The 56154-nt window shown below is 73.7% G+C and carries 54 protein-coding genes (2 of these 54 cut by a window edge); 37 read left to right on the forward strand and 17 right to left on the reverse strand.

Going from position 1 to position 56154, the window contains the following annotated elements; genetic code table 11:
* Together ACZ619_RS07025 and solA are read left to right on the forward strand one after the other, a co-directional pair.
* Positions 1-1242, forward strand: the 3' portion of a protein-coding gene (locus ACZ619_RS07025) for an aldehyde dehydrogenase family protein (protein ID WP_469595126.1). Its footprint begins 216 nt before the window's first position; 1242 of the gene's 1458 nt are visible here — the last part of the coding sequence; its start codon lies off the left edge, out of view; it ends in the stop codon at positions 1240-1242.
* Positions 1239-3875 carry an N-methyl-L-tryptophan oxidase gene (gene solA, locus ACZ619_RS07030; protein WP_469595128.1) on the forward strand — a complete coding sequence of 879 codons (2637 nt, stop codon included), beginning with the start codon at positions 1239-1241 and terminating at the stop codon, positions 3873-3875. The genes ACZ619_RS07025 and solA overlap by 4 nt, the downstream gene beginning before the upstream one ends.
* Positions 3876-3910: 35 nt before the next feature.
* Here the strand turns inward: solA and ACZ619_RS07035 are convergent, their stop codons facing one another.
* Positions 3911-4609: a GntR family transcriptional regulator gene (locus ACZ619_RS07035; protein WP_469595130.1), complete on the reverse strand. Its 699-nt coding sequence runs from the start codon at positions 4607-4609 to the stop codon at positions 3911-3913.
* 134 nt (positions 4610-4743) lie between these two features.
* Between ACZ619_RS07035 and ACZ619_RS07040 the strand changes: the two genes are divergently transcribed.
* The 9 genes from ACZ619_RS07040 to ACZ619_RS07080 all read left to right on the forward strand — a co-directional run bounded on the left by ACZ619_RS07040 (position 4744) and on the right by ACZ619_RS07080 (position 15179).
* Positions 4744-5397 carry a cyclase family protein gene (locus ACZ619_RS07040; protein WP_469595132.1) on the forward strand — a complete coding sequence of 218 codons (654 nt, stop codon included), beginning with the start codon at positions 4744-4746 and terminating at the stop codon, positions 5395-5397.
* The gene (locus ACZ619_RS07045) at positions 5394-7238 is read left to right on the forward strand and encodes a gamma-glutamyltransferase (protein WP_469595135.1); all 1845 of its coding nucleotides are present in this window, start codon (positions 5394-5396) and stop codon (positions 7236-7238) included. The genes ACZ619_RS07040 and ACZ619_RS07045 overlap by 4 nt, the downstream gene beginning before the upstream one ends.
* Positions 7235-9193 (forward strand): primary-amine oxidase, encoded by a 1959-nt coding sequence (locus tag ACZ619_RS07050; RefSeq protein ID WP_469595137.1) that lies wholly within the window; start codon positions 7235-7237, stop codon positions 9191-9193. The genes ACZ619_RS07045 and ACZ619_RS07050 overlap by 4 nt, the downstream gene beginning before the upstream one ends.
* The gene (locus ACZ619_RS07055) at positions 9190-10197 is read left to right on the forward strand and encodes a hypothetical protein (protein ID WP_469595140.1); all 1008 of its coding nucleotides are present in this window, start codon (positions 9190-9192) and stop codon (positions 10195-10197) included. The genes ACZ619_RS07050 and ACZ619_RS07055 overlap by 4 nt, the downstream gene beginning before the upstream one ends.
* Positions 10082-11371, forward strand: a complete 1290-nt coding sequence (locus ACZ619_RS07060) for a Rieske 2Fe-2S domain-containing protein (protein ID WP_469595141.1) — start codon at positions 10082-10084, stop codon at positions 11369-11371. Before ACZ619_RS07055 ends, ACZ619_RS07060 begins: the two co-directional genes overlap by 116 nt.
* 5 nt (positions 11372-11376) lie before the next feature.
* Positions 11377-12849, forward strand: coding sequence for a glutamine synthetase family protein (locus ACZ619_RS07065; RefSeq protein WP_469595143.1), 1473 nt, complete (start codon positions 11377-11379; stop codon positions 12847-12849).
* Positions 12839-13810 carry a PDR/VanB family oxidoreductase gene (locus ACZ619_RS07070; protein ID WP_469595146.1) on the forward strand — a complete coding sequence of 324 codons (972 nt, stop codon included), beginning with the start codon at positions 12839-12841 and terminating at the stop codon, positions 13808-13810. Before ACZ619_RS07065 ends, ACZ619_RS07070 begins: the two co-directional genes overlap by 11 nt.
* 41 nt (positions 13811-13851) lie before the next feature.
* Complete coding sequence (locus tag ACZ619_RS07075; RefSeq protein WP_469595149.1) at positions 13852-14646, forward strand: N-acyl homoserine lactonase family protein; 795 nt, start codon at positions 13852-13854, stop codon at positions 14644-14646.
* A 62-nt stretch (positions 14647-14708) separates the two neighbouring features.
* Positions 14709-15179 carry an Lrp/AsnC family transcriptional regulator gene (locus ACZ619_RS07080; protein ID WP_469595150.1) on the forward strand — a complete coding sequence of 157 codons (471 nt, stop codon included), beginning with the start codon at positions 14709-14711 and terminating at the stop codon, positions 15177-15179.
* Between the two features lie 15 nt (positions 15180-15194).
* Here ACZ619_RS07080 and ACZ619_RS07085 read toward each other — a convergent pair whose 3' ends face one another.
* A complete protein-coding gene (locus tag ACZ619_RS07085; RefSeq protein ID WP_469595153.1) occupies positions 15195-15680 on the reverse strand; it encodes an Lrp/AsnC family transcriptional regulator in 486 nt (161 codons plus the stop codon).
* A gap of 179 nt (positions 15681-15859) precedes the next feature.
* Here ACZ619_RS07085 and ACZ619_RS07090 point away from each other — a divergent pair, with 179 nt between their 5' ends.
* From ACZ619_RS07090 to ACZ619_RS07125, 8 genes are all read left to right on the forward strand, one after another.
* Entirely contained in the window at positions 15860-16840 is a 981-nt protein-coding gene (locus ACZ619_RS07090; protein WP_469595155.1) for an ABC transporter permease, read from the forward strand.
* Positions 16837-17643: an ABC transporter permease gene (locus ACZ619_RS07095; RefSeq protein ID WP_469595157.1), complete on the forward strand. Its 807-nt coding sequence runs from the start codon at positions 16837-16839 to the stop codon at positions 17641-17643. Before ACZ619_RS07090 ends, ACZ619_RS07095 begins: the two co-directional genes overlap by 4 nt.
* Before the next feature lie 128 nt (positions 17644-17771).
* Entirely contained in the window at positions 17772-18827 is a 1056-nt protein-coding gene (locus ACZ619_RS07100) for an ABC transporter substrate-binding protein (RefSeq protein ID WP_469595159.1), read from the forward strand.
* A gap of 1 nt (position 18828) precedes the next feature.
* A complete protein-coding gene (locus ACZ619_RS07105) occupies positions 18829-19923 on the forward strand; it encodes an ABC transporter ATP-binding protein (protein ID WP_469595162.1) in 1095 nt (364 codons plus the stop codon).
* Positions 19924-20011: 88 nt separating this feature from the next.
* Positions 20012-20803, forward strand: a complete 792-nt coding sequence (locus ACZ619_RS07110) for a carbon-nitrogen hydrolase family protein (protein WP_469595164.1) — start codon at positions 20012-20014, stop codon at positions 20801-20803.
* A 6-nt stretch (positions 20804-20809) separates the two neighbouring features.
* Positions 20810-21502: an RraA family protein gene (locus tag ACZ619_RS07115; RefSeq protein ID WP_469595165.1), complete on the forward strand. Its 693-nt coding sequence runs from the start codon at positions 20810-20812 to the stop codon at positions 21500-21502.
* A 50-nt stretch (positions 21503-21552) separates the two neighbouring features.
* Positions 21553-22287, forward strand: a complete 735-nt coding sequence (locus tag ACZ619_RS07120; RefSeq protein ID WP_469595167.1) for a 3-keto-5-aminohexanoate cleavage protein — start codon at positions 21553-21555, stop codon at positions 22285-22287.
* A gap of 232 nt (positions 22288-22519) precedes the next feature.
* Positions 22520-23710 (forward strand): beta-1,3-glucanase family protein, encoded by a 1191-nt coding sequence (locus tag ACZ619_RS07125; RefSeq protein ID WP_469595170.1) that lies wholly within the window; start codon positions 22520-22522, stop codon positions 23708-23710.
* 14 nt (positions 23711-23724) lie between these two features.
* Here the strand turns inward: ACZ619_RS07125 and ACZ619_RS07130 are convergent, their stop codons facing one another.
* Positions 23725-24288, reverse strand: a complete 564-nt coding sequence (locus ACZ619_RS07130) for a TetR/AcrR family transcriptional regulator (RefSeq protein WP_469595173.1) — start codon at positions 24286-24288, stop codon at positions 23725-23727.
* An 84-nt stretch (positions 24289-24372) separates the two neighbouring features.
* Between ACZ619_RS07130 and ACZ619_RS07135 the strand changes: the two genes are divergently transcribed.
* Positions 24373-25287 carry an SDR family oxidoreductase gene (locus ACZ619_RS07135; protein ID WP_469595175.1) on the forward strand — a complete coding sequence of 305 codons (915 nt, stop codon included), beginning with the start codon at positions 24373-24375 and terminating at the stop codon, positions 25285-25287.
* Position 25288: 1 nt separating this feature from the next.
* On the opposite strand, the gene ACZ619_RS07140 is transcribed toward ACZ619_RS07135, so the two are convergent.
* The 8 genes from ACZ619_RS07140 to ACZ619_RS07175 form a co-directional block, all read right to left on the reverse strand.
* Positions 25289-26053: an ABC transporter ATP-binding protein gene (locus ACZ619_RS07140; protein ID WP_469595178.1), complete on the reverse strand. Its 765-nt coding sequence runs from the start codon at positions 26051-26053 to the stop codon at positions 25289-25291.
* Entirely contained in the window at positions 26050-26850 is an 801-nt protein-coding gene (locus tag ACZ619_RS07145; protein WP_469595180.1) for an ATP-binding cassette domain-containing protein, read from the reverse strand. Before ACZ619_RS07145 ends, ACZ619_RS07140 begins: the two co-directional genes overlap by 4 nt.
* Entirely contained in the window at positions 26847-27719 is an 873-nt protein-coding gene (locus tag ACZ619_RS07150) for an ABC transporter permease (RefSeq protein ID WP_469595183.1), read from the reverse strand. The genes ACZ619_RS07145 and ACZ619_RS07150 overlap by 4 nt, the downstream gene beginning before the upstream one ends.
* Complete coding sequence (locus tag ACZ619_RS07155; RefSeq protein ID WP_469595186.1) at positions 27716-28681, reverse strand: ABC transporter permease; 966 nt, start codon at positions 28679-28681, stop codon at positions 27716-27718. The genes ACZ619_RS07150 and ACZ619_RS07155 overlap by 4 nt, the downstream gene beginning before the upstream one ends.
* On the reverse strand, positions 28681-30195 hold the full coding sequence (locus tag ACZ619_RS07160; RefSeq protein ID WP_469595189.1) for an ABC transporter substrate-binding protein: 1515 nt from the start codon (positions 30193-30195) through the stop codon (positions 28681-28683). Before ACZ619_RS07160 ends, ACZ619_RS07155 begins: the two co-directional genes overlap by 1 nt.
* A gap of 45 nt (positions 30196-30240) precedes the next feature.
* Positions 30241-30981: a DUF1684 domain-containing protein gene (locus ACZ619_RS07165; protein WP_469595192.1), complete on the reverse strand. Its 741-nt coding sequence runs from the start codon at positions 30979-30981 to the stop codon at positions 30241-30243.
* Positions 30982-31147: 166 nt separating this feature from the next.
* Positions 31148-32374, reverse strand: coding sequence for an MFS transporter (locus ACZ619_RS07170; protein ID WP_469595194.1), 1227 nt, complete (start codon positions 32372-32374; stop codon positions 31148-31150).
* 208 nt (positions 32375-32582) lie between these two features.
* The gene (locus ACZ619_RS07175; protein ID WP_469595197.1) at positions 32583-33248 is read right to left on the reverse strand and encodes a TetR/AcrR family transcriptional regulator; all 666 of its coding nucleotides are present in this window, start codon (positions 33246-33248) and stop codon (positions 32583-32585) included.
* Between the two features lie 240 nt (positions 33249-33488).
* Here ACZ619_RS07175 and ACZ619_RS07180 point away from each other — a divergent pair, with 240 nt between their 5' ends.
* Positions 33489-33923: a hypothetical protein gene (locus tag ACZ619_RS07180; protein ID WP_469595199.1), complete on the forward strand. Its 435-nt coding sequence runs from the start codon at positions 33489-33491 to the stop codon at positions 33921-33923.
* A gap of 6 nt (positions 33924-33929) precedes the next feature.
* Here the strand turns inward: ACZ619_RS07180 and ACZ619_RS07185 are convergent, their stop codons facing one another.
* The 3 genes from ACZ619_RS07185 to ACZ619_RS07195 form a co-directional block, all read right to left on the reverse strand.
* The gene (locus ACZ619_RS07185) at positions 33930-34727 is read right to left on the reverse strand and encodes a siderophore-interacting protein (RefSeq protein ID WP_469595202.1); all 798 of its coding nucleotides are present in this window, start codon (positions 34725-34727) and stop codon (positions 33930-33932) included.
* Positions 34728-34843: 116 nt separating this feature from the next.
* The gene (locus tag ACZ619_RS07190) at positions 34844-35302 is read right to left on the reverse strand and encodes a DUF3237 domain-containing protein (protein ID WP_469595204.1); all 459 of its coding nucleotides are present in this window, start codon (positions 35300-35302) and stop codon (positions 34844-34846) included.
* Positions 35299-35625, reverse strand: a complete 327-nt coding sequence (locus tag ACZ619_RS07195) for a CocE/NonD family hydrolase C-terminal non-catalytic domain-containing protein (RefSeq protein ID WP_469595287.1) — start codon at positions 35623-35625, stop codon at positions 35299-35301. Before ACZ619_RS07195 ends, ACZ619_RS07190 begins: the two co-directional genes overlap by 4 nt.
* Before the next feature lie 194 nt (positions 35626-35819).
* Here ACZ619_RS07195 and ACZ619_RS07200 point away from each other — a divergent pair, with 194 nt between their 5' ends.
* Both ACZ619_RS07200 and ACZ619_RS07205 read left to right on the forward strand, forming a co-directional pair.
* Positions 35820-36431 (forward strand): TetR/AcrR family transcriptional regulator, encoded by a 612-nt coding sequence (locus ACZ619_RS07200; protein WP_469595206.1) that lies wholly within the window; start codon positions 35820-35822, stop codon positions 36429-36431.
* 214 nt (positions 36432-36645) lie between these two features.
* Positions 36646-38103 carry an amidase gene (locus tag ACZ619_RS07205; RefSeq protein WP_469595208.1) on the forward strand — a complete coding sequence of 486 codons (1458 nt, stop codon included), beginning with the start codon at positions 36646-36648 and terminating at the stop codon, positions 38101-38103.
* Positions 38104-38143: 40 nt separating this feature from the next.
* On the opposite strand, the gene ACZ619_RS07210 is transcribed toward ACZ619_RS07205, so the two are convergent.
* Positions 38144-38650 (reverse strand): cupin domain-containing protein, encoded by a 507-nt coding sequence (locus ACZ619_RS07210; protein WP_469595210.1) that lies wholly within the window; start codon positions 38648-38650, stop codon positions 38144-38146.
* A 138-nt stretch (positions 38651-38788) separates the two neighbouring features.
* On the opposite strand from ACZ619_RS07210, the gene ACZ619_RS07215 reads away from it, so the two are divergent.
* The 11 genes from ACZ619_RS07215 to ssuE all read left to right on the forward strand — a co-directional run bounded on the left by ACZ619_RS07215 (position 38789) and on the right by ssuE (position 50604).
* Complete coding sequence (locus ACZ619_RS07215; protein ID WP_469595213.1) at positions 38789-39223, forward strand: RrF2 family transcriptional regulator; 435 nt, start codon at positions 38789-38791, stop codon at positions 39221-39223.
* A complete protein-coding gene (locus ACZ619_RS07220; RefSeq protein ID WP_469595215.1) occupies positions 39220-40137 on the forward strand; it encodes a DsbA family oxidoreductase in 918 nt (305 codons plus the stop codon). Before ACZ619_RS07215 ends, ACZ619_RS07220 begins: the two co-directional genes overlap by 4 nt.
* A 461-nt stretch (positions 40138-40598) precedes the next feature.
* On the forward strand, positions 40599-42155 hold the full coding sequence (locus ACZ619_RS07225; protein WP_469595217.1) for an ABC transporter substrate-binding protein: 1557 nt from the start codon (positions 40599-40601) through the stop codon (positions 42153-42155).
* Positions 42156-42212: 57 nt separating this feature from the next.
* Entirely contained in the window at positions 42213-43241 is a 1029-nt protein-coding gene (locus tag ACZ619_RS07230) for an ABC transporter permease (protein WP_469595219.1), read from the forward strand.
* A 3-nt stretch (positions 43242-43244) separates the two neighbouring features.
* Positions 43245-44132: an ABC transporter permease gene (locus ACZ619_RS07235; protein ID WP_469595221.1), complete on the forward strand. Its 888-nt coding sequence runs from the start codon at positions 43245-43247 to the stop codon at positions 44130-44132.
* The gene (locus ACZ619_RS07240) at positions 44132-45148 is read left to right on the forward strand and encodes an ABC transporter ATP-binding protein (protein WP_469595224.1); all 1017 of its coding nucleotides are present in this window, start codon (positions 44132-44134) and stop codon (positions 45146-45148) included. Before ACZ619_RS07235 ends, ACZ619_RS07240 begins: the two co-directional genes overlap by 1 nt.
* On the forward strand, positions 45145-46020 hold the full coding sequence (locus ACZ619_RS07245) for an ABC transporter ATP-binding protein (protein WP_469595226.1): 876 nt from the start codon (positions 45145-45147) through the stop codon (positions 46018-46020). Before ACZ619_RS07240 ends, ACZ619_RS07245 begins: the two co-directional genes overlap by 4 nt.
* Positions 46021-46045: 25 nt before the next feature.
* Positions 46046-47389: an LLM class flavin-dependent oxidoreductase gene (locus ACZ619_RS07250; RefSeq protein WP_469595228.1), complete on the forward strand. Its 1344-nt coding sequence runs from the start codon at positions 46046-46048 to the stop codon at positions 47387-47389.
* 10 nt (positions 47390-47399) lie between these two features.
* On the forward strand, positions 47400-49202 hold the full coding sequence (locus ACZ619_RS07255; RefSeq protein ID WP_469595230.1) for an FAD-dependent oxidoreductase: 1803 nt from the start codon (positions 47400-47402) through the stop codon (positions 49200-49202).
* 1 nt (position 49203) lies between these two features.
* Positions 49204-49983: an alpha/beta hydrolase gene (locus ACZ619_RS07260; RefSeq protein ID WP_469595232.1), complete on the forward strand. Its 780-nt coding sequence runs from the start codon at positions 49204-49206 to the stop codon at positions 49981-49983.
* Between the two features lie 66 nt (positions 49984-50049).
* Positions 50050-50604: an NADPH-dependent FMN reductase gene (gene ssuE / locus ACZ619_RS07265; RefSeq protein WP_469595235.1), complete on the forward strand. Its 555-nt coding sequence runs from the start codon at positions 50050-50052 to the stop codon at positions 50602-50604.
* Between the two features lie 179 nt (positions 50605-50783).
* Here ssuE and ACZ619_RS07270 read toward each other — a convergent pair whose 3' ends face one another.
* Positions 50784-51407, reverse strand: coding sequence for a TetR/AcrR family transcriptional regulator (locus ACZ619_RS07270; protein WP_469595237.1), 624 nt, complete (start codon positions 51405-51407; stop codon positions 50784-50786).
* Positions 51408-51555: 148 nt separating this feature from the next.
* Between ACZ619_RS07270 and ACZ619_RS07275 the strand changes: the two genes are divergently transcribed.
* Genes ACZ619_RS07275 through ACZ619_RS07285 form a run of 3 tightly spaced genes read left to right on the forward strand, consistent with a single transcriptional unit; the run spans position 51556 to position 55525 of the window.
* Positions 51556-53046: an APC family permease gene (locus ACZ619_RS07275; RefSeq protein WP_469595240.1), complete on the forward strand. Its 1491-nt coding sequence runs from the start codon at positions 51556-51558 to the stop codon at positions 53044-53046.
* Positions 53046-54146: a zinc-binding dehydrogenase gene (locus tag ACZ619_RS07280; protein ID WP_469595243.1), complete on the forward strand. Its 1101-nt coding sequence runs from the start codon at positions 53046-53048 to the stop codon at positions 54144-54146. The genes ACZ619_RS07275 and ACZ619_RS07280 overlap by 1 nt, the downstream gene beginning before the upstream one ends.
* A gap of 44 nt (positions 54147-54190) precedes the next feature.
* The gene (locus ACZ619_RS07285; RefSeq protein ID WP_469595246.1) at positions 54191-55525 is read left to right on the forward strand and encodes an NAD-dependent succinate-semialdehyde dehydrogenase; all 1335 of its coding nucleotides are present in this window, start codon (positions 54191-54193) and stop codon (positions 55523-55525) included.
* An 83-nt stretch (positions 55526-55608) separates the two neighbouring features.
* Here the strand turns inward: ACZ619_RS07285 and ACZ619_RS07290 are convergent, their stop codons facing one another.
* A protein-coding gene (locus tag ACZ619_RS07290) for a helix-turn-helix transcriptional regulator (protein WP_469595248.1) crosses the window boundary here: on the reverse strand, positions 55609-56154 show its 3' end. 1008 nt of this gene lie beyond the right edge of the window; the window shows 546 of its 1554 coding nt (coding positions 1009-1554); the start codon falls outside the window, past its right edge; it ends in the stop codon at positions 55609-55611.

Genomic DNA, 56154 nt, shown 5'->3' on the forward strand with positions numbered 1-56154 from the left:
CCGCCCCGGGACCGGCGGGACGTCCTGCTGCGGCTGGCGGACCTGGTGGAGCGGGACGCCGAGGCGCTGGCGGTCCTCGACACCCTGGACAACGGCAAGGCGATCGAACGGGCCCGCGGTGACGTGGAGCTGGGCCTCCAGGCCATCCGGCACTTCGCGGGCGCCCCGGCCAGGCTGACCGGCACCGTGCATCCCGCCGGGCCCGGCCGGCATGTGTACAGCGTGCGGGAGCCGGTGGGCGTGGTGGCCGCCGTCCTCCCCTGGAACTTCCCGTTCATGATCGCCGCCTGGAAGCTCGCCCCGGCGCTGGCGGCCGGCTGCACGGTGGTCGTCAAGCCCGCCGAGCAGACCCCGCTGACCGCGTTGCGGCTGGCCGCGCTCTGCCTGGAGGCCGGTGTGCCGGAAGGTGTCGTCAACGTGGTGACGGGCGACGGGCGCACCGGGGCGGAACTGGTCGCGCATCCGGACGTGGCCAAGGTGTCGTTCACCGGGTCCACCGACGTCGGGCGGCTGATCATGGCCGCGGCGGCGCCGTCCGTCAAGCGGCTCACGCTCGAACTGGGCGGCAAGTCCGCCAACATGGTGTTCGCCGACGCGGATCTGGACGCCGCCGTACCGGCCGCCGTCCGGGCCGTGTTCGGGCACTCGGGGCAGATGTGCACGGCGGGCAGCCGGCTGCTGGTGCAGCGCACGGTGCTGGCGGAGTTCCTGGACCGGATGCTGCCGGCCGTGGAGGCGCTGCGGATCGGCCCCGGGCTCTCCGGCGGGATCAACATCGGACCGCTGGTCTCGCAGGAGCAGTTCGACCGGGTCACCGGCTACCTGGACCTCGGGCTCGCCGAGGGCGCCAAGGCGGCCACCGGCGGCGAACCCCTGCCGGGTCCCGGCTGGTTCGTGCGGCCCACGGTGTTCACCGACGTCACGCCGGCCATGCGGATCGCCCGGGAGGAGATCTTCGGGCCGGTCGCCGCGGTGTTCCCCTTCGACACCGAGGAGGAGGCGATCGCGCTCGCCAACGACAGCGACTACGGGCTCGCGGCGGGCGTGTGGACCACCGACCTCGGCCGCGCGCACCGCGCCGCCGCGGCGCTCCAGGCGGGCACCGTCTGGGTGAACACCTACAACGAGTTCGACCCCGCCGTGGCGTTCGGCGGCAGCAAGCAGTCCGGTCTGGGCAGGGATCTCGGCGACGCGGCGGTCGACGGGTTCACCGAGCCCAAGAGCATCACGATGGCGCTGTGAGCGCCCCCGTGACGGCGGTGCCGCCGGCCCCCGCCGGATTCGACGTGGCCGCCGAACGCGCCCGCACCCCGGGCTGTGCCACCGGACACCACTTCAACGCGGCCGGTGCCGCGCTCCTCGCCTCAGACACGGTCGAGGCGGTCATCGCCCAGCTGCGCGCCGAGAGTCTGCACGGCGGCTACGAGGCGGCCCGCGCCGCCGCCGACGACCTGGCCGCCGTCTACACCCGCGCCGGCCGGCTGCTCGGCGTCGACGCCGACGAGACCGCCCTCGTCGAGAGCGCCACCGCCGGCTGGCAGCGCATCGTGTCGGCACTGCGGCTGCGGCCCGGTGACCGGGTGCTCGCCGCCCGCTCCAGCTATGTGAGCAGCGCCCTGCACCTGCTGGCCGCCGAGCGCGACACGGGGGTCCGGGTGGAGGTGCTGCCCAACGGGCCCGACGGCGCGACCGATCTGGAGGCCCTGGAGCGGGCGCTGCGCACCGGTCCCGCCGCGCTGGTGACCGCGGCGCACGTGCCGACCTCGTCGGGGCTGGTCGAACCGGCCGCCGGCATCGGCGCGCTGAGCGCCGAGCACGGGGTGCCGTTCCTGCTCGACGCCACCCAGTCGCTCGGCCAGCTGCCCGTCGACATGCCCGCCCTCGGCTGCGACCTGCTGATCGGCACCGGCCGCAAGTTCCTGCGCGGTCCGCGCGGCACGGGTCTGCTGGCGGTCCGCCGCCCGCTCCTGGAACGGCTCTCACCGCAGGCACCGGATGTCCGCGGGGCCCGCTGGACGGCCGAGCGCAGCTGGGAACTGGCTCCCGACGCACGGCGGTTCGAGCTGTGGGAGGCCGCCCACGCGCTGCGGCTCGGCCTGGGTTCGGCCCTGGCCGACCTGCACGCGCTCGGCCCCGCGACCGTCTACGCGCGCCTCGCCGCCCTCGCCGCGCGACTGCGCGAGCGGCTCGGCGCGGTCCCCGGGGTACGGCTCACCGACCCGCCGGCGGCGGGCGGGGCGATCGTCACCTTCGTGGTGGAGGGGCTCGACGCGAGCGAGGTCCAACGGCGCCTGGCGCTGCGGCGGGTGTACCTGATCGCCGTACCGGCCGACCACGGCCGCTGGGACATGGACCCGCGCGGACTGGCCCAGGTGGTGCGGGCGTCGGTGCACGTGTACACCGACGACGGCGACCTGGACGCCCTGGTGGACGCGGTCGCGCAGATCGCGGCGGACGCGCGCGCGACGCACCGCACGGCCTCGGCGGCGCCCGCCGACGGCGCGGCGACCACGACCGCCACGGGCGCGACGGGCGTCAGGGGTTCGACGGGCGCCAGGGGTTCGACGGCTGCGACGGGCGCCGGGGGTTCGACCGCCGCGACGGCTGCGACGGGTACCGCTGGAGCTACAGACGGCACTGGTGGCACAAGTGGTGCACGTGGCACAGGTGGTGCACATGGCGCAGGTGGCGCAGGTGGCGCCGATGGATCGGCGGACGCTTCACGGGCCCGCGCCCTCCGCCCGCGCGGTACGCCCGGCCGCGGGTCCGGGAGCGGTCGCCGGGACGCCGTGGTGGTCGGGCTCGGTGTGCACGGCGGTGCGGCGCTGCGGCAGCTCGCCGAGCGGGGACTGGACGTGCTCGGGATCGAGCGGTTCGCTGCGGGACACGACCGGGGCTCCTCGCACGGCGCCACCCGGATGATCCGGCGGGCCTATCCGCACCCCGACTGGGACGGCCTGGTCGACACCGCCTACCGTGCCTGGGCCGAGCTGGAACAGGCCGCGGGGACCCGGCTGGTGGACGTCACCGGCGGGCTCTACGCGGCGCCCGGCGAGCGGCCCGACCCGCTGCGCGGTCCGGGCTGCCGGACGGTGGACCGGACCGCCGCGGCCGGGATCTTCCCGGGGCTGCGGCTGCCCGAGGGGTTCACGGCGGTCCACGACCCGGCCGCCGGGATCATCGACGCCGCCGCGACCCTGCGCGCCCAACTGGCCCTCGCGGAACGGGCCGGGGCCACGGTCGCCGACCGCACCCGGGTCACGGAGTGGCGCCCGGACGGCGACGGGGTCGTCGTCCGGACGACGGACGGGGAGGTGCGGGCCCGCCGGCTGGTGCTGTGCGCCGGACCGTGGACGCCGTACCTGGTGCCGCCGCTGGCCTCGCACCTGACGGTCACCCGCATCGTGAACGCGTACTTCGCCGCGGATCCGGCGGGACCGCTCGGGCCCGGCGGGCTGGGCAGCTTCTCGGTCGATCTGCCCGAAGGACTGCTCTACGGCTTCCCGGCGGCCGGCGGCCGGGGGCTGAAGGCCGGTCTGGACGCCGGTCCCGCGTGGGACCCGGAAGCGGCGAGGCCCCCCGCGTCCGCCGCCGAACTCGCCCTGCTGACCAGGGCGGTGGCCCGGGTACTGCCCGGTGCGGGCCCGGTCACGGAGAGCCTGACGTGTCTGTACACGATGACACCCGACCGGCGGTTCCTGGTCGGCGAGGTGCCGGGGGTGCCGCAGGCGCTGGTGGCCTCGGCCTGTTCGGGACACGGCTTCAAGTTCGGCCCGGCGATCGGGGCGGCCCTGGCCGACATGGTGTGCGAACTCCCGCGCCCGGACCTGGACTTCCTCTCCCCCGCGCGGCTGGTCGCCGGTGGTGCCCGGTGAGGGCCGCCACCGGGGCGGCCGGGCGCGGGGGCGGGTCAGCCGTGGAAGACGGTCTGGGACCGGCGCTCGTACCAGGCGGTCAGGTGCTCTCCGGCGCTGATGACGTGCTCGCGCATCGCCTCCTGCGCCCGGTCCTCGTCCCGGTCGGTCAACGCGGCCACCACGGCGTCGTGCTGACGGAGGTTCAGCTGACGGTGGCGCTCGTCGCCGGTCAGGGCCAGCGAGGACACGTTGCGCGGGAAGCTCTCGTTGATCCGGTCGATCATCCGGCTCAGCCACGGGTTGTCCGCCGCCTGGCAGACCACGGTGTGGAAGCAGTCGTTGGCCCGGGTCGTGTCCGGGGCGCCCGCGCCGGACGCACCGGCGCCCTCGGCCGCCGCGCGCAGCACGTCGTTGTGGCGTCGCAGCTCGGCGAGCTGGCTGTCGGTGATCCGGGCGGCCGCGCGCCGGGCGGCGAGGGCCTCCAGCTCGGCGCGCACCTCGTAGGCCTGCCGCACCTCCCACGGCGCCGGCACCCGCACCACCGCGCCGCGGTGCGGCTGCATCTCGATCAGGCCGCCGTTCTGCAGCTGGCGCAGCGCCTCGCGCACCGGAGTGCGGCTGACCCCGAACTCGGCGGCCAGCGCCGCCTGGCGCAGCGGTTTCCCGATCGGGAGCTCCCCGTCCATGATCCGCGCGCGGATACGGGCAGCGATGTCGTCGACGAGGGCGCCTTCGTCGGTCTGGGGCGTCATCGGAGTGGGTCTCACCCTTCTCGGGGGCTGACGGAGGCCGCGCGGTGGTGGAGCAGTCTGCCACGCCGCCGACGTCCACTGTTCATCGACATTGGATCCATTTACAGACTATCCGCATCCAATAGGAGCGTGTCATGCATCTCGATGTGACCAAGGCCATCGACGTCTCGGTGCCGATCCACCCCGGCATGCTGCACTGGGGCCGGCGGCCCGAGGTGGAGGTCGTCGAGTCGCGCACGGCGGGCGACCCGTCCAACGTCAGCCGCTGGCGCATCGGCGCCCACACGGGGACGCACATCGACGCCCCGGCCCACTTCGTCGACGGCGGGAAGACCGTGGACCGGCTGGACCTGTCGGCCCTCAACGGGACGGCCCGGGTGCTGGACCTGACCCATGTCGAGGAACAGATCACCGCGGCGGACCTGGACGCGGCGGGGCTCGGCACGGAGGAGCGGGTGCTGCTGCGCACCAGCAACTCGGCCGGGGTGCTGCGCAGTCCGTGGAAGGCCCGGCAGTGGGTCGGCCTGGCCCCGGACGGCGCCGAGCGGCTGATCGAGGCGGGGGTGCGCACGGCGGGCATCGACTACCTCAGCATCGAGGCGGTCGCCTACACCACCCACTGGGAGACCCACCGACTGCTGTGCGGCGCGGACGTGTTGATCCTGGAAGTGGTCGACCTGCTGCACGCCCCGGCCGGGGTCTACGACATGCTGTCGCTGCCCGTGCCCCTCCAGGGCGCCGAGGCGGCGCCCTCGCGCACACTGCTGCTGCCCCGGGACGCGGCGTGACCCCGGCCGGCACGCTGACCCTGGCCGCCCCGCACCCCGCGGCGCTCACCGCGGCACGGCGGGCGGCCGGGCGCGGCGGCAACGCGATGGACGCGGCGCTGGCCGCCGCGGCGGCGCTGACCGTCGTGTACCCGCACCAGTGTTCCCTCGGCGGCGATCTGATCGCGCTGGTCCACGCGCCGGACGGCACGGTGCGCGCGCTGCTGTCCGTCGGGGCGGCCGCCGCGGGCACCGACGTCGAGGCGCTGCGCGCGGCGGACTCCCGGATGCCGGCGCAGGGACCGCAGACCGTCACCGTGCCGGGTGCGGTGGCGGGCTGGGCTGCGCTCGCCGAGGCGTACGGCACGCCGGGCGCTCTCTGCGCCGCGCTGCGGGACGCCGCCGCGCTCGCCGGGCAGGGGGCGACGGTCTCGGCCGGGCTGGCCCGCGCGGTCCGGGACAACGAGGCGCGGATCAAGGCCGACCCGGGCCTCGGCGCCCTGCTGACCGGCCCGGACGGCCACCTGGTGACCGAGGACGACCCTTTGCCCCAGCCCCGGTTGGCCGCGGTGCTCGACGAACTCGCCGCCGATCCCTGGTCGTTCTACCGGGGCGCTGTCGCCGAGACCCTCGCCGCCGGCCTGCGCGCCCTCGGCAGCCCCCTCACCACGGCCGACCTGGCCGCCCACCGACCGGAGTTCACGGAGCCGGTGGAAGTGACACCGCCGACAGCCGCACCCGCTGAAGCCGACACGTCGCGCGCCACGTCGACCGACACCCCACCCGTAAACCCCGACGCCGCACACCCCAACGCCACGCCCACGGACCCGACACACGGCGATCCGGCAAGCACCGACCCCGTGGGTGTTCGCTGGTGGGCGGCTCCGCCGCCGAGTCAGGGGGTCGTGCTGCCCGCGCTGCTGGCCGCGGCGGCCGGGGTCGCGGAGCGGTCCGAGGTCGAGCGCACCCGGGTGCTGGCCGTCCGTTGCCAGGACGCCGCGGCCGCCCGGGACCTGCTGCTCGGTGACCCGCGCGGGCAGCGGCTCGACCTCGACGGGCTCCTCGACCCGGCTCCCCTGGCCGGCGCGCTCCCGCCCCGGCCGCCGTTCCGGCCGTCCGGCGACACGGTCGCGGTGACGGCCGTGGACTCCTCCGGGCTCGCGGTCTCGCTGATCCAGAGCGTCTACCAGACCTTCGGCTCCGGACTGTGCGACCCGGGCACCGGGATCGTGCTGCACAACCGGGGTTCGGCGTTCAGCCTGCTCCCCGGCCATCCCGGCCTGCTGCGACCGGGCGCGCGCCCGCCGCACACGCTGTGCCCGGTGATCGGCCGCTCCGCCGCACTCCTGCTGGCGGCCGGCTGCCAGGGCGGCCGGGCCCAGCCGCAGATCCTGGCCCAGACCCTGCCCGGCCTGGCCGACCCGGACGCCGACCCGGACGCCGTACTGGCGGCCCCGCGCTGGGTGATCGGCGCCCGGGACATCGGGTTCGAGGAGCAGACCCTGCTCGCCGAGCCCGGCTCGGTCCCGGAGCCGGGCCCGGCCGTGTCCCCGGGGCTTCCCGTGGTCACCGCACCGGGGCCGAGCGATCTGGCCGGACACGTCCAGGTGGTCCGGCTCACCCCCGGCGGCCGTCTGGACGCCGCCTCCGACCCTCGCGCCGACGGCGGCACGGTCCACCTGCCGGCCGCCGTCCCCGCCGCACCCGGCACCACCCGGACCACCCGGACCGCTCAGACCGCTCGGACCGCTCAGACCACCCGCAACGGCCGCACCCACCGCGCCACCAGCAACACCAACACCACCAGCACCACCAGCACCACCGGCGACACCCGCACCACCCCGGAAGGAACCCCCGTATGAGCACCCTCGCGCCCCGCCCCGAGGCGGCCGCCGCGCCCCACCCGCTGGATCCGCTGTCCGCCGCCGAACTGTCCGTCGCCGTCAAGGTGCTGAAGGACGACGCCCGGGTCACCGAGGACGCCCGGTTCTGGGGCGTCGCCCTGGACGAGCACCACGCGCGCACCGCGCTCCCCGGCGACGCCCGGCGGGCCCGAGCGGTGGTCATCTGCCCCTCCGCGCACCTCGGTTACGAGGTCGACCTGGACCTCGGTGCCGAGCCGTGCGCGACGGCCTGGCGCGAGCTGGACGTGCGCAGTCCCGGCTGCTCCTCGGAGGAGGCCCGGCAGGCCGCCGCCGCGTGCCGGGCGGACCCCCGGTTCCGCGAGGCGCTCGCGCTGCGCGGCATCCACGACGTGTCGCTGGTGATGGTCGACCCGGAGTCGATCGGCGGCTTCGAGCCGCCCGGGCACCCGGGCCGCCGGCTGACCTGGGGCAGTGTGTGGCACCGCGAGTCGGAGGACGACAACGGCTACGCGCGGCCCGTGCAGGGCGTGGTGCCGATCATCGACATGGAGTCGATGGAGGTGCTGTACATCGAGGACCACGGGGTCGTCCCGCTCTCCGGGGAGTCCGGTGTGTTCAGCGCCGGGACCGTGCCCGAGCGGGCGGGTCTGAAGCCGCTGGAGGTGGTCCAGCCGGAGGGGCCGAGCTTCACCGTGACCGGACAGCGGGTGGAGTGGCAGGGCTGGTCGGTGCGGGTCGGCTTCAGCCACCGCGAGGGCCTCGTGCTGCACGACCTGAGTTTCGACGCGGGCGGCAGGGGGCCGCGCGAGGTGATCCGCCGGGCCTCGGTGAACGAGATGTACGTGCCGTACTTCGACACCGCCTCCACCCAGTACCGCAAGAACTTCTTCGACTGGGGCGAGTACGGCGCCGGGCCGCTCACCAACTCCCTGGCCCTGGGCTGCGACTGCCTCGGTGTCATCCACTACTTCGACGCGGCGGTCCTCGGCGGCGACGGTGTGCCCCGGGTCATCCCCAACGCGGTCTGCATGCACGAGGAGGACGACGGGATCCTCTGGAAGCACCACGACGGGCGCACCGGCCGCACCGAGGTGCGCCGCTCCCGCCGGCTGATCATCTCGGCGTTCGCGACGGTCGCCAACTACGACTACGGCTTCTACTGGTCCCTGTACCAGGACGGCTCGGTCATGCTGGAGATCAAGATGACCGGCATCCTGTCCGCGACCGGTGTCACGGCGGAGGAGGAGACACCGTACGCCCGGCGGGTGGCGCCGAACGTGGCGGTCACCAACCACCAGCACTTCTTCGCCGTACGGCTGGACATGGCGGTGGACGGGACGGCCAACCGGCTGGTCGAGGTGACCGCCGAGCACGAGAGCGACCCGGCGCTCGACCCGTACGGCAACGCGGCGCGGACCGTGCTGCGGCCGGTCCGGAGCGAGGCGGAGGGCGGGCGGTCCACGGACGCCTCGCGGGCGCTGCACTGGCGGGTGGAGAGCACCGGGGCGCGCAACCGGATGGGTGAGCCGACCGCGTACCGGGTGCACGTGGAGAACACGGCGGTACTGCCGGTGCGCCCGGACAGCGTGTGCGCGCGGCGGGCGCCGTTCGTGGCGAAGCAGCTGTGGGCGACGGAGTACGACCCGGCGCGGCGGTTCGTGGCGGGCGAGTACCCGAACCAGGCCGAGCCCGGCGCGGACGGGGTGCACCGCTGGCAGGAGGAGGACCGCTCGCTGGACGGTACGGAGCTGGTGCTGTGGGCGACGGTCGGCTCGCACCACTTCCCGCGTCCCGAGGAGTGGCCGGTGATGCCGGTGGCCCGGGCCAGGCTGCGCCTGGAGCCGGACGGGTTCTTCGACCGCAACCCCGCGCTCGACGTCCCGGCCCCGGTCTCCTGCCACGCACCGGCCGCCCCGACGCCCCAGGACACCGGCCACTGCTGCGCCGGATGACCGCGGCGCGGCCGCTCGCCGCGCTCGCGGTGCTGCTCGTGACGGGTGCCGCCCTGCTCACCGCCGGCGCCTCGGCGGGCGGCGGCGGGCACACGGGGCACCCGGCGGTGGGCGGCGGGTACGGTGCGGCGGATCCGACGGCCGCCGTCGGGCCGGTGGGGGCCGCGCTCGTGGTGACGGTGGCTCTGGCGTGGCCCGCGCTGCGGGTCGTGCTGGTGCCCGGGGCGGGGCGGCTGACCGGGCGGTGCGTGGCCACCGCCGCGGCGGCCGCGGTGGTCCTCGCCGTCCCGCTGCTGGTGGTGCGGGCGCCCGGCGGGACCGACGCGCACGGGTGGGCGATGGTCCGCTTCGAGGCGCTGGCGGTGCTCGGGCCGGTCCTGCTGGCGCGCGCCGTCGGCGCGACCGGGCCGCCGTCCGTCCGGGGGCCCGTCGGCGCCCGGCTGGGGGCGGTGGTCTGGGTGGTGTCGGCGTACGCCTGGCACCTGCCGCCGCTGCACGGGCTGGACGGGCCGGGGGCCGAGCTGGCCCGGTCGTTCTCCTGGGTGACGGCGGGCGTGCTGCTGTGCCGTCACCCGGTGGCCCCGCGCGGCCCGTTCCTCGCCGCGCACCTGGCCGTCCTGCCGCTGGCCGCGCTGATGGCGGCCGACGGTCGCCACACGGCGGGCCTGGTGATGGCGGCGGCCGACGCGGCCATGGCGGGGGTGTGCGTGTCCGGCGTCCGCCGCCGGGCGGGCTGTTACACCCACGTAAATATTGGATCCAATTATTGGCATCCTGGATCCTTCCATCGCTACGGTCTCCGTGACCGGGACAGAAAGGCGTCAGATGCGCGAGGAAGAGAACGTTCGGCTCACCAGGACGGGCCCGGGCACGCCCGCCGGTACCTGGATGCGCCGCTACTGGCAGCCCGTCGCCCTGAGCGAGGAACTCGACGGTGTACGGCCCCTGGTGGCCCCGAAGGTGCTGGGGCAGGACCTCGTCCTGTTCCGGGACGGGGACGGTGAACTCGGTCTGGTCGACCGGGGCTGTCCGCACCGGGGAGCCGATCTGGCGCTGGGCCGGCTGGAGGACGGCGGGCTGCGCTGCTGCTTCCACGGCTGGCTCTTCGGCCGGGACGGCGCCTGCCTGGACACCCCTGCCGAACCGGCCGGCGGCGGCCTCGCCGCCCGGGTCCGGCTGGGCAGCTACCCGGTGCGCGAGATCAACGGCGTGATCTGGGGCTACCTCGGCCCCGGCGAGCCGCCCGAACTGCCCGCGCTGGACTGCTTCGAGGCCCCCGCCGGGCACACCTTCGCCTGGAAGGGCCTGCTGGAGTGCAACTGGCTCCAGGCCCTGGAGGTCGGCATCGACCCCGCGCACGCCTCCTACCTGCACCGCTTCTTCCAGGACGAGGACCCCTCGGAGAGCTACGGCAAGCAGTTCCGGGCCGCCTCCCAGGGCACCGACCTGCCGATGACGAAGATCCTGCGGGAGTACGGCCGCCCCGACATCGACGCCGTCCGCACCCCGTACGGCATCCGGATCACGGCGCTGCGCAGACTGGACGGCACCGACACCGAGGGCCGCCCGATGGACGGCAGCCGCACCCATGTCCGGGTCACCCACCAGGTGTTCCCGCACGGCTTCCACATCCCGCTGGACGCCGAGACCGCGATCACCCAGTGGCATGTGCCGATCGACGACACCTCCTGCTACTGGTACGCCCAGTTCACCAGCGTCGGCGGCCCCGTCGACCGCGCGGAGATGCGCCGCCAGCGGGTCGACGCGGTCACCCTGCCCGACTACCGCCCGCGCCACGGCCGTCGCGACGGCTACGGCTACGACCCCGTCGAGCAGCTGGCCACGACGTACACCGGGCTCGGCACCGACATCAACGTGCACGACCAGTGGGCGGTGGAGGGCCAGGGCGCGGTCCAGGACCGCACCCGCGAGCACCTGGGCCGCTCGGACAAGGCGATCGTGATGTACCGGCGCATGCTGGGCGAGGCGATATCCGCCGTCGAGCGGGGCGAGGACCCGCCGCTGGTGCTGCCGGCCGAGCGCGCGGCCGAGGTGCGCGGTCCCGTCACCCTGGACGGCATCGGTCCCACCGAGGGCTGGGCCGGTCACTGGGCCGCCGTGACCGCGAAGCAGCGGGCCGGGAGCGGCTGGGCGCGGGCCGCCGGAACGGACGGCTGACCGCGGTGGACTTCGTCGAACGTCACGCGGGGTGGACGGCCGGGCAGTCGGCCGCCGCCGAGGAGATCCGCGACCGCGCCGAGCGCGGCGGGCTGAAGGTCGTACGGCTGGTCTTCGCCGACCAGCACGGGCTGCTGCGCGGCAAGACCGTCACCGCCTCCGAGGTGCCCGCCGTGCTCCGCGAGGGCACCGGCATCGCCTCGTCGCTGCTGGCCAAGGACACCTCGGGCCGTACCGTGTTCCCGCTGTTCACCAAGGAGACCCCGCTCGGGCTGCCCGAACTGCGCGGCGCGGCCGACATGGTGATGGTGCCCGACCCGCTCACCTTCCGGATGCTGCCGTGGTCGCCGGGCACCGGCTGGCTCCTGTGCGACCTGCGGTTCACCTCCGGCGCCCCGGTCCCGCTGTGCACCCGCGGCCTGCTGCGCTCGGTGCTGGCGCAGGCGGACGGGCTCACCTACCGCACGGGCCTGGAGGTGGAGTTCCACCTGTTCCGGCTGGACGACCCGAGGCTCGGCGCGGCCGACCTGGGCCAGCCGGGCGCGGCACCCGAGGTGGGCATGCTCAACCACGGCCACCAGTACCTGAGCGAGCTGCGCTACGACGAACTCGACCCGATGCTCGACGTGCTGCGCGGCACGCTGGAGGAGCTGGGGCTGCCGCTGCGCACCCTGGAGGTCGAGTTCGGGCCGAGCCAGGTCGAGCTGACCCTGCGGCCCGCCGACGGGCTGGGCACGGCGGACGCGATGGTGCTGCTGCGCAGTGCCGTCAAACAGGTCGCCGCGCGCCACGGACACCACGCGACCTTCATGTGCCGGCCCCATCTGCCCGGGGTGTTCTCCAGCGGCTGGCACCTGCACCAGAGCATGGTCCGCGGCGACGTGGGCGTGTTCGCCCCGGAACCCGGGGCGCGTGCCGGTGCCGAGACCGGTGGCGGTGGCGGCACCGGTGGAGCCGGCGGGCCGGGGCTGTCGCCGTACGGCAACGCCTTCCTGGGCGGGCTGCTGCGGCACGCGCGGGCCACCAGCGCGCTGTCCACGCCGACCCTGAACGGGTTCAAGCGGTTCCGGTCGCTGTCGCTGGCGCCCGACCGTGCGGTGTGGGGGCGGGACAACCGGGGCGCGATGGTGCGGGTGCTGGGCGACGGCCCGTCGTCCGCCCGGCTGGAGAACCGCATCGGGGAACCGGCCGCCAACCCCTATCTCTACCTCGCCTCCCAGCTCGCGGCCGGTCTCGACGGGGTGGCGCGCGGCCTGGACCCCGGTCCGGCCGCCGACGAGCCGTACGCGACCCGGGCGGAGCCGCTGCCGCGCTCCCTCGGCGAGGCACTCAGCGCGCTGGAGGCCGACCGGGAGCTGACCGCACGGCTGGGCGAGGACTTCGTGGCCTACTACACGAGCGTCAAGCGGGCCGAGATCGCCCGCTTCGACCAGGAGGTCACCGACTGGGAACAACGGGAGTACTTCCGTGTCTTCTGAGCTGCGCGCGCCGCGCTCCGCGCGTCTTCTGGTCCGCCAGGCCCGCTGGATCGCCGAGGACGTGGTCGAGCTGCGGCTGGCCCGGCGGGACGGGCTGCCGCTGCCTCCGTGGGAGCCCGGCGCCCATGTGGAGCTGACCCTGCCCTCGGGGCTGCGCCGCGCCTACTCGCTGTGCGGGGATCCGGCGGAGCGCGCCGTCTGGACGGTCGCCGTGCACCGCGCGCCGGACAGCCGGGGCGGTTCCCTGGAACTGCACGCAACGGCGCTGGTCGGCCGGGAGCTGGCGGTCGGCGGGCCGGTCAACCGGTTCCCGCTGCTGCCCGCCCCCGGGTACCTGCTGCTGGCCGGCGGCATCGGCGTCACCCCGCTGCTGCCGATGGCCAGGGCGCTGGCCGCCGGTGATCTGCCCTGGCGTCTCGTGCTGGGCGCCCGGGACCGCTCCCGGCTGGTCTACGCCGAGGAGCTGACCGCGCTCGGCGGCGACCGGGTCCGGCTGGTCCCGCAGGACGAGGCGGGCCTGCCCGACCTCGCCGGGGAACTCGCCGCCGCCCCGCCGGGCCACGCCGTGTACGCGTGCGGTCCCGCGGCGATGCTGGACGCGGTGGCCGGGCTGTGCCGGACGGCCGCAGCGCCGCGTCCGCTGCACGTCGAGCGGTTCGCTCCGGCCGCCGGGGAACCGCCGGACACCGGGCAGGGGCGGTTCGAGGTCGTGCTGCGCCGGTCGGGGCTGCGGCTGGCGGTGCCGGCGGACCGCTCGGTGCTGGAGGTCGTCCGGGACCGGGTGCCGGACGTGCCCTACTCCTGCGAGGAGGGCTACTGCGGCAGCTGCGAGACGCCCGTCCTGGCGGGCACCCCCGACCACCGCGACTCGGTGCTCGGGCCCGAGGAACGGGCGGCCGCGACGACGATGATGATCTGCGTGAGCCGCGCCGCCTCACCGGCCCTCGAACTCGACCTCTGAGCCCCTGTCACCCCGAACCCCCCGACGACGGAGGGAGCACCATGACCCGACGCGGCGTACGGCGCGTCCTGCCCCTTCTCCTCGGCTGGGAGGACCTGCCCAGGTCGGTGTCGGTGCACGGCGCCCCGCAGGGGGAACGGGTGCGCGAGCCGGTGCCGGGGGTACTGCTGGAGACCGGGGAGGGGTGGCTGCTGCTGGACACCGGGTTCAACACGGCCCTGCTGCGCGACCCCGAGCTGCGCCGCCGCTACTACCCCTCCCCGTCCTACCAGCCGGAGCTGCCCGGCCCCGGTGAGCCGCTGCCGGAGGCGCTGGCCGCCGTCGGGGTCGCCCTGGCGGACGTCACGGCCGTCGCCGTGAGCCATCTGCACGCGGACCACGCCGGTGGGCTGAAGCACTTCGCGGGCCGGGTGCCCGTGCACATCCAGCGCGCCGAGCTGGAGTACGGGCTGTCCGGACGGCCCGAGGTGGAGCGCGAGACGATCTTCCGGGTGGACTTCGACGACCCCCGCATCGACTGGCGGCCCGCCGACGGCGACCGGGAGATCGCACCGGGTGTCACGGCCGTCCTGACCGCCGGACACACGCCCGGCCACCAGAGCTTCGTGGTGGACCTCGCCGACGGCGGCGGGTACGTGTTCACCTGCGACGCGGCCGACCTGACCGAGAACCTGGTCGGGGAGCGCCCGGCCGGCACCTCGATCGGTGTCCCGCCGGAGGCCACCCTGGGCCCCATCCGGCACCTCAAGCGGCTGGCGGCGGAGAAGGGCTACGAGCTGGTCCCGGGGCACGACCCGGTCGTCTGGCCGGAGTTCATGCGCCGCCTCGCACCCTGACCCCCACCCTGTTTGTGGCGGTATCCGCACGTCACGTACGGTCGACGGGGAAGGAGGTACGCGTGATCGACGATCTGGACCGCGGCATCATGAGCGCCCTCGCCCGCGACGGGCGCATGCCGTTCACCACGCTCGCCCGTGAACTGGCGGTGTCCGAGGCGACCGTACGGCAGCGGGTGGCCCGGCTGCAGGAGAGCGGCACGCTGCGCATCGTGGCCCTGTGCAATCCCCTGACCCTCGGCCACCAGTCGGTGCGGCTGATGATCCGGGTCCGGGACCTGACGCCCCGCGCGGTCGCCAAGAGCCTGGCCGACATGCCGATGATCAACCACGTGGCGCTGGTCGCGGGCAGCCAGGACATCTTCCTGGAGGGCACCTGCCGCGACCAGGCCCAGCTGGTGCAGCTGCTGGACGAGATCCGCATGCTCCCCGGGGTGTCCCGGGTACAGGTGCTGCTCCTGCTGGAGCTGTTCAAGGACTACTCGTGGAACGGCCTCAACAACTCGGTCGGCCAGGCCGTCGCGGACGGCTGACCCCGCCGCGCGCACTCAGCGCGGCAGGATGCGCTGGTCCGGGCCGGCCGGCACGTCCCGGAAACCCGCCCACAGATAGCTGTCCTTGACCACCTCCAGGACGGTGAGCGCCTCCGCGTGGGCCACGCCGTTGACCCGGCGGACCCGCTCGGTGAGCAGCTCCGAGAGGTGTTCCAGGTCCCGGCAGCGCACGTCGAGGATGAGGTCGTAGGGGCCGACGCAGGAGGCGACGTAGCGCACCTCGGGCATCCGGGACAGCTCGCGGGCGACCAGGACCACCGGGACGTGGTGCACGCGGACGGCGAGATGCACCTTCATCTCGCCCACCTTCACCGCGTCGGTCATGCCCACCACCTGGATCGCGCCGCGCCGCCGCAGCCGCTGGAAGCGGGAGCGCACCGAGGCCTCCGACAGGCCGATGGCACGGCCGATCTCACCGAACGACCTGCGGCCGTCCACCCTCAGCTGGTCGATGATCTGCCGGTCGAGGTCGTCGATCACACCGGCACCTCCTTCTGTCGTGCTCCCCACCATCATCGCCCCGGGTCTTTTCGTGCCTGTTGCGAGATGCGTGGAATTCGGTCCGCGTTTCCACTGGATTCGATTTCAACAACCCTGTTCAGGGGGTTGCTCCCCGGCGGAAGCTAAGGGCCACGGCACGAACGGACGATCTTCCGGGCGTGCGCAACCGATCCGAGGGAGGCCCCGCACATGCACGCACCGCCACCGTCCGCCGGCCGGAGGCCGCGGTGACCGTCACCGCCGCACCGCCGCCGACCGTCACGGCGCCGCCCGCCGCGCGCGCCGCCCGGCTGCGGCACCGCGCGATCACCTTCGCCCTGCTGGCCCCCGCGGGGCTGACGGTCGTGGCGCTGGTGCTCGTGCCCCTCGTCCTCGTGGTGCGCAACAGCTTCGCGGTGGCGGACCCCTACGGAGGCATCCGGGGCGGGTTCACCCTCTCGAACTACACCGAACTGTTCGACCCGGTCTATCTGAAGGTCTTCGGCTACAGCCTCGGCATGGCGGCCCTCAACACGGTCGTCTGCCTGCTCCTCGGCTACGTGGTGTCGTACTACCTGGCGGGGCGGCCCCCGCAGCGCCAGGGACTGCTCCTGCTGCTGATCATCGTGCCGTTCTGGACCGACTTCCTGGTGCGCACCTTCGCCTGGATCAACCTGCTCAGCCCCGGCGGCCCGGTCAACGCGCTGACCGACGCCCTCGGGCTCACCGACGGGCACACCCAGTGGATCCCGAGCCAGGGCGCGTCCTTCGTGGGCCTGGTCTACGCGTTCCTGCCGACCGCGGTCTTCCCGATCTACGCGACGCTGCGCGGGGTGGACCCCTCGCTCGGCGAGGCGGCCCGGGACCTGGGCTGCGGCTGGTGGCGGGTGCACGCCCGGGTGCTGCTGCCGCTGGCGCGGCCGGGGCTGCTGGCCGCCGCGCTGCTCACCTTCATCCCCACGCTCGGCGTGTTCGTGATCCCGGTGCTGCTCGGCGGCGGCAAGAACCAGCTGGTCGGAAACCTGATCGTGACGCTGTACACCGAGTTCCGCAACCAGCCGATGGGAGCCGCGGCCTCCGTGCTGCTGCTGGTCCTGATGATCGCGTCGGTGGCGGTGCTGGGCACCGCGGCGAGCCGGCTGAGGAGGAGGACGTCATGAGCGCCCGCACCCGGCTCCCCGACACGCTGACCGCCTGGCTGGCCCGCGGAGTCATCGTCTTCCTCTACATCCCGATCGTGGTCGTGGTGGTCCTGTCGTTCAACGACTCGGACGTCACGTACAAGTGGGCGGGCTTCAGCACCCGCTGGTACGGGGTGCTCGCCCAGGACACCGATCTGCTCTCCGCGCTGCGGGTGAGCGCCGAGGCCGGTGTGGTCTCGGCCACGCTGGCCACCGCGGGCGGGCTGTTCGCGGCGATGGGCATGGCCCGGCTGGGTCCGCGCGGCCGGGCGCTGTTCTCCGGCGGGCTCTTCCTGCCGCTGGTGATCCCGGAGATCGTGCTGGGCGTGGCCCTGCTGTCGGTGTTCGGCACCCTCAAGGCGACCCTGGGCCTGACCACGCTGGTCCTCGGCCACCTGGTGGTCACGCTCCCCTACGCGGCGCTGATCGTGCTCGGTGCGCACCGGGCGCTCGACCCGGCCCTCGACGAGGCGGCCACCGACCTGGGCTGCGGCGCCTGGCAGCGGTTCCGGCTGGTGACCGTGCCCCTACTGAAACAGGCGCTGCTCGCCTCCTGGCTGCTGTGCTTCACGATCTCCTTCGGCAACATCGTGATGTCCACCTTCACCAGCGGGGTCGGCACCACCACCCTCCCGCTGCGCGTGTACTCGCTCCTCAAGACCGGGCTGACCCCCGAGATCAACGCACTGGGCACCCTGCTCGTGCTCTTCACCTTCGTGATCATCCTGGGCGCCGGCCTGCGGCAGACGCGCCGCGTCCTGGTCGGCGACGGCCGCGACTGAACCACCCGCCGCGCGTCCCCCTCTCCCGCACCCGCACCCGCACCGTCGCGCCGTACGTCCCTCCTGCCTGCCCCGGTACGTCCCTGAAAGGCCTCGCCATGTCCCGTACCACCGTTTCGAGAACGCTCGTGGCCACCTCGATCCTGACCGTCACCGCGCTGGTCGCCACCGCCTGCGGCGGCTCCGGCTCCGACACGGCCGCCGCCTCCTCCGGCGGCGGCAAGGAGCTGCACCTCTACGCCTGGGCCGGGGAGATCCCCGACACCGTGATCAAGGGGTTCGAGAAGGAGACAGGCATCAAGGTCACCGTCGACACCTTCGACAGCAACGAGACCATGACGGCCAAGCTCAGCTCGGGCTCCTCGGGTTACGACCTGGTCGAGCCCAGCCAGTACACCGTCCAGCAGCTGATCGGGCAGCAGCTCATCGAACCGCTGGACCACAGCCGGATCAAGGGACTGGGCAACCTCTCGAAGAAGTTCCGCACCGCGTCCTACGACAAGGGCAACAAGTACAGCGTGCCGTGGATCTGGGGCACCACCGGCTTCGCCTACAACGACACCTGTATCAAGTCGGCGACCAGCTGGAAGACCCTGTTCGACAGCAAGTACAAGGGCAAGCTCTACATGCTCGACAACATGCTGGCCGCCTACATCGCGGGCCTCCAGGTCACCGGGCACCGCGCCACCAGCACCGACAAGGACGAGATCGCCGAGGCGACGGCGGCCCTGCAGAAGCAGAAGGGCATCCTCGCCGGCTACAACTCGACCAACTACGCGCAGCTGCTGTCGACCGGTCAGGCGTGCGCGGCGGAGGCGTGGAGCGGTACGGCGACGGCGAAGGTCGTGGCGTCCGACGAGCACGTCCACTACGTCATCCCCGAAGAGGGCGGCTCGATCTGGACCGACGGTCTGGCCATCCCCAAGGGCGCCAAGAACCTGACGTCGGCGTACAAGTTCATCAACTACCTGCTGCGTCCCGAGGTCGCCGCGAAGGCCACCGACGACGGCTCCTCCGCCAGCGCCAACCAGGCCGCGCGCAAGTACGTCAAGGACAAGGACGCGCTGGAGAACCCGGCGATCTACCCCTCCGACGCCTCGATCGCCAAGGCCGACTTCCTGCTCGACCCGGGCACCGCGATGCAGTACTTCCAGCAGGGCTGGACCAAGGTGAAGGCGTCCTGACATGAGTACCGAAGAAACCGCAGAAACCGAGGAAGCGGTCCCCGCGGTCCGGCTCACCGGGGTCGGGAAGGTCTTCGGGGCGCAGCACGCGGTGCGGGACGTCACCCTCGACATCCGGCAGAACGAGTTCTTCTCGATCCTCGGCCCCTCCGGCTGCGGCAAGACCACCCTGATGCGGATGATCACCGGCTTCGAGGAGCCGTCCGAGGGCACGGTGGAACTCGGCGGGGTCCCGGCGACCGGCGTACCGGCGCACAAGCGGGACCTGAACATGCTCTTCCAGAGCTACGCCCTCTTCCCGCACCTGAGCGTCGCCGACAACGTCGCCTTCGAGCTGAAGGTCCGCAAGCTGCGCCCGAAGGCCGAGATCAGGGGCGCGGTCGCCGAGGCGCTCGCCCTGGTCCGGCTGGAGGGGTACGGCGACCGCGCCGTCTCCCAGCTCTCCGGCGGCCAGCGGCAGCGGGTGGCCATCGCCCGCGCGCTGATCGCCCGGCCCTCGCTGCTGCTGCTCGACGAGCCGCTGGGGGCCCTGGACAAGAAGCTGCGCGCCGAGATGCAGCTGGAGCTGAAGAAGATCCAGCGCGAGGTCGGGGTGACCTTCGTGACGGTCACCCACGACCAGGAGGAGGCGCTGACCATGTCCGACCGGATCGCCGTGATGAACGGCGGACAGGTCGTGCAGGTCGACACCCCGGAGGGCGTCTACGAGCGGCCGGCGAGCCGGTTCGTCGCCTCCTTCATCGGCACCTCCAACTTCCTCACGGGCAAGTGCGACGGCCGCAGCGTCGACGTCGCCGGGCTCGGCGTCCTCCCGGTCGCCGGGGCGGACGTCACCGGGCAGGCGCACCTGTCGGTGCGTCCGGAGAACGTCGGGCTGTGCGCCGACGAGAACCTGCTGCCCGCCGGGCACGCGGTCCTCGGGGGCACGCTCCAGCAGTCCGTGTACCTCGGCAACGCCGTACGCCACCACCTCACGCTGGCCGACGGCTCGACCTTCGTCGCCGAGACCTCCGCCTCCGGCACGGCCGGCCTGTCCGCCGGCGGTGCCGCCTGGGCGCACTGGCGGCCGGAGGCCTCCCGGGTCCTGGCCGAGTGACCGTCCCCACCCCGGGGCGGGCGTCCCGCACGGCGCCCGCCCGGCACCCGCATCCCGCACCGACCCATTCCAGCAAGGAGATACGACCGTGAAGGTCGCCGCCGCCCAGTACGCCCCCACCGCCGACATCGGCGCCAATCTCGAGGTCGTCGCGTCGATGACCGCCGAGGCCGCGGCCGCGGGGGCGGAACTCGTCGTCTTCCCCGAGGAGGCGATGATCCCCGCGGAGGCCGCGGGCAAGCCGCTGCACGCCACGGCCGAGGCCCACTGGCCCGGCTTCCTCGCCGGGCTCTCCCGGATCGCCACCGAACACGGTGTCGCCGTCATCGCCGGCGGCTACGAGCCGAGCGGCGGCTCGCTGCCGTACAACACCATCGCGGCCGTCTCCGCGGAGGGTGAACTCCTCGGCCGCTACCGCAAGATGCACCTGTACGACGCCTTCGACTACCGCGAGTCGAGCGAGGTGCAGCGCGGTGACGAGGGGCCGGTCGTGGTCCGGATCGGCGAGTTCAACGTCGGCCTGGTCAACTGCTACGACGTGCGCTTCCCGGAGTTCACCCGGGCGCTGGTCGAGATGGGCGCCGACCTGCTGTCGGTGTCGGCGGCGTGGGTCCGCGGTCCGCTCAAGGAGGACCACTGGACGACGCTGCTGCGCACCCGGGCGATCGAGAACACCTGCTGGGTGGTGGCGTCCTCGCTGACCACGCCCGACTGCATCGGGATGAGCATGGCCGTCGACCCGCTGGGCGTGGTGCGTGCCGCGCTCGGCGAGGAGGAGCGGTCGCTGTTCGTCGTCGATGCGGACAAGCACCGTATCGACCGCGCCCGCACGGTGCTGCCCGTGCTCCGCAACCGTCGCATCATCATCGGCCCGAGGTGAACCGTCATGCCCCTGGACATTCGTGACCTGACCGAAGCACCGTCCCTCGACGAGGAGTTGGCGGCCCGTCTGGCCAGGGTGGACTTCCCCACCCTCGGCCACTACCTGGAGGAGGGGTTCTGCGATCCGGCGCTGCGGCGCATGACGGGCGAGGGCCGTATGGTCGGCCGGGCCGTCACCGTGCGGATCACCGCCACCGACTCGACGATGCTGCACCACGCGGCGGGCCTCGTCGGCCCCGGTGACGTCGTGGTCGTCGACTGCGGCGGCGACCGCCGGCACGCGCCGCTGGGCGAGGTCGTCGTGCACGCGCTGGCCGCGCGGGGCGCGGCCGGTGCCGTGGTGGACGGCGTGTGCACCGACATCGGCGCCCTGCGCGAGGTGGGGCTGCCGGTGTACGCGTACGGCACCTCGCTGCTGACCACCAAGCTGCACGGCATCGCCGACGGCTCCCTGGGCGCGCCCGTGCACTGCGGCGGTGTCCCGGTGCGCGCCGGCGACCTGGTCCTCGGCGACGAGAACGGCCTGCTGATCGCCCCCGCCGCGGTCCTCGCCGCCGTCGTGGACGAGGCGCTGGCCGACGACGCCGAGGAACCCGACCTCATCGCCGAGCTGCACCGGGGCCACCCCCTGGGCACGCTCACCGGAGCCACCCGCACTCTCGCGGACCTCCGCGACCCCTCCCCCGCCACCGCGTGACCCGGGCCCGTTCCGGGCCCCACGCACCCGATCACCAAGGAAACACACCCATGTTCCTCAAGGCAGCCGTCAACGGCGGCCGGACCCGTGCCGAGCACCCGGCGGTCCCCGTGACGGCGGAGCAGATCGCCGTCGACACCGCGGCCGTCCTCGCGGCCGGCGCCGACGTCGTCCACCTGCATGTCCGCACCCCGGACGGCGGGCAGACCATCGCCCCCGACGCGCTCGCGGAGGTGCTGCGCGCGGTCCGCTCGACGGCGCCGGGCGCGGTCGTCGGGACGACCACCGGACTGTGGACCTGCTCGGGCCCCGAGGAGCGCTACGACCTGGTCAAGTCCTGGGAGGTGCTGCCGGACTTCGCGTCGGTCGCGTTCTGCGAGGAGGGCGCGGCGGAGACGGCGTCGCTGGTCGTGGCCCGGGGCATGGTCCTGGAGAGCGCGGTGTGGAGCGTCGACGACGTGCCCGCGCTGCTGGCCTCGCCGACCCTCGCGGACAACGTGCGGATCCTGATCGAGCCGATGGACGAGGACCCGGACACGGCGGTCGGCCACGCCCGTGAGATGGCCGCGATGATCCGCTCCGCGGGTGTCACCGCGCCGCTCCTCTACCACGGCGAGGCGGCCACCACCTGGCCCGTGCTGCGGGCCGCGCTCGCCGACGGACACCAGACCCGCATCGGCTTCGAGGACGGCACCGTCCTCCCCGACGGCACGACGGCCCGCGACAACGCCGAACTCGTGGCGGCGGTGCTGGCGTTGGCAGGACAGGCGGCTCCGCTCGCTTAACTGCGTTTTAAACGCGCCTTAAGCGTCCCTGGGCTGCGCATGCCGAAGCAGGTAACCGCAGCTCAGGGCGTTTCGGTGGCTTCGCGTTCCGGTTGGCGGGAGCAAGGGGCGTGGTTATGGTCGGGGCTCATCGGTGGTGCGCGGTGCGGATGTGAGAGCGCTCTCAGGCGCAGCGTGCCCGTGTGTGCCGTCCGGTGCCCCAGCCGCCCCACGTCCCGAGGAGCCCCCGCCCATGCCCCGTCACCAGCGCGACCTGTCCCGCCGCAAGATGCTCTTCGCCCTGGGCGGCGCGGCCGTCGCGGCTCCGGCCGTCGCGGCCCTCGCCCCGTACGCGCTCGCGGACCAGGCCGCGGACGGGGCCGCGGCCGGTGCGCTGCCCGTCACCGTCGTCAACGACACGGGTTCGTTCGACAACGCGTCCGTGTACCTGTACGTCGTCGGCAACCTGGACGGCAGGCAGGTCCGGCTCACGCCCGACGGGCGGCTCGCGCCGGTCGCCCTCGCCGACAACGGCGCCGACGGCTTCACCGACTACGCGATCCCGCTCGCCGGCAGCGGCGACACCTCGCTCTCCCTGCCGTACATGTCCGGCCGCATCTACGTGGCGCTGGGCGACAAGCTGAAGTTCAAGGCCGTGACCGACGGCGCGGGGAACCCGGCGCTCCAGTACCCGGCCGGGTGGGTCGCCTCGGACCCCGGCTACGGAGTGCTGCACGACTGCGCCGAGTTCACCCACAACGCGTCCGGGATGTTCTGCAACACCACGATGGTCGACATGTTCAGCGTGCCGATGAGCATCCGGCTGACCGGCGAGAAGGACCAGACGACCGGCACGCTGCGGGCGGGCGGGCGGGCCGCGGCCTTCGCCGCGGTGAAGGAGGCCGAGGAGTTCGCGAAGCTGGTCGTGGCCGACACCCGGATCATCGCGCCGGGCCACGGCCTGGACGCCGGCCTCTTCTCCGCGAGCTACTTCGACCCCTACGTCGACGAGGTGTGGAGCACCTTCACCGGCAAGGACCTCAAGGTCACGACGGACGCGGGGACGTTCACCGGGCGGGTGCGCGCCGACCGGTTCGTCTTCGACGGTCCCGCCTCGGTGTCCTTCGCCCGGCCCAGCACGCGCGACGTGCTGTTCTGCGACGGCAACCTGGCCGCCCCGAACGACGGCACCACCGGTCCGGTCGCGGCCGTGCTGGGGGCGGGCTTCAACCGCTCGACGCTGCTCGGCGCCGCCGACCAGCCGGCCACCGACCCGGCGTCCTTCTACCAGGGCGCGCTGACCAACCACTACGCGAAGGCGGTCCACGCGGCGACCGAGGACGGCAAGGCCTACGGGTTCGCCTTCGACGACGTGGCGGACTTCGCCTCGTACGTGCAGGACACGGCCCCGACGGGCTTCAGGCTGACGCTGACGGCGTTCTGACGGCGCGCCGGCCGTCAGGGCCGGGCGGTGACCCGGCCCAGCTCGTCCAGCAGTTCCCGCATCAGGGGCACCATGTCGGTCTCCTCGGCCGCCGTGATCCACCGCTGGAAGCCGACCCGGAAGACGGCCACCCCGGCCTCCGCGGCCAGGGTCGCGGCGGGCTCCGGCACCCCGCGCCCGCACAGGGCGTCGGCGAGGGCCTCCGTCAGCGCGGCGAGCTTGATCAGCTCGCGCTCCCGGAGCTCGGGGTGGGCGGCGACCACGGCCTGCCGGCGCAGGGCGTACTCGTAGCGGCCGACGAACAGCCCCGAGGCCGCGTCGAGTCCGGCGCCGAGCACGTCGGGCAGCGGGGCGGACGGCGGGGCCTCGGCGACGGCGGCCACGAACAGCTCCTGGAGCGGGGAGCCCGCGAAGAGGACCTCGCGCTTGTCGGCGTAGTGCCGGAAGAAGGTCCGTTCGGTGAGGCCCGCCTGCCGGGCGATCTGCGCCACGGTCGTCTGCTCGTAGCCCTGCTCGCCGTAGAGCTGCAGCGCCGCTTCCGCCAGGCGCTCGCGCGCGTTCGGCTCCCATCTGCCCATGGCGGAATCCTACGCGATGGCAGTGACTGACATCGAGTGCTACCTTCGATGTCAGTCACTGTCATCGATAGTCAGGGGTTCCCCATGCGTGTTTTCGTGACCGGTGCGTCCGGCTGGCTCGGTTCCGCCGTCGTGCCCGAGCTGCTCGACGCCGGGCACCAGGTGGTCGGGCTGGCCCGCTCGGACTCCTCCGCCGCCGCGCTCACCGGCGCCGGCGCGGAGGTCGTCCGCGGCACCGTCGACGACCTGGACGTGCTGCGTACGGCCGCCGCCGCCTCCGACGGCGTGATCCACCTCGCCTTCAAGCACGACATCGCCTTCAGCGGCGACTTCCGCGGGGCCGCCGAGGCGGACCGCCGTGCCGTGGACGCGTTCGGCGAGGTGCTGGCCGGTTCCGGCCGGCCCCTCGTCATCGCCTCCGGGCTGCTCGGTGTCGCGCCCGGCCGGGTGTCCACCGAGCGGGACGTGCCCGCCGCCGACGGTTCACCGTTCTCGGTGCGGTCGGCCACCGCCGGGGCGACGCTGGCGCTGGCCGGCCGCGGGGTGCGCTCCGTCGTGGTGCGCCTCGCGCCCACCTGCCACGGCGAGGGCGACAACGGGTTCATGGCGGCGCTGATCAACATCGCACGGGAGCGGGGCGCGTCCGGATACGTCGGCGACGGCGCCAACCGGTGGCCCGCCGCGCACCGGCTCGACATCGGCCGGCTGTTCCGGCTGGCCGTGGAGAAGGCGCCGGCCGGCTCGGTGCTGCACGGCGCGGGCGAGGAGGGCGTCGCGATCCGTGACGTGGCCGAGGTGATCGGCCGCCATCTGGACGTGCCGGCGGTCCCGGTGGCGCCCGCGGACGCGGCCGCCCACTTCGCCTGGCTCGGCGGCGTCGTCGGGCAGGACGCCCCGGCCTCCAGCACGGCCACCCGGGAGCTGCTCGGCTGGCATCCGTCCCACCCGGGCCTGCTGGAGGACCTGGACAAGGGCCACTACTTCGGCCCGGCCGCCTGACTCAGACGGGCAGCCGGGGCACGCTGTCGATCAGCCGCCGGGTGTACGGGTGCTCGGGCGCGCCCAGCACCCGTTCGGTGGCGCCCTGCTCGACCAGCCGGCCGCGCTCCAGCACCGCCGTGCGCTCGCACAGGGAGGCGACGACCGACAGGTCGTGACTGACCATGACCAGGGTGAGGTCGCGCTCCTGCTTCAGTTCGGCGAGCAGGTCGACGACCTTGACCCGGGTCGTGAGGTCGAGCGCGCTCACGGGTTCGTCCGCGAGCAGCACGCGCGGTTCGCAGACGATGGCTCGGGCGATGGCGATGCGCTGGCGCTGGCCGCCGGAGAACTCGTGCGGGTAGCGGGCGGCGGTGTCGGCGGGCAGCCCGACCCGTTCCAGGGCGGCGGCCACCTTCGGCGCCGCGGTCGTCCGGCTGTCCAGGCCGAGGGAGCGCAGCGGTTCCGCGACGATGGCGGCCACCCGGCGGCGCGGGTCCAGGGAGGAGTAGGGGTCCTGGAAGACACACTGCACGCCGCGCCGGAACCGGCGCATCTGCTCCCGGTCGCGCGGGGCGAGGGGCGCGCCGTCGAAGCGGACCGTGCCGCCCGTGGGGCGGGCCAGGCCCAGCAGGAGCCGCAGCAGAGTGGTCTTGCCGGCGCCGGACTCGCCGACCAGCGCCAGCGACTGCCCCGGTTCGACGGCCAGGGACACCCCCTGGACCACGTCCGCGGCGGCGCCCCGGTAGCGGACGGCGACGTCGTCGAGTTCCAGTACGGGGGTCATCGGGCGCTCCTCAGGTCCAGGGCGGCCTCCAGCTTGCGGGCACCGGCGACGAGGGTCCGGGTGTACTCGGCCGTGGGAGCGCCGATCACGTCCAGCACGGGGCCCTCCTCCACGGCCCGGCCGTCCTTGAGGACGAGGGCGCGGTCGGCGACCTTGGCGACGACGGCGAGGTCGTGGCTGACGAACAGCACGGCCATCGCGCGCTCGCGCACCAGGGTGTCGAGCAGGTCGAGCACCTCGGCCTGCACGGACACGTCGAGGGCGGTGGTGGGCTCGTCGGCGACGAGCAGGTCGGGCTCGCAGGCGAGGGCCATGGCGAGGGCGACGCGCTGGCGCTGACCGCCGGAGATCTCGTGCGGGAAGGCGCGGGCGATCCGCTCGGGTTCGGGCAGCCGGACCCGGTCGAGGGCCTCGCCGACGGCGGCCCGCAGCCGCCTGCCCCTGAGGCCGGTGCGGCGGGCCAGCGGCTCGGCGATCTGGCGGCCCACCCGCATCAGCGGGTCGAGGGCGGTCAGCGGCTCCTGGAAGACCACGGCCGCCCGGCGGCCGCGGACGGCCGTGAGCTGCTTCTCGCCGGCGCCGACGACCTGGGTGCCGGCCAGCTCCACGCTCCCCTCGGCGCGCATCCCGTCGGGCAGCAGGCCCAGCAGGGCGAGGGTGGTCAGGGACTTGCCGGAGCCGGACTCGCCGATCAGGCCGAGGCGTTCGCCCGCGTCGAGCCGGAAGGAGAGGCCGTCGACCAGGGTGCGTCCGTCGGCGGTGCGCACGGTCAGGCCGTGTACGTCGAGGAGGGTCATGACCGCCTCTGTCGGGTCGCCGGGTCGAGGGTGTCGCGCAGTCCGTCGGCGATCAGGTTGACGCCGACGACGAGCAGGACCAGCAGGATGCCGGGGGCCAGGGCGCCGGCCGGGGCGGTGGTGAAGGTGGCCTGGGCCTCCTGGAGCATGCGGCCCCACGAGGCGTTGGGCGGCGGCGCGCCGAGACCGAGGTAGGAGAGCCCGGCCTCGGCCAGCACGGCGAGGCCGAACTGGAGGGCGAGGTTGACCACGAGGGTGGGCCAGATGTTGGGCAGCACGTGCCCGGCGACGGTGCGCGGCCAGGAGGTGCCCGAGGTGCGGGCGGCCGTGATGTAGTCCTGCGCGAGGACGCGCTTGACGAGGATGCGCACCAGCCGGGCGACGACCGCGCTCTGGGCCAGGCCGATGGCGAGGACGGCGGAGCCGAGGGTCGCCGAGCGGGCGGCCACCACGAGCATCGCGAGGAGCAGCGTCGGGAACGCGATCAGGATGTCGAGGAAGGCGGCGAGGGTGTCGTCGAGCCATCCCTGCGCGAACGCGGCGAGCACCCCGAGGGTGACGCCGATCAGCGCGGCGGTCAGCACCGAGCCGAGGCCGGCCGCGACGGCGATCCGCGAGCCCGTCATCAGCTGGGTGAACAGGTCCCGGCCCAGCTTGTCGGTGCCGAGCAGATGGCCGCCGCCGGGACCGGCGAGCCGGCCGCCCGAGGTGTCGTCGGTGGCGTACGGCAGCCAGACCAGCGAGACGAGCGCGAGCAGCGCGATCAGGCCGGTGAGCGTGCAGCCGGCGACGAGGGTCGCCGAACGGCCGCGCCCGCCGCGGGCGGGCGCGGCGGCCGGGGCCTTGTCCAGGACGTCGGTCGTGGTCATCGGGCTCCTCCCGACAGCCGGCCGCGCAGTCGCGGGTCGATGATCCGCTGGACGAGGTCGGCGGCGAACCCGATCAGCAGGACGGCGAGGGTGGAGACGAACAGGACGCCCTGGATCACCGGGTAGTCGTGCTGGGCGATGCCGGTGGCGAGCAGCGAGCCGAGACCGGGCAGCGCGTACACGGACTCCACGACGACCGCGCCGAGCAGGGTCGAGGCGAGTTCGATGCCGAGCACCGAGATCACCGGCACGGAGGCGTTGCGCAGGCCGTGCCGCCACATGGCGGACGGGAAGGAGGCGCCGAGGGCGCGGGCGGTGCGCAGGTGGTCGCTGCCGAGGACGTCGAGGGTGGCCGAGCGGACGTAGCGGATCAACGAGGCGCTCATCACCAGGGCGATGGTGACCACGGGCAGCACGAGGGAGCGGACGGCGTCGGCGGGCGCGGCCCAGCCGTCCTGCGGGAACCCGCCGGACGGCAGCCAGCCCGCGTTCAGCGCGAACACCGCGATGAGGATCATGCCGAGCCAGAACACCGGGACCGCCATGCCCAGCTGGGAGATCCCGCTGAGCAGGGCGCCGTACCAGGTGTGCCGCTTGTGGGCGGCGACGAAGCCGACGGGTACGGCGACGAGGACGGCCAGCACGAACGCGGCCAGCGTCAGCGGGACGGTGACGTTCAGCCGGGCGGTCACCTCGGGGCCGACCGGCAGCGAGCTGACGAAGGAGGTGCCGAGGTCGCCGCTCGCCAGCTGCCCGAGCCAGTGGGTGAACTGCTCGGGCAGCGGCCGGTCGGAGCCGATCGAGTGGCGGGCCGCCGCGATCTGCTCCGGGCTCGCGCCCACCGAGGTGAGCGCGTTGGCGGGGTCGCCGGGCAGCAGGCGCAGCAGGACGAAGAGCACCACGCTCGCCAGCACCAGCGACACCGCCAGGAAGGCGAGGCGTCTGAGGAGGTAGCGCCCCATCAGTCCTTCTTCTTGATGTCGTAGGCGTAGAACTGGGAGTTGAGGCCGTTGAGCGGGTAGCCGGAGAGCTTGGTGCTCGCGACCACGATCTGCGGGTAGAGGTAGAGCCAGTCGCTGGCCGCGTCCTCGGCGGTCTGGCGGTTGACCTTCTTCAGCAGCTCGGTCTGCCCGGCGGTCGTGGTGGCCTCCTCGGCCTCCGAGACCCACTTGGTTACCTGCTTGTTGTCGTAACCCCAGTAGAAGTCGGGGTTGCCGTACCAGACCAGGTCGCGGTCGTTGACGTGCTCCTGGAGCGTCGCCGTGAAGTCGTGGTTCTTGTAGACCTTGGTGTACCACTCGTCGGGTGTGATCGTGTTGATCTTGACGGTGATGCCGACCTTGGCGAGCTGCGCCTTGATGAAGGTCGCGGCCGTGGGGTGCGGGTCGTAGTTGGGGGTATCGAGGGTGAAGGTGAAGCCCTTGGCGTAACCGGCCTCGGCGAGCAGCTTCTTGGCCTTGGCGACGTCGTAGGCGTTGACCTTGGTGAGGTCCTCGTACCAGGGGTCGGTGGGCGGCACCATCGAGCCGATGAGCTTGCCGTAGCCGCCCCAGACGGACTCCAGGAGCTTCTTGTCGTCGATGGCGGCGGAGACGGCCTGGCGCACCTTGACGTCGGTGAAGGGCTTGGCCTTGTCGTTGAAGGCGAGCAGCAGCTTGGTGGTGGAGTTGCCGTCGTTGACCTTGTAGTTCTGGTTGCTCTTGAACTGGTCGAGGGCGTCCGGGGACTGCTCGCTGGTGACCACGTCGACGGCGTTGGTCAGCAGGGCGTTGTTGAGGGCGGTGGCGTCCTTGAAGTAGTGGAAGACGACCTGCTTGTTGGCGGCCGTGTCGCCCCAGTAGCCGGCGAACCGGTTCAGGCTGAGCGCCGAGCCGCGCGTCCACTTGCCGAGCGTGTAGGGGCCGGTGCCGTCCTCGCTCGTCTTCAGGTTCTTCGCCTGGGAGTTGATGATCCAGACGTAGGAGAGGTTGTAGACGAAGGAGATCGACCGCTGCGACAGCGTGACCTTGACGGTGTGCGCGTCGGGCGTGGCGATGTCCTTGACGACCTCCAGGTTGCTCTTGCGGGCCGACTGCGAGTCGTCCGCGAGCACCTTCTCCAGGCTGTACTTGACGTCGGCGCTGGTGAGTTCCCTGCCGCTGTGGAACTTCACGCCGCTGCGCAGGGTGAAGGTGTAGGTGAGGCCGTCGGCGCTGGTCGTGTAGTCCTTCGCGAGGAGCCTGTCGACCTTGCCGTCGTCGGTGAGCCGGAAGAGGCCCTCGTAGACGTTGCCGTTCAGGGCCTCGGTGACGCCCTGGCCGCCGCCCGCGGTGTTGTCGAGGTTCTGCGGCTCGTAGAGGGAGCCGATGTTGACGGTGGCGTTCTTGTCCCAGGTGCCGCCGGAGGCGGTGGTGGCGGAACCGCCGCAGGCGGTGAGCACGAGCGCGAGGGTGGCGGTGGTCGCGGCGGCGTACAGGGCGGGCTTGTTCAGTCTCATGGTGGGTGCGCTTTCGTGCTGCGGTACGGGGATGGCTGCGGGCGATCAGTGCTGCGCGGGGAAGCCGTCGCGGAAGACGGGGCGCTTCTCGCCGGCCTCGACGGCCAGGTGGAAGCGGTTCTGCCGCGGCGGCATCGGACAGTTGTACTGATCGGAGAAGCCGCAGGGCGGCACGAAGGCCCGGTTGAAGTCGAGGACGACCCGGCCGTCGTCGGCGGTGCGCTCGACGAACAGGAAGCGGCCGGCGCCGTAGGTGGTGTCCCCGTTGGTGGGGTCGCCGAAGACGAGCAGCAGGGTGCCGTCGTCGTCGAAGGCGCTGAGGGTGTACGCGCGGCCGTCGACGGTGAGCGTGATGTCGCCGGGGACGACCAGGTCGCGGCTGCCGCCGTTGTCCCGGATGTGCTCGAAGGCGATCCGGCGGGCGCCCGGGACCGGGGTGTAGGCGGCCTCCAGGACCCAGGCGGGGTCGTAGGCGAAGGTGTCGACGCCCTCGAAGTGGCGGATCGCGGGCGCGTCCGCGTCCCAGAAGCGCAGGCCGTGCTCGGGCTCGCCGGTGACGAGGTCGGTGCGGCCGAGCGTGGTGACCGTCACGCCGGCGGGCTGCCCGGCGCGGGCCGCCTCGGCGTCGGCCGGCTCACCGGCCGGGAGCCAGCGGGTCTCGACGAGGGCGAGGTTTCCGGTCGGGGCGGTGAGCGCGCGGCGGCGCCCGGCACACCAGGCGTCCCAGTCCTCCCGCGGGTCGACGGGGGCCGGGGCGGCGGAGGTGTGGGACACGACGGTACTCATTCGGCTCGCAGGGCTGGATCACCACGGAATGTCACCTCGTGGCCAAAGCATGTACTTTATCCGCCATAAGATCGCCTAATGTCAAACAGATGTCTCGACCATTGAGACACCTCATGGACGGAGTGAGCGGGGCCACGCGGTGCCCCGCTCGGGGACGGCGGAGGGCTCAGCCCTGATGACGCTCGGTGACGCCCTCGGTCACCGGCGCCGCCTCGGCGACGCCCTGGGCCGTGACCACCTTCGAGGGGCGTTCACCCCGGTCGAGGACGCCTCCGGTGACGGCCAGGGCGAGGCCCGCCATGGCGAGGACGGCGCCGACCAGGTTGGGGGCGGCCCAGCCCCAGCCGGCCGAGATGACCAGGCCGCCGAGCCAGGCACCGGCCGCGTTGGCCAGGTTGAAGGCGGAGTGGTTGGAGGCCGCCGCCATGGTCGGGGCCTCCTTCGCGTTGATCATCAGCAGCATCTGGACGGGCGTGGTGATGAGCGCGCCCATCGCGCCGATGAAGGTGACGGTGACCAGGGCCGGGACGGTGCTGTGGACGGTGAAGTAGAACGTCACCAGCCCGGCCGCCAGCAGGGTGATCCCGGCGTACAGCGTCGGGCGCAGGGCGCGGTCGGTGAGGGGACCGGCGATCAGGGTGCCGAGGGTCATGCCGACGCCGTACAGGGCGAGGACGACGGTGGTCGAGGAGTCGGAGATGCCCGTCAGGTGGGTCAGCATCGGGACCAGGTAGCTGTAGACGGCGAAGAAGCCGCCGAAGCCGACCACGGCGGTGCCCAGTCCGATGAAGACCTGCCGGTTGCCCATCGCGCGCAGTTCCTGGCGGACGCCCGCCTGCGGGCCGCGCGGCTGGTGGGGCACGAGCAGGGCGAGTGCGGCGAGCGCCACCAGGCCGATGACGGCGACCGCGCAGTAGGCGTACCGCCAGCCCAGGTGCTGGCCGAGGGCGGTGCCGGCGGGCACGCCGACGATGTTGGCGATGGTCAGGCCGAGGAAGATCTGGGAGACCGCGCGGGCGGCTCGCTCGGGGGCCACGAGTGAGGAGGCGACCACGGCGCCCACGCCGAAGAGCGCGCCGTGCGGCAGTCCGGCGAGGAAGCGGGCGGCGAAGAGCAGGCCGAAGTTCGGGGCGAGCGCGGACGCCGTGTTGCCGATCACGAACAGGCCGGTCAGCAGGAGCAGCAGCCGCTTGTGGGGCACGCGCGCGCCGAGACCGGTCAGCAGCGGGGCACCGACGACGACGCCGAGGGCGTAGGCGGAGACGAGGTTGCCGGCGTGCGGCACCGACACCCCGAGGCCGTCCGCGATCTGGGGCAGCAGGCCCATGGTGGCGAACTCGGTGGTGCCGATGCCGAACGTGACGACGGCAAGGGCCAGGAGAGCCAGAGGCATGGTGAGCGGTGAAACCTTTCAGCGAGGGTGGTGCGGGGAGCGGGGACGGGGAGGTGATGCGGCCTCCGCGGCCGACCGCGCCGAGCACCCTTGCCCAGCACACCCCAAGAACGTTGCAGCGGGATGACGCGGGCGCGCATTCCTGGATCGCCCCGCACGACGGGGTGACCTGCGTCACCACGGGCGCGAGGGCGAGGCGGCGCGCCGGTCAGCCGGCGGCGGGTGCGGACGCGGCCCGGCCGGCCCGCATCCGGTCGGCACGGGGGGCCGCCGGGAGCAGGTCGCCGCGGGGTGCCGGGAGGCCGTAGAGCGCGTAGAGGCGCCGGCGCACCGGCTCGGCCGGGTACTGGTCGCCGTAGACGGCCATCTTGAAGATCACGCCCTCCAGGACACTGCGCAGCAGCGCCTCCTCGACGGCGGGGTCCTCGGCCCCGCGCGCGGCGAACAGGGCGCGCAGGCCGTCCTCCAGGGCCGCCACGCGGGACTCCTTGCGCGCCTCGGCCGCCGCGAACAGGGGGTGGGTCGCGGGGTTGACGACGAGGCTGAGCGTGATGCGCTGCACCGGCACGGTGGCGGCCGCCGTCGCGATCGCGCCGTCGATGACGGCGGCCAGCCGCTCGTCCGGGTCGCCGGTCACGTCGACGAGCGCGGTGACGCCGTCCAGGTAGCGGTCCAGCAGTTCGTCGACCAGGTTCCGCTTGCCGGGGAAGTAGTAGGTGAGCAGACCGCGTGAGACACCGGCGCGGGCGGTGATGTCCGAGATCGTGGCGTCGTGGTAGCCCTTCTCGGCGAAGACCTCCAGGGCCGCCGCGAGGATCCTCTCCCGCGACTGCGCCCGCAGTTCCTCGTTGGCCTCTGCCGATCGCGGCGACACACGCCCCCCTGACCCGTTCCCCCGGCACACGCCCGCGCACCGGCGACCGGCCCGACCTGGGCCGACGTCCACCATTCTCCCCGCCTCCCCCGGCGCACCCCGCACCGGTCCGGCGGCGGGCCGAACTGTCGTACGGCGAACCGCACTTGCGTTTGAGAGTTTTGACTGGCTGGCTGTACAGTCAACGCTCGTCACGGGCCGGTGCCGGTCCGGTTCCACGAGTAGGGAATACACACAGTGGTGAGCAAGGAAGAGCTCAAGTCGGCGCTCCACGCGGCCTTCGACGCCGTCGTTCCCGACGGGGAGAGCTACACCAAGGTCTACGCCTCGGACATGAAGCAGCGGAACTACATCGTCTTCCGCAGCACCACGGTCTACAACTACGCGGTCGGCTTCCGCCCCGGCGGCACCGAACTGGTGATCGTCCCGGTGGAGGAGGACAACGGCCGGGTCACCCCGGGCACGCCGGTCACCATCACCGACGCCAACCGCGGCGCCGTGAAGAAGCGGGACCTCCAGGGCCGCTTCCACGTCGCCACCGCCGAGGGCGAGAAGTTCCGGCTGGTCGTCATCCCCTCGGTGCCGAAGATCACCGCGGGCTTCTACCAGCTTCCGGTGGACCAGCGGGACGAGTACGAGGCCTTCCAGAAGGTCAAGGAGCTGATCTGCGCCTGAGGCGGGTCAGCCGAGGGAGTCGCGGCCCTGCTTCCAGTACCCGGTGAAACTGATCGCCGACTTCGCAACCCCCGCGGCGACCAGTGCCCGCCTCGCGCCGGTGGCGAGGCCGCTCTCCCCCGCCACGAAGACGCTCACGCCGGCCGCCGGCGGGGCCAGTTCCCGCACCCGGCGCAGCGCCGACTCCCCGGGCTTCGCCTCCGGGTCGTCCCGGGGCAGCCACTCCACCTCGACATGGTCCCCGAGGCCGAGGTCCAGGACGTCCCCGGACGTGGGCACCTCGGCGTACAGCCGGGTCGGCAGCGTGGCCGGGGTGGCCTCGGCGATGGCGACCGCGGCGGCCAGGGCGCTCTCGTCGGCGACCAGCAGCTGCGCGGTCGCGCCGGCCGGGGCCCGGTAGCCGCGGCCCTCGTCGAACACCCCGGCCGGGCTTCCGGGTTCCGCCGAGCGCAGCCACACCGACAGCGGGGTGTCCCCGTGCGCGGCGATGTCCATGTCGAGCTCCGGCCCGTCCGCGCGGAACGCGCGCACGGTCATGTTCCGCACACGCGGCCGCACCCGCGTGGGCATGGTCAGCAACTGGGCGTACCAGCCGTTGTTCGACAGGGTCGGCATCCGCAGCCCCGGCTGCCCGGGGCGCGGGAAGAACAGCCGGAAGCACTGGTCGCCGCCCTGGGGCACGAAGTCGGCGAGGTCCTTCCCGGTCAGGGTGACGCGGGCCAGATGCGGACCCAGCCACACGCGCCGGGCGACCTCGACGGTGAGCATGCGGCGGCGCACCCCCGCGGGGAAACGCGCGCTCATCGCGCACCGCCCGGCACCGGTCCGGACACAGCACGGCAGCAGGCGGCCATACGCCCTCCCTGTCACGGCAGATCACAGTTAGTTAGGTAAGCCTAACTTAACCTGCCTGTCGTGGGTCAGTCGACCGTGTAGCAGCGGATGACGATGTGTCCGTCCTCCTCCCTGGCCAGTCCGACGAAGACGGTCCGGGCGAGCCACAGGTGCGCGGCGGCGTCCGTGCGGAAGACCGGCGCGGTGCGGAAGTAGCTGCCGGCCTCGGTTAGCCGGACGTCCCCGTCGTACAGGTCCGCCGTGTCGCAGCCCTCGTGGTAATAGCCGCGGTTGACGATGTCGATGACGGCCCCGTCGTCGGCGCGCAGCAGGTAGCGGGCCTCCAGTTCGCAGACGGTGCCCCGGGTGCTGGACCAGTCGCCGCCGCCGGCCAGGACGGTGCCGTTGAGCCGGGGGCCCTGGACCGTGCCGCCGGTGATGGGGGTGAAGTCGGTCCGCTCGCCGTCGCCGTGCCCGATGTGCAGGGACGGCGCGACGGCGGCGCGGATCTCGAACGCGTAGCCGAGGGAGGGGGTGACGGTCATGAGGTGGTTCCGTTCTGTGATGCCTGGCGGGCGGGCTTCCAGCCCAGGTGCGGTACGGAGTCCAGCAGGCGGCGGGTGCAGGGGTGTTCGGGCTCGGTCAGGACGGCGGCGGAGACCTGGCCGCGCACGACCAGCCGGGCCGTGCCGTCGGGGGCGACGTCCAGCACCCTGGCGTACACGTCGAACACCGTGGCGGTACCGGCGAGCCGGAGGTCCGGGATGACGGGTCCCGCGAGGTCCAGGGGCACGGACAGGGCGGGGCCGGTGAGGACGAGGACGTCGTCGCGGCCGGCCGGGGCACCGGCGTCCGGGGGCCGGCGCAGGTGGGCGGAGGAGTCCGGGACCGGGGACGGGGGCGGGACCGGCGCGTTCGACGCGCACGCTCATGGATGTCCTCCCGGCACGGGGGTTCTCCCGAAGGGGAACAGGAGATGCAACGCCGTCATGTAACGTCGTTGTATGACAACATTGCAGCTCCGTGCAAACGGGGTCAACCCTCTGCGTTAAGGTCACCGACATGCCGATCGAGGTAGACGAGGCCAGGCGGCTCGACGAGATCGCCGCCGCCACCATCCAGGTAGCCCGCGAACGGGGCGTCCGCTCGGTCACCATCCGGGCCGTCGCCGCGCAGCTCGGGGGCTCGACGGCGATGGTCACGAACTACGTGCCCAACCGGGCGGCCCTGATGCTGAACGCGCTGCGCCGGGCCGAGGAGAGCTGGGGCGCCGAACTGGCCGACGCCCTGGAGGGGGTCAGCGGGGAGGCGCGCCTGGACGTCGCACTGAGATGGATGTGCACCACCGAACCCGACGACGAGGTGCTGCGCCGGCTGCTCATGGAGATCGCCAGCGAGGGCCCCGCCACCGACCCCTCGATCGACGAGGTCCGCCGCCTCACCTCGCGGCGCTACCGCGACGACTTCAAGGCCCTGGCGGCCGAGGCCGGCCTCCCCGACACCGCGCTGGCCGCGGACGTCATCCACCTCCTCATGCGCGGCTACTGGCTGACCACCCTGGAGGACCCCGAGGACTGGCCCAAGGAGCGCGCGGTCCGCACGGTCCTGGCCGTCACGGCGCTGCTGCGCGAGGCACCCCCGGCCGCCGGCCCGGGGGACGGGGAGAATTCCTAGACCGGACGGCGCCCGGCCGGGGCGAGCCGCGGCACCGGTTCACCCCCGGCCGGAGGGGCTTGGCATCCGGAGCGAGGGGGCCGCAGGCTGACCCCGAGATAAAACGCCGTTGTATAACGCGTCCCGGCCTCCCCTGTGCGCGACGGCCGGCTCCCACCCCACCCGCTTCCGTGCCGCACGTGCGGCACGGCCCTGCCCGTGAAGGGGTCCTCCCATGTCCGACTCCCCCCGTCCGACCGAGCCGTGGCAGCTCTCCGCGACCGAGCTCGCCCGGGCGATCCGCGACGGCGAGCTGTCCTCCGTCGAGGTGGTGACCTCCTGTCTGGAACGCATCGACGCGGTCAACCCCGGGATCAACGCCCTGGTCGAGCTGCGCCCCGAGGAGGCGCTGGCCCAGGCCCGGGAGGCCGACGCCCGGCTCGCCGCGGGCGACACGCCGGGCCCGCTGCACGGTGTGCCGGTCTCCATCAAGATCAACACGGATCAGCGGGGGTACGCCACCAGCAACGGCGTGCCGGCCCTGGCCCACCGCCCGGCCGAGGCCGACGCGGCCTGTGTCACCGCGCTGCGCGAGGCCGGCGCCGTGCCGCTCGGCCGCAGCAACGCCCCCGCGTTCTCGTTCCGCTGGTTCTCCACCAACGACCTGCACGGCCGCACCCTCAACCCCTGGGACGCGGGCCGCACCCCCGGCGGGTCCAGCGGCGGGGCGGCGAGCAGCCTGGCCGCGGGCATGGTCCCACTGGCGCAGGGCAACGACATCGGCGGGTCCATCCGCTTCCCCGCCGCCTGCTGCGGGGTCGTCGGGGTCCGTCCCACCGTCGGCCGGATCTCGGACTGGGCTCCGTCCGCCGTCGTCGACTCGCCCGAGGGCCCGGTGGAGCTGGACTTCCCGCTCACCGCCCATCTCTGGGCGGTGCAGGGCCCGTTGGCGCGGACCGTGGCCGACGCCCGGCTGGCCCTGCACGCGATGACCACCCCGGACCTGCGCGACTCGGCCGGCGTGCCGGCGGTTCCGGCACGCCCCCGCCCGGCCGGCCCGGTCCGGGTGACCCTGGTGCGTTCGGTCGGGACCGGCGGCAACCACCCCGCCGTCGACCGGGCCCTGGACCGCGCGGCGGCGCACCTCACGGACGCCGGGTACGTGGTCGAGGAGGCGGACGGCATGCCGCTGCTCGCGGAGGCGTCCCGGCTGTGGGCGCTGCTCCTCACCGAGGACGTCCGGCTCGTCCTGCCCATGGTCGAGGCGATCGGCGGCGCGGACATCGCCACCGCCCTGCACGGGCACTTCGCGGCGGCGGCCGCGCTGTGGGGCGAGCGCCCCGACCTGGCGGCGTACATCAACGGCTGGGCGCGCCGCGCCACCCTGGTCACGAGGCTCCAGGAACTGCTGGGCCACGACCGCCTGCTGCTGACCCCGGTGTGCGCCGAGCCGGCCTTCGAGCAGGACGCCGACATCACCGACCCGAAGCGGGCGCTGGAACTGTACCCGGCGATGTGGCCGATGACCTCGGTCCCGGTCCTGGGCTTCCCCGCCGTGACCGTGCCGGCCCGTCTGGAGGACGGACTGCCCCACGGCGTGCAGCTGGTCGGGGGCCGGTTCGAGGAGGACCTCGTGCTCGACGCGGCACAGGCCGTCGAGGACCGGGCCGCGCTGCCGCCGCTCTGGGCCTGAACCGGCGGCCGGGGTCCGGGGCCGCCCGGACCCCTGCGGGTCAGCCCTGCCCGCCGCCGAGCGCGTACAGCCCCGGCAGGTTGACGACGATCGCCTCCTGGGTGCTGCGCGCGATCACGACCACGGCCTCCTCGGCGGGGTCCGGGTTCTCCTCGCGGTGCGGCACGAACGGCGGTACGAAGATGTAGTCGCCCGGCCCGGTGCGCAGCCGCACCTCCTGCGGTTCGGGGCCGGAGTCGTCGACGAAGACGAACTCGGGGTGGCCGCTGACCACGTGGATGGCGGTCTCCGACTCGCCGTGGTGGTGGTCGGAGGAGGCCGTGGCGGGCGCGACATGGGTCTGGCCCATCCAGAGCTTCTCCGAGCCGACCGTCTTCCCGCTGACGGCCGCGAACCTTCGCATGCCGCCGGTCTGGGCGGTGTCGCCGTCCAGGGCGTCGGCGCGGATGTGGTGGAGGCGCGTGCGCAGGCTGGCTCCCGGGGGGTCGGCGGTGTCGCCGAGGTGGGGGTGGAAGCCTTCGCCGGGTGTCGTGGACGGCTCGCTCATGATGCGGACGCTAAGTCCGCCCGGAAAAGGATGTCAAGAGGTGTCCATTGCGGTTCACCTGCGGCAATGTTCCCGCAATGTTGGCCTGAGCCGGGCGGAACGGCCGGTGGGCGCGCCGCCTTCGGGCATCATGTGCGCATGCATATCTCCGCGAAGGCGGACTACGCCACCCGGGCCCTGCTGGAGCTGGCCCGCGAACCGGGCCGCCCCCTGACGTGCGAGGCCATGGCCTCCTCGCAGCAGATCCCGTTCCGCTTCCTGAAGTCCGTGGTGGGCGAGTTGCGCAGGGCCGGGCTGGTGCGCAGCCAGCGCGGCTGCGAGGGCGGTTACTGGCTGGGCCGGCCCGCCGACGAGATCACCCTCCTGGACGTCGCCCGGGCCGTGGACGGCGAGTTGCTCACCCTGCGGGGCGAGACACTGACCGGCCTCGACTATCCGGGGCCGGCCGCCGGGCTGCCCGCCGTCTGGCGCCGGATCGAGGCAGACGCCGCCGCCGTGCTGAGCGCCACCACGCTCACCTCGCTGCTGCCCGGACACCCGGCGGCGCGGCTGGACCGCAAGGGCGCCGCGTGACGGTCGCCGGGGACCGGGCGCCGGTCGAAGTCGTCGAGTACACCGACCCGTTGTGTCCGTGGGCGTGGGGCTCGGAGCCCGTCTTCCGCGGGCTGCGCGCGGCGCTCGGCGGCCGGGTCAGGTGGCGCCGCGTGTACTGCATCCTCTTCGACCACGACGAGGACCCGGCCCCCGATCCGGCCGCCGAGACCGCCTGGTACGCGCGCTACGTCGAGGACATCAGCGGCCACACGGGGGCGCCCAGAGCGTTCCGGCTGAGCCGGGTGGCGGCGAGCTCGTGGCCGGCCTCGCTGGTCGCCAAGGCGGCCGAGGCACAGGGCGCCGAGGTGGCCGACCGGGTGCTGCGCCGGCTGCGGGAGACCGTCTTCGTGCTCGGCGAACCGGCCGACTCCGCCGCGCTCGCGCTCGCGGCCGTCCGGGGCGTGCCGGGCCTTGATCCGGGCCGGCTCGCGGCCGAGGCGGCGTCGGCGGCCGTACGCGAACGGGTGGCCGCCGACCGGGCCGAGGCGCGGCGTCCGGTGCGTGCGGTGCTGTCGGCGCGCGGCGCGTCCCCGCATCCGGGCGCGGCCAAGGAGACGCCGGACGGCGGACACCGGTACGCGCTGCCGACGCTGCTCGTGCGCTCCCCGGCCGGGGTGCGCGCGGTGCCGGGCTGGCGGCCGTACGAGGAGTACGCGGCGGCCGTCGGGGCCCTCGCGCCGGGCCTGCCGGACCGTCCCCCGAGGCTGCCCGCGCGGACGGCGCTGAACCGCCACCGCTCCCTGACCGGACCGGAGTTGGAGCTGCTGACGGACGGTGCGGGCCCGCCGCCGGCGGCCGTCCGGGTCGACACCGCGGGCGGCCCGCTGTGGCTGCACCCCGAGGAGGCCGCGACCCACCCGGCCGTCTGTCCCGGCCCGGCCGCGGACCGCTGACAGGCCCCTGATCTGCGGTCGGATCCCGTCCCGCCGAATGAGACACCTTTTGGTGTCCATTGACAGCCGTCGCCGACCGGCCCCAGGATGTGCAGCATGCTCACGACGCACCCCGGTGTGGTGTGCCGCTACGTGGACCTGCGGCGCACCTGTAGCGCCCTCTGTCGCTGACCGCCCGCCGTCCACGGCGCACGGGCGCCTGAACCGACCGGTCTCCGCCGTCGGTCCGCGCCCGCCGTCTCCCGCCGTGCTCCCGGCGTTCCGCCGCCTCTCCCCGCCCCTGTCCCGGCCCCGGCCGTGAATCCGCCGACGCCCATGCCCTGTTCGCGGCATGCCCCGGTACGCATCGCCGCGTCCGGGTGTGCCCGCCGCGGCGCGCCCCGACGACCGGTGCCACGGCGCACCTCCCCATGTCCCGAGCCCGCGGCCCGACCGGCCGCGCCCTCGAAGAGAGAACTCAGATGTCCGGACGCCTCACGCCCCTGCTCCCGAGAACCGCCCCGCGCCCCCGGCTGCGCGCGGCCGCCCTGGGAACCGTCCTCCTCACCCTGCTCGCCCCCGCCCTCAGCGCCTGCGGCGGCGACTCCGCCGCGGCGGGCGGCAGCGCCACGCTGAAGTGGGCCTCCTCCTACTTCCCCACCCACTGGGACCCGGTGGTCGGCGGCAGCGGCGCCCAGTTCCGTGAACTCGCCCTCGTCTACGCCTCGTTGACGAAGACCGACGAGAAGGGCAACGCCGTTCCGGACCTGGCCAAGAGCTGGGAGTACAACGCCGAGGGCGACCAGATCACCTTCCACCTGCGGTCCGGCCTGAAGTTCAGCGACGGCGAACCGGTGAACGCGGCCGCCGTGAAGGCGGCGATCGAGCGGGCCAAGAAGCAGAAGAACTCCGCCCTGTTCGGCGATCTGACCTCCATCGGCTCGGTGGACGCCAAGGGGCTCGACGCGGTCGTCCACCTCACCCAGGTCGACTACCAGATCCCGCAGCTGCTCGGCGAGCGCGTGCTGCAGATCGCCAGCCCGAAGGCGGCGAAGTCCCCGGACGAGCTGGACCGGAACCCGGTCGGCGCGGGCCCGTTCATCGTCACGCAGATCGTCCCGGGCACCAAGGCGGTCCTGAAGAAGAACCCGGACTACTGGGACGCGAAGAACATCCACATCGACAACGTCGAACTGACCTCGGCCCCGGACGCCTCCACGGTGGTGTCGGGCCTGCAGACGGGCGTCTACAACTTCGCTGACATCGCGCCCAGTCAGGCCAAGGCCGCCAAGAAGGCCGGCCTCGACGTCTTCGTGCAGCCCGGCTTCAACGCCTCCAACATCAGCCTCAACGTCAACAAGGCGCCGTTCGACGACGCCAAGGTGGTCGACGCGGTCCGCTACGCGATCAACCGTCAGGAGTTCGTCGACAAGCTGACGTTCGGCTACGGCGAGACCACCGACCAGCCCTTCCCCAAGGGATACGTGGCCTACGACCCCGAGTCGGCCGACACCTACCCCTACGACCCGGCGAAGTCGAAGAAGCTGCTCGCAAAGGCCGGTCACAAGTCCGGGGACATCAAGCTGAACCTGGTGATCCCCGCGGAGGACCCGCAGGCGGAGATCGTCCAGTCGCAGCTCGCGAAGGTCGGCATCACCGTCACCATCAAGATCGACAAGAACTGGGCGACCCCGTTCTTCGCCAAGGACCTGACCTTCTCGCTGTACGGCACGACGGGCCGGGACTCCGCGCTCCAGACGCTCACCGCGCACTTCGGCCCCAACGGCCCGCTCAACCTCGGCTCGCCGTACGAGCCCGCCGGGTTCGAGGCGGCCGCCGCCAAGGTACGGCAGACCCCGCTGGACTCCCCGGACTACGCGAAGGTCCTCCAGGCGGCGACCCGGGCCGGGCTCCAGAGCAGGGCGCTGATCTTCACCTACTCGCAGCCCAACCTGATCGCCAAGAGCAAGTCCGTGTCCGCGCTGCCCGGGAACCCGGCCCACATCGACTGGACCGGCGTGACCATCGGCGGCAGCTGACCCCGCTCCCGGCCCACAGTCCACCCATCACGGTTCACCACAGAGAGGGGGCACCCCATGACGACGACCCCGGCACCGCAGACGCCGGTCGCGCGTCGTACGGCCGCCGCGGCCAGGGCCCGGCACACCTTCGGCCGCGTCCTGGCCGCCCTCGCCCGGTCGGTCGCGATCTTCGTGCCGGTCTTCCTGGTCGCGACGTTCGTGACGTTCGCGCTGCGCTCGCTCAGCGGGCTCAGCCCGGCGCGGATCCAGCTGGGCGAGGAGGCGACACCCGAGGCGATCGCCCGCGTCGAGGCGCAGTGGGGCCTGGACCGGCCCTTCCTGGTGCAGTACGGCCACTGGTTCGAGGGCGTGCTGCACGGCCGGCTCGGCACCAGCTGGACCAACGGCGCCGACATCTCCACCCTGATCGGGCTCGGCCTCGGGGTGAGCCTGTCGGTGGCGACCTTCGCGCTGGTCATCGGCGTCGTCGTGGGGTTCGCCCTGGGCACGGTGGCGGCGCTGCGCCGCGCCACCTGGCTGGACCGGGCCATCACCGGCCTGGTCACGCTGATCTCGGTGATGCCCGCCTTCGTCGTCGGGATCGTGCTGGTGGCGGTCTTCGCGGTCGGCCTCGGGCTCTTCCCGTCGGCCGGCTACGTCCCCGCGGCGCAGGGCGTCGGGCCCTGGCTGGCCCACATCACCCTGCCCGCGGTGGCCCTGAGCTTCGACGTGATCGCCGACGTGGCGCGGCAGTTGCGGACGAGCCTCATCGCGGCCTACCGGGAGAACTACGTGACCGGCGCGCTGGTGCGGGGGCTGAGCCCACGCCGGATCTTCTTCCGGCACGTGCTGCGCAACGGCCTGGGTCCTGCCCTCGCCACCCTGGGTCTGAAGTTCCCGGCCCTGGTCGGCGCGTCCGTCGTCACCGAGTGGATCTTCGGGCTCCAGGGGTTCGGCCGGTTCGCCAACGACTCCGCGCAGGCCGGTGACGTACCGGCCGTGCAGGGCGTCCTGGTCGTCTCGATCGTCCTGGTCGTCCTGTTCAACCTGCTCGTCAACCTGGTGCTGGCGCGCGTGACGCCGGCCTCGCAGAGGGGGGTGTGACCCGTGGTGCGCCGTGTCCTCGCCCTGCCGTCCGGCAGGATCGCCGTGGCCGTCCTGACCGTGATCGCGCTGCTCGCCGTCCTCGGCCCGCTGCTCGCTCCGCAGGACCCGCTCGCCACCAGTGACAACACCCTGGCCGCCGCGTCCGGCGCGCACTGGCTCGGCACCGACTACCTCGGCCGGGACGTGCTCAGCAGGCTCCTGGAGGGCTCCCGCGTCAGCGTGCTCGGCTCGCTGGAGGTCGCGGTGACCGCGCTGGTGGTGGGGGTGCTCCCGGGCATCCTGTCCGTGCAGCTCGGCCGGACCTTCGAGTGGATCACCCTGCGGCTGGCCGACACCCTGGTCGCCCTGCCGTTCCTGCTGTTCGCCGTCGCCGTGGTCGCGCTGCTGGGCAACGGCATCACCCAGGCCATGCTCGTCACCGGGGTCCTGGTGTCGCCGCTGTTCTACCGGGTGTCCAGGGCGGCCACGCTGGCGGTGGCCCGCTCGCCGTACGTGGAGGCCGCGCTGATCTCCGGCGCCTCGGTCGGCCGGGTGGTGCGCCGCCACCTCTGGGTCAAGGTGCTGCCGCCGATCGCGGTGGCGCTCGCCCAGACCGTCGGGGTCGGCTTCGTGATCGTCTCCAGCCTGACGTTCCTCGGGATCGGCGTGCAGCCGCCCGCGCCCACCTGGGGCGGGCTGCTCGCCTCCGACCTCGGCTACCTCGCCCAGCAGCCGTGGGCGCCGTTCACCCCGGCCCTGCTGATCGTGGTCACCGTGTGGGCCTGCAACGTGCTCGCCGACGCCATCCGCGACGTCTCCGGCGAGGCGGGCCGCGCCCTGCTCGACAGCCGCCGGGCCCGCCGCGACCGCCTCGACCAGGCCGACCCCGCCCCCGCCGGAGGTGCGTGATGAGTGACCCGTCGTCGCAGACACTGCTGCCCGGGACCGGCGGGACGGCCACGCCCGGCCGTCCGGCGAAGAACGGCGAGCGTCTGGCGAAGAACGGCGAGACCGGTGCCACTGGTGAGATCGGTGCGACCAGTGCGACCGGTGCGACCGCCAGGAGCGGTGCGGAGGAACGGCCGCGTCCCGCCGGGCCTGCCACCGCCCCCGCGCCCGTGCTCGCCCTCCGGGACGTGCGCATCGGGGACCGGGCCGCCGGGCGGGAGATCGTCCACGGGGTGAGCTTCGCCCTCACGCCCGGCCGGGCGGTGGGGATCGTCGGCGAGTCCGGCAGCGGGAAGACCCTCACCTGCCGGGCCGCGCTCGGCATCCTGCCCGCCCACTTCGACGTCACCGGCGGCACGGTGGAGATCGAGGGCCGCGACATCGCGGACCTCACCCCCGCGCGGTGGACCGCCCTGCGGGGCGCCACGATCAGCGCCGTCTTCCAGGACCCGGCCTCCTACCTCAACCCCTCGCTGACCGTCGGCGCGCAGGTCGCCGAGGTGGTGCGGGTGAAGAAGGGCCTACGGCGGCGCGAGGCCCGCGAGGAGGCCGTCGGGCTCCTGCGCGACCTGCACCTGAGGGACCCGGAGCTGGTCTACGGCCAGTACCCGCACGAGCTGTCCGGCGGCATGCTCCAGCGCGTGCTCATCGCGGCCGCGATCGCCGCCGGGCCGCGGATCCTGATCGCCGACGAGGCCACCACCGCGCTCGACGTCACGGTCCAGGCCGAGATCATCGACCTCCTGGCCGACCTGCGCGAGCGCACCGGGCTGGCCCTGGTGGTGGTCTCCCACGACCTGGCCGTCGTCGCCCAGCTGTGCGACGAGGTCCTCGTGATGCGGCAGGGCGAGGTCGTCGAGCAGGGCCCGACCCGGGAGGTCCTGCACCACCCCCGGCACGAGTACACCCGGCTGCTGATCGCCGAGCACGAGCAGTACGGCCTGGAGAGGTTCCGCACCCCCGAGGAGGACGCGTGAGCACCCGCCCCACGCCCGAGTCCGCCGAGCACGACGAGTCCGCCGTGCCCGCCGAGCCCGTCCTGCGCGTGGAGGGTCTGGAGGTCGGCTACGGACCGCGCCGCCGGCGCCGCCGCGCCCTGCACGACGTCTCCCTGACCGTCGCGCCGGGCGAGACCGTCGGCGTCATCGGCGAGACCGGCTCCGGCAAGTCCACGCTCGCGCGGGCCGTCCTCGGCCTGGTGCGCGCCTCGGCCGGGTCGGTCGTGGTGGGCGGCGAGGACGTCACGTCGTACACCGCCCGCCAGTGGCGCGCGCTGCGCCGCCGGGGCGTGGTGCAGTACGTCTTCCAGGACCCGCTGCGCAGCCTGGACCCCGACCTCACCGTCGCGGCCTCCCTGGCCGAACCCCTGCTGATCCAGGGGGTGTCCCGCGAGGAGGCGGCCGCCCGGGTGCGGGCCTTCCTGCCCCGGGTGCAGCTGACCGCCGACCTCCTGGACCGGCTGCCCGGCGAGCTGTCCGGCGGCCAGCGCCAGCGCGTCACGGTGGCCCGGGCGCTGGTCACCGGACCGCGCCTGGTCATCCTGGACGAGCCGGTGAGCGCGCTGGACTCCGCCAACCGGGTCCAGGTCCTGGAGATCCTCAAGGAACTCCGCGCCGACGGAACCGCGTTGGTCTTCATCTCCCACGACCTCGGGTCCGTCGCCGGGATCGCCGACCGCGTCGCGGTGCTGTACCGGGGCGAGCTGGTCGAGCTCGGCGCCGCCCGCGACGTCGTCAACACGCCCCGGCACCCGTACACCCGGCTGCTCGTCGCCTCCGCGCCCACCCTGCACGGCGCGCCGGCCGACCGGGCCGAACGTGAGGCGCTGCGCGCCCTGCTGCACACCTGAGACCTTCCGACAGACAGGAACAGCCATGTCCTCCCGCACCATCCACCTCGCGCTCCACCCCTACGGCGTCGGCGGCCCGGGCCAGCACGGCCTGTGGAAGGACCCCCGGGTCGCGAAGAACGCGAGCGTCGACATCGACTACTACATCCGGCTCGCCAAGGCCGCCGAACACGCCCTGTTCGACGCCCTGTTCATCGTCGACAGCCAGTTCATCAACGCCACCTACCCGGCGCACTACCTCAACCGCCTGGAGCCGCTGACCCTGTTGTCGGCGGTCGCCACCCACACCCGGCACATCGGCCTGGTGGGCACGGCGAGTTCGACGTACAACTCGCCGTTCAACCTGGCCCGCCGCTTCGCCTCCCTCGACCACATCAGCGGCGGCCGGGCCGGCTGGAACGTGGTGACCAGCTTCGACACCGGCACGTCCCGGAACTTCGGCCTCGACGAGCACCTCGACTACTCGACGCGCTACGGCCGGGCCCTGGAGTTCGTGCAGGTCGCGCGGGGGCTGTGGGACTCCTACGAGGACGACGCCTTCCCCGCCGACGTCGAGCGGAACGTCTTCCTGGACCCGGCCAGGCTGCACGAGCTCAACCACGAGGGCGAGCACTTCAAGGTGGCCGGACCGCTGAACCTGTCCCGCTCCCCGCAGGGCCAGCCGGTGATCTTCCAGGCCGGTGTCTCCGAGGAGGGCCGCGATCTGGCCGCCCGGGTCGCCGAGGGCATCTACGCCCCCGGCGGCACCCTGGAGCAGGCGCGGGAGTACTACACGGACATCAAGAAGCGCACCGCCGCCTACGGCCGCGACCCCGACCACATCAAGATCTTCATCCACGGCGGACCGGTCGTCGCGGCCACCGACGAGGCGGCCCGGCGCCGGGAGCGGGAGATCTTCGAGGAGGACAACGACTTCCGGCGCAACCTGGCGCTGCTCGGCCGTGCCTTCGGCGCCTACGACTTCAGCGCCCACGACCTGGACGCGCCCTTCCCCGACGTCGCCCACCTCGCCGAGAAGGGCGGCCGCACGGGAGCGGCCAAGCTGATCGAGCGGGCCCGGACCGAGAACCTGACGCTCCGCCAGGTCGCGGACCTGGTCAGCGAGTTCCGGCAGTCCCCGTTCGTCGGCGACCCGCGGACGGTGGCCGACACGATCGAGCGGTGGTTCGCCGCCGGCACCTTCGACGGCATCAACCTCGCCTTCCGCACCGAGGAGGAGCTGGCGCTGTTCGTCGACGGCGTGGTGCCGCTGCTCCAGAAGCGCGGCCTGTTCCGCACCGAGTACGCGGCCGACACCCTGCGCGGCAACCTCGGGCTCCCGGTCCCCGTGAACCGGCACAGCCGCGAGCGCTCGCTCGTGACCGGCTGAGGGCCGCGTCATGACCGAACTGTCGGTGACGGGCGGACGCGACGTCCACACCGTGCGCTTCCCGGACGCCCCGCCTCCCGGGGAGACGGACGTACTGATCGTCGGCGCGGGCCCGGTCGGGCTCGCGGCGGCCGTCGAGCTGACCGCCCGCGGGGTGCGCACGGCCGTGGTCGAACGGGCCCGCGCCGCCACCCTGGTACGGGCCGGCGCGATGGGGCACAGTCCCCGGGTCGTGGAGCACCTGCGCCGCTGGGGGCTGCTCCAGCGGGTCAGGGACGCCTGGACCTACCCGCCGGAATGGCACCGGGGCACCCGGCTGGTGACGTCCCTGGCCGGACACGAGCTGGTGCCCGCGGCCCGGCCGTCCTTCACGGCGCGCGGCGGCGGTCCCGGGTTCTCGGCGGGCGAGGCGCTGCGGCGACCGCAGACCGTCTTCCAGCGGGTGTTCCTGGACCACCTGGCCGAGCGGGGCACCGCGGTCTGCGGCGGCTGGGAGCTGACGGGGCTGCGGGAGACCGGCGACGCGGTGCTCGCCGAGCTGACGCACGTGGAGTCGGGCGACCGGCGCACGGTACGGGCGGCCTACCTGCTGGGCACCGACGGCGGCCGCAGCACCACCCGGCGCCTGGCCGGCATCGGGCGGGAGGGCGCGCACGCCGACGAGAAACGGCTGCGGCTCGTGGTGCGCGCCGGGGACGTCTCCGGCCGGGTCGGCCCCGCCCCGAGCGCCACCAACATCGTCGTCAACGCGAAGGCGTCGGGTTTCCTGGCGGCCATCAGCGCGCGGGAGTGGCGGGTCTACGCCGGGCCCTACCCGCTGGACCACGAGCCGGACGAGGGGGAGCTGCTGGCGGTGGCCCGGGCCGCGTTCGGCTTCGACCCGGGTCTGGAGCTGGTGTCCGCGACGACCTTCTACAGCGCCACCCGGATCGCCGGGACGTTCCGCCGCGGCCGGGTGCTGCTCGCCGGGGACGCGGCCCATGTGCGCACGCCCGGCGGCAACCTGGGCGAGGGCATCGGCGATGTCGTCAACCTCGGCTGGAAGCTCGCCGCGGTCCTCGCGGGGCACGCCCCGCCGGCGCTGCTGGACTCCTACGACCGGGAACGGCGGCCGCACAACCGGCGGGTCGCGGACGCCTCGCTGGCGCGTTCGCGCCGCAACGAGGCCGCTCTCGCGGAGATCCGCCGCGACGGCATCCCCGACGACACCGACCGCACTCCCGCGGCGAGCGCGCGCCGGGCCGCCATCGGCGACCGGCTGCGCCGGGAGCACACCGGGTCCGACGGGGTCACCTTCGACGAGCGGTACGACGACTCGCCGGTCGTCTGGTACGAGCCGGACGGTCCCGGTGCCGCGCCGCCGTGGCGCGACGACGTCTACACGGACGACCCGCGCCCCGGCCACCGCGCCCCCGACGGCCTGGTGGACCCGGGCGGCGGCACGCTCCACGACCGGCTGGGCACCGCCTTCGGTCTGCTCGTCCTGGACGAGGACCGGACGGTGGAACGGGCCTTCGCCGCGGAGGCCGCGGCCCGCGCGCTGCCGTTCACCGTCGTCCACCTCGCCGATCCCGCCGCCCGCGCCGTCTACGGCACGGCGAACGTGCTGGTCCGGCCCGACCAGCACGTCGTCTGGCGCGGCGCCGGACTTCCGCCGGGCGGCGCGGCGGCCGTGCTCGACCTGGTGCTGGGGCGTGCCCCGGCCGTCGCGGACGGCGCCGCCCGCACCTTCGGCCCCTTCACCACCGACCTACCACCCGCAGGGGGTGCGGCGCCCGTGCGCCGGGCCCGTCAGGTATCCGCAGGAGAATGACATGACCCAGTACACCGACCACTTCGCCCCCGAGGGCCTGCGCGTGCGCGGCACGGTCGTCGTGGTGCCCGGCCGCGGCGAGACCCGGGACACCTACGACCGGTTCGGCCGCCGGCTCGCCGCGGACGCCTACCGGGTGCGGGTCGTCGACGCCCCGGTGACCGGGCCCGGCGACCCGGCGGCCTCGCTGACCGACCTGGCCGCGCTGCTGGCCGACGCGGTCGCGGGCACCGGGGAGGCCACCGGTGACGGCGACGGCGTCGCACGGCCCGTGGTCGTCGTGGGCGCCGACTCCGGTGCCGTGGCCGTCGCCGCGCTGCTGGGCCGGGACGGCGCGCGAGGCGCGGCGCGGCCCGACGCCCTGGTCCTGGCCGGTCTGCCCGGCCGTCCGGCCGGCCCGGTGGGCGGCTGGGACGACGAACTCGACGTGCGCACCTCCTGCCCCACCCACCGGGGCACGCTCACCGACGACCCCGGGGTACGCCGGGGTTCGCTGGACGAGGCGCTGCCCGACGCCCTGCTGGACGCCGTGCACACGTCGGACACCGGCCTGCCGGTGCTGCTGCTCACCGGGGACGCCGACCCGCTGGCCGCCCCCGAGGCGCTGGAGCGGCTGGCGAAGCAGCTGCCCAGGGCGCGGCTGTCGGTGGTGCACGGCGCCCACCACGACGTGCTCAACGACCTCCAGCACCGGTCGGTGGCGGCCGAGGTCGTCTCCTTCCTGGAGACCCTCCGCAACGACCTGCGTCCGCCGGTCACCGTGCGGTCGAGCGCGTGGTGACGCCTCGCCGCCCGCGCCGTCGTCCCGTCCCGTCCGTCTGAACCACGATCCCGGAAGGTCCCCCGCATGGCTGTCGTCCTGTCCGTCTCCGGAAGCCCCTCTCCCACCTCCCGCACCACCCGGCTGCTGCGTCACCTGGACGACCGGCTGCGCGGGCAGGGCCACGTGGTGACCCCGCTGGAGGTGCGCTCCCTGCCGGCCGAGGCGCTGCTGGGCGCCGACCTCCGGCATCCGGCGATCACCGAGGTCGCGGACCTCTTCGCCCGGGCGGACGGGGTGGTCGTCGGCACGCCCGTCTACAAGGCCGCCTACTCGGGTCTGCTCAAGTCGCTGCTCGACCTGCTGCCTCAGTACGCGCTGAGCGGCAAGACGGTGCTGCCCCTGGCCACCGGCGGCAGCACGGCCCATGTGCTGGCCATCGACTACGCCCTGCGGCCGGTGCTCAGCTCCATGGGCGCGGCGCACATCGTGCCCGGCTGGTTCACCCTCGACCGCGACATCGCCCGCGAGGACGGCGTCCCCGTGCTGGCGCCCGCCGTGGCCGGGCCGCTGGAACAGATCACCGACCAGTTCTCGGCCGCCCTGGGCGGCCGCCTGGACACCCTGGCCGCCACGGCCTGAGCCTTCCGCGGCCGCGGGGCGCCCGCAGGCCACGAACAGTCGCGAAGCCCCGGCCGCCTCACCGCGGCCGGGGCTTCGCTCGTGCTCAGACCCGCTCGTCCCGGGCGAAGAGGACCTCCGGCTCCCCGATCCTGCGGTACGACCGGTCCGGCCCGGCCGTGACCGCGCCGCCCAGGCCCTCAGCGCGCGGTCAGCTCTCCTGTGCCCAGGCCGAGTTCGGCCTCGGCCACGGTGCGGGGCATGTCCGCCGTGGGGGTACGGCGGTGGGTGGCGCTGGTGTTGATGTAGGCGCTGGCGCCGTCGATGGCGACGAGGATGCGGGTGGCGGCCCCCCAGGGGTCCGGGCAGGAGAAGGCGCCGGCCGCGGTCCCGGCCGTGATGATCTCCTCCAGGCGCCGGCACCAGAGCAGTTCCTGCTTCACGACGTGCTCGCGCAGTACCGGGCGGTAGCGCGAGAGGTGCCGGGCGTTCAGCCAGAGCCTGCTGACGTCGTCGAACTCGGCGCTCGACGTGAGCCCGAAGAAGCGCCGGAAGGTGTGCAGCGGGCCGTCGTGCTCCGGCGGCAGCAGCCCGTCGAGTTCGGCCATGGTGGCGCTGGTGAACGCCTCGGCGACCAGTTCGTCCGCCGCCGGGAAGTAGTGGCCGACCAGTCCGGGCTGGACGCCCAGCTCGTCGGCGACCCGGCGCAGCGTGACGCACTCCAGACCCTCGGTGAGCCCGATCCGCGCCGCCGTGGCGACGATCTCGGTGCGGCGTTCGGCCGGCGCCTTGCGGACGCGCTTGCCCGGAGCTCTTGACGTCATGCGGTGAATGTTATTGAGTGGGCGACCAATAAAGCAATTGGTCGCTTGACCAATAAGCGAGATCGGCCGGAAATCGCTGGTCACAGTTGGCGAAGCGGTCGATGTGCGCCCGGGATCAGCGTCCCCGCACCACCGTCAGGAGACCCACGTGCACGACTCCCCCACCGATGCCGGCGAACTCGCCGAGTACGGCTACCAGCAGGAGCTGAGACGGACCCTGTCGCCGTGGGCCGTGTTCGCGATCGGGTTCGCGACCATCTCGCCGGTGGTCGGCATCTACGCCGTCGTACAGCTCGGCTTCGTCTTCGCGGGCCCCGCCTGGATCTGGGCCGTGGTCGTCGCCTTCCTCGGCCAGCTGCTCGTCGCCGTGGTCTACGCGGAGCTGTCCTCCCAGTTCCCGATCACCGGCGGCGTCTACCAGTGGGTGCGCCGGCTGGCCGGCCCCCGGCTGGGCTGGCTGGTCGGCTGGATCTACCTCGCCTCGGCGGTCGCGTCCCTGACCACGGTCGCCTACCTGGGCGCCACCTGGCTCTACATGCTGTTCGCCGACGGCACGCCCTCGGCCGCCGTCCACGTCCTGCTCGGCGTGGTCTTCGTCGCCGTGGCGCTCGCCATCAACCTGCTCGGGGTCGACCCGGTCAAGCACTTCCTGAACGCCGGCATCGTCGCGGAGGGCGTCGCCTCCATCGCGGTCAGCCTGTTCCTGCTGGTCTTCGCCCACCACAACGGCTTCGGCATCCTGTTCGACACCCTCGGCGCGCAGAGCGCCTCCGGCGGATCGGTGACCGCGGGCTTCCTGACCTGCGTCGCGGTGGCCGGCTGGGCCTTCCTCGGCTTCGACGCCACCACCCAGGTCGCCGAGGAGACCGAGCAGCCGCGGCGCAGCGTGCCGCGCGCCCTGCTGCGCGCGTACCTCTTCGTCGCCTTCACCGTGCTGCTGACCGGGCTCGCCGTCACCCTCGCCCTCGAGCGCCCCGGCGACGCGGTCTCCGGCGCGGTCGTCGACCCCGTCTTCGAGGCGGTGACCGCGGGGCTCGGCGGCTGGAGCGAGAAGCCGTTCATCGTCGTCGTCCTGATCGCGTTCTTCGCCTGCGCGATCTCCATCCAGACCTACATCGGCCGTGCCGTCTACGCCTTCGCCCGCGACCGCCAGCTGCCCTTCTCGCCGGTGCTGGCGACGGTCGGGGCCCGGCAGATCCCGTACGTCTCCCTCGTCGCCACCGCCGTCCTCGGCGCGCTCGGGCTGCTGTTCGGTCTCAACGGCAACGCGGCCGCGACGCTGATCGCGTTCGGTTCCGGCGGGTTCTACTTCGTGTTCCTCGCCGTCGCCGTGGTCGCGCTGGTGGCCCGGCTGAGCGGCCGCTGGAACCCGGCCGACGGCCAGGTGCGGCTGGGCCGCGCCGGTCTCGTCGTCAACGTGCTGGCGGTGGTGTGGCTGCTGTTCGAGGCCGTCAACATCGCCTGGCCGCGCACCGAGCTGGCCCCGGTCGGCGGCAGCTGGATCCAGGTCTGGGCCGTGGTCCTGGTCTTCTCCGTACTCTTCCTCCTGGGCCTCGGCTACGTCCTGGCCGCCAAGCCGCACACCAAGCTCACCGACCCCGCACCGACCCACCGCACCGAAGAAGTGAAGGCCTCCTGATGTCGTCGCAGCTCTCCCCGGCCGTCGTCCTCGATCCCGGGACCGGCCTGGACGTACGCGAGGTCGCGGTGCGGCCCGCCGGCCCCGGCGAGGTCGAGATCGAGGTCCGCGCGGCCGGTGTCTGCCACTCCGACCTGCACGTGGTGTCCGGCGACTGGCCGGCCGACCGGCCGATGGTCCTCGGGCACGAGGCGGCGGGCGTGGTCACCCGCACCGGCCCCGGCGTCACCTCGGTGCGCCCCGGCGACCACGCGGTCCTGTCCTGGTTCGCGCCCTGCCGCCGCTGCCGCCGCTGCGCGGCCGGGCAGGCCTGGCTGTGCACCGGCACCCAGGCCGTCGCCAACACCCTGCCCGACGGGAGCACGCCGTTCACCGGCGCGGACGGCGCGCAGGTGTGGCCGTACCTCGGTCTCGGCGCCTTCACCGGCCGGCTGACGGTCCCGGAGAGCGCCGTGGTGCGCGTACCCGAGGAACTGCCCTTCGACATCGGCGCGCTGCTCGGCTGCTCGGTGACCACGGGCGTCGGCGCGGTGGTCAACACCGCCGGGGTCCGGCCCGGCGAGTCCGCGGTCGTGATCGGCACCGGCGGGGTCGGCCTCTCCGTGGTGATGGGCCTGCGGCTGGTCGGCGCCGACCCGGTCGTCGCGGTGGACCTCTCCCCCGAACGCCTCGCCGTGGCCCGCCGCTTCGGCGCCACCCACACCCTGGACGGCGCCCGTGACGACGTCGCCGCCTGGTGCCAGGAGCAACTCGGCGGTGTGGACTACGCGTTCGAGGCCATCGGCAGCCCGAGGGTGATCGAGTCGCTGCCCGGGATGCTCACCTCCGGCGGCGCCGCCGTGCTGGTCGGCATGGCCGCGACCGGCGCCACCGGCTCCTTCGACCTGTTCGACCTGGCCGACCAGGGCAAGCGCATCCTGGGCTGCAACTACGGCTCCAGCATCGGCGAGATCGACATACCGAAGCTCGCCCGGCTCTACCTCTCCGGCCGGCTCCCGCTGGACGAACTGGTCGGCAGGACCCGCCCGTTGAGCGAGGCCGCCCAGGCGTTCGACGACCTCAGGTCCAACACCGGGGTACGCACGATCCTCGTGCCCTGACCGGCTCATCTCTCTCCCCCCGTATCCCCCCACTTGGAGGCACCATGTACGCCGTCACCGACCCGGCCACCGGCGAGGTCGTCGAGACCTACCCGACCGCCACCGACGCCGAGGTCGCCGCGGCCGTCGACGCCGCCCACGCCGCCACCGCCTGGGGCCGGTCCGGCTCCGTGGCCGAACGCGCCGCGCTGCTGCGCCGCCTGGGCGACCTGCACGCCGAGCACAGCGCCGAACTCGCCGCGAGCATCGTGCGGGAGATGGGCAAGCCGCTCGCCGAGGCGGAGGGCGAGATCGGCTTCTGCGTCGACATCTACCACTATTACGCCGACCACGCCGAGCGGTTCCTCGCCGACGAGGTCCTCGACGTCACCTCGGGCCCCGGCAGCGCGGTCGTCCGGCGCGGTCCGGTGGGCGTCCTGCTCGGCATCATGCCGTGGAACTTCCCGGCCTACCAGGTCGCCCGGTTCGCGGCGCCCAACCTGGCCGCCGGCAACACCGTCGTCCTCAAGCACGCCCCGCAGTGTCCCGCCACGGCCGCGCTGCTGGAGCGGCTGTTCGCCGAGGCGGGCTTCCCGGCGGGCGCGTACGTCAACGTGTACGCCACCAACGAGCAGATCGCCGACGTGATCGCCGACCCCCGGGTGCACGGTGTCTCGCTGACCGGCTCCGAGCGGGCGGGCGCCGCCGTCGCGGAGATCGCCGGACGGCACCTGAAGAAGGTCGTCCTGGAACTCGGCGGCTCGGACCCGTTCGTGGTGCTGTCCACCGACGACCTGGACTCCGTCGTCGAGGCCGCGGTCGCCGCCCGCCTCGACAACACCGGCCAGGCGTGCAACGCGGCCAAGCGGTTCGTCGTCGTGTCGGACCTGTACGACGCGTTCGTGGAGCGGTTCACCGCCCGGCTGCTGGACTCCGCCACCGGGGCGCCGCTGTCCTCGGCGGCCGCCGCCGAGAACCTCGCCCGGCAGGTCGGCGAGGCGGTGGCCGAGGGCGCCACCCTGCACGGCTCCGCCGAACGGCAGGGCGCCTTCTTCCCGGCGGGCGTCCTGACCGGGCTCACCACCGAGCACACGGCGGCCCGCCAGGAGCTGTTCGGTCCGGTCGCGATGGTGTTCCGGGCGGCCGACGAGGACGACGCCGTACGGATCGCCAACGACACCCCGTACGGCCTCGGTTCCTACGTCTTCACCACCGACCCGGAGCAGGCCGCGCGGGTCGCCGACCGCATCGAGGCCGGCATGGTGTTCGTGAACGGCGTCGGCGCGGAGGGCGCCGAGCTGCCCTTCGGCGGCGTGAAGCGCTCGGGCTTCGGCCGGGAGCTCGGCCGCCTCGGCATCGAGGAGTTCACCAACAAGAAGCTGATCCGCACGGTGGCCTGACGGGCACGGCACCGGTGCGGCGGGGCGTCCGCCGCACCGGTGTCACCGTTCCGGCGCCGGACTCGCCGCCGTAGCGATGGAGTTCAGTCGGTGAAGTAGCGGGCGAGTTCCACCCGGGAGCGGACGCCGAGCTGCGCGAAGACGTTCTGCAGGTGGTACTCGACCGTGCGGGTGCTGATGGTGAGCTGCTGGGCCACCTCGCGGTTGGTCGCGCCGGTGCCGACCTGGCGTGCGATGCGCAGTTGCTGCGGGGTGAGCGCGTCGAGGGGGCCGGGCGCGCCGCTGACGGGGCTCATCGACTCGCCGGCGGCCCGCAGTTCGGCGTGCGCGCGGGCCGTCCAGACGTACGCCCCGCAGTGGTCGAAGCCGATGGCCGCGTCGCGCAGCCGGGCGCGGGCGTCCACGAGCCGGCGTTCCCTGCGCAGCCACATCCCGTAGGCGAGGTGGGTCCGCGCGTGCTCGAACGTGCCGCCCGCCCGCTCGTGCTCGTCGAGTGCCGCGAGGTAGAGCGGTTCCGCCCGCTCGCCGTCGGCGACCAGGGCCCGGCAGCGGTGCAGCTGCGCGGGGGCCTGCGGGTCGGCGCCCATGGCGGCCCACCCGGCGTACAGGTCGATCATGTCGGCGACGCC

Source organism: Streptomyces sp. NPDC104367 (assembly GCF_055583825.1).

What these genes read in the sequence shown, in the direction of transcription:
- ACZ619_RS07035 (WP_469595130.1), bottom strand. Translation starts at nt 4,609, where the DNA reads ATGACGCCCCAGACCGACGAAGGCGCCCTCGTCGACGACATCGCTGCC.
- ACZ619_RS07040 (WP_469595132.1), top strand. Translation starts at nt 4,744, where the DNA reads ATGCATCTCGATGTGACCAAGGCCATCGACGTCTCGGTGCCGATCCAC.
- ACZ619_RS07050 (WP_469595137.1), top strand. Translation starts at nt 7,235, where the DNA reads ATGAGCACCCTCGCGCCCCGCCCCGAGGCGGCCGCCGCGCCCCACCCG.
- ACZ619_RS07055 (WP_469595140.1), top strand. Translation starts at nt 9,190, where the DNA reads ATGACCGCGGCGCGGCCGCTCGCCGCGCTCGCGGTGCTGCTCGTGACG.
- ACZ619_RS07060 (WP_469595141.1), top strand. Translation starts at nt 10,082, where the DNA reads ATGCGCCGCTACTGGCAGCCCGTCGCCCTGAGCGAGGAACTCGACGGT.
- ACZ619_RS07075 (WP_469595149.1), top strand. Translation starts at nt 13,852, where the DNA reads ATGACCCGACGCGGCGTACGGCGCGTCCTGCCCCTTCTCCTCGGCTGG.
- ACZ619_RS07095 (WP_469595157.1), top strand. Translation starts at nt 16,837, where the DNA reads ATGAGCGCCCGCACCCGGCTCCCCGACACGCTGACCGCCTGGCTGGCC.
- ACZ619_RS07105 (WP_469595162.1), top strand. Translation starts at nt 18,829, where the DNA reads ATGAGTACCGAAGAAACCGCAGAAACCGAGGAAGCGGTCCCCGCGGTC.
- ACZ619_RS07115 (WP_469595165.1), top strand. Translation starts at nt 20,810, where the DNA reads ATGCCCCTGGACATTCGTGACCTGACCGAAGCACCGTCCCTCGACGAG.
- ACZ619_RS07120 (WP_469595167.1), top strand. Translation starts at nt 21,553, where the DNA reads ATGTTCCTCAAGGCAGCCGTCAACGGCGGCCGGACCCGTGCCGAGCAC.
- ACZ619_RS07125 (WP_469595170.1), top strand. Translation starts at nt 22,520, where the DNA reads ATGCCCCGTCACCAGCGCGACCTGTCCCGCCGCAAGATGCTCTTCGCC.
- ACZ619_RS07130 (WP_469595173.1), bottom strand. Translation starts at nt 24,288, where the DNA reads ATGGGCAGATGGGAGCCGAACGCGCGCGAGCGCCTGGCGGAAGCGGCG.
- ACZ619_RS07135 (WP_469595175.1), top strand. Translation starts at nt 24,373, where the DNA reads ATGCGTGTTTTCGTGACCGGTGCGTCCGGCTGGCTCGGTTCCGCCGTC.
- ACZ619_RS07140 (WP_469595178.1), bottom strand. Translation starts at nt 26,053, where the DNA reads ATGACCCCCGTACTGGAACTCGACGACGTCGCCGTCCGCTACCGGGGC.
- ACZ619_RS07145 (WP_469595180.1), bottom strand. Translation starts at nt 26,850, where the DNA reads ATGACCCTCCTCGACGTACACGGCCTGACCGTGCGCACCGCCGACGGA.
- ACZ619_RS07150 (WP_469595183.1), bottom strand. Translation starts at nt 27,719, where the DNA reads ATGACCACGACCGACGTCCTGGACAAGGCCCCGGCCGCCGCGCCCGCC.
- ACZ619_RS07155 (WP_469595186.1), bottom strand. Translation starts at nt 28,681, where the DNA reads ATGGGGCGCTACCTCCTCAGACGCCTCGCCTTCCTGGCGGTGTCGCTG.
- ACZ619_RS07160 (WP_469595189.1), bottom strand. Translation starts at nt 30,195, where the DNA reads ATGAGACTGAACAAGCCCGCCCTGTACGCCGCCGCGACCACCGCCACC.
- ACZ619_RS07165 (WP_469595192.1), bottom strand. Translation starts at nt 30,981, where the DNA reads ATGAGTACCGTCGTGTCCCACACCTCCGCCGCCCCGGCCCCCGTCGAC.
- ACZ619_RS07170 (WP_469595194.1), bottom strand. Translation starts at nt 32,374, where the DNA reads ATGCCTCTGGCTCTCCTGGCCCTTGCCGTCGTCACGTTCGGCATCGGC.
- ACZ619_RS07185 (WP_469595202.1), bottom strand. Translation starts at nt 34,727, where the DNA reads ATGAGCGCGCGTTTCCCCGCGGGGGTGCGCCGCCGCATGCTCACCGTC.
- ACZ619_RS07190 (WP_469595204.1), bottom strand. Translation starts at nt 35,302, where the DNA reads ATGACCGTCACCCCCTCCCTCGGCTACGCGTTCGAGATCCGCGCCGCC.
- ACZ619_RS07200 (WP_469595206.1), top strand. Translation starts at nt 35,820, where the DNA reads ATGCCGATCGAGGTAGACGAGGCCAGGCGGCTCGACGAGATCGCCGCC.
- ACZ619_RS07205 (WP_469595208.1), top strand. Translation starts at nt 36,646, where the DNA reads ATGTCCGACTCCCCCCGTCCGACCGAGCCGTGGCAGCTCTCCGCGACC.
- ACZ619_RS07210 (WP_469595210.1), bottom strand. Translation starts at nt 38,650, where the DNA reads ATGAGCGAGCCGTCCACGACACCCGGCGAAGGCTTCCACCCCCACCTC.
- ACZ619_RS07215 (WP_469595213.1), top strand. Translation starts at nt 38,789, where the DNA reads ATGCATATCTCCGCGAAGGCGGACTACGCCACCCGGGCCCTGCTGGAG.
- ACZ619_RS07225 (WP_469595217.1), top strand. Translation starts at nt 40,599, where the DNA reads ATGTCCGGACGCCTCACGCCCCTGCTCCCGAGAACCGCCCCGCGCCCC.
- ACZ619_RS07230 (WP_469595219.1), top strand. Translation starts at nt 42,213, where the DNA reads ATGACGACGACCCCGGCACCGCAGACGCCGGTCGCGCGTCGTACGGCC.
- ACZ619_RS07240 (WP_469595224.1), top strand. Translation starts at nt 44,132, where the DNA reads ATGAGTGACCCGTCGTCGCAGACACTGCTGCCCGGGACCGGCGGGACG.
- ACZ619_RS07250 (WP_469595228.1), top strand. Translation starts at nt 46,046, where the DNA reads ATGTCCTCCCGCACCATCCACCTCGCGCTCCACCCCTACGGCGTCGGC.
- ACZ619_RS07255 (WP_469595230.1), top strand. Translation starts at nt 47,400, where the DNA reads ATGACCGAACTGTCGGTGACGGGCGGACGCGACGTCCACACCGTGCGC.
- ACZ619_RS07260 (WP_469595232.1), top strand. Translation starts at nt 49,204, where the DNA reads ATGACCCAGTACACCGACCACTTCGCCCCCGAGGGCCTGCGCGTGCGC.
- ssuE (WP_469595235.1), top strand. Translation starts at nt 50,050, where the DNA reads ATGGCTGTCGTCCTGTCCGTCTCCGGAAGCCCCTCTCCCACCTCCCGC.
- ACZ619_RS07270 (WP_469595237.1), bottom strand. Translation starts at nt 51,407, where the DNA reads ATGACGTCAAGAGCTCCGGGCAAGCGCGTCCGCAAGGCGCCGGCCGAA.
- ACZ619_RS07280 (WP_469595243.1), top strand. Translation starts at nt 53,046, where the DNA reads ATGTCGTCGCAGCTCTCCCCGGCCGTCGTCCTCGATCCCGGGACCGGC.
- ACZ619_RS07285 (WP_469595246.1), top strand. Translation starts at nt 54,191, where the DNA reads ATGTACGCCGTCACCGACCCGGCCACCGGCGAGGTCGTCGAGACCTAC.